Source organism: Tistrella mobilis KA081020-065 (assembly GCF_000264455.2).
Taxonomy (GTDB): Bacteria; Pseudomonadota; Alphaproteobacteria; order Tistrellales; family Tistrellaceae; genus Tistrella; species Tistrella mobilis.
The window spans coordinates 336,631-391,890 of record NC_017956.1 but is presented as its reverse complement, the minus strand read 5'-3'; the positions used below and the strand labels follow the sequence as shown (position 1 = coordinate 391,890).

General features: G+C 67.9%; 57 protein-coding genes (2 of these 57 cut by a window edge). 21 read left to right on the top strand and 36 right to left on the bottom strand.

Annotation, left to right across the window (positions count from 1 at the left end):
- On the top strand, positions 1-284 hold the end of the coding sequence (ubiG, locus tag TMO_RS01900; protein ID WP_041604786.1) for a bifunctional 2-polyprenyl-6-hydroxyphenol methylase/3-demethylubiquinol 3-O-methyltransferase UbiG. 469 nt of this gene lie to the left of the window's left edge; the window shows 284 of its 753 coding nt (coding positions 470-753); its start codon lies beyond the left edge, outside the window; the stop codon is at positions 282-284.
- A 20-nt stretch (positions 285-304) separates the two neighbouring features.
- On the opposite strand, the gene TMO_RS01895 is transcribed toward ubiG, so the two are convergent.
- The 3 genes from TMO_RS01895 to TMO_RS01885 are packed head-to-tail and all read right to left on the bottom strand — an operon-like array spanning position 305 to position 3,475.
- Positions 305-1,405 carry an ABC transporter substrate-binding protein gene (locus tag TMO_RS01895; RefSeq protein ID WP_014743892.1) on the bottom strand — a complete coding sequence of 367 codons (1,101 nt, stop codon included), beginning with the start codon at positions 1,403-1,405 and terminating at the stop codon, positions 305-307.
- Complete coding sequence (locus TMO_RS01890) at positions 1,402-2,790, bottom strand: sensor histidine kinase (protein WP_014743891.1); 1,389 nt, start codon at positions 2,788-2,790, stop codon at positions 1,402-1,404. The genes TMO_RS01895 and TMO_RS01890 overlap by 4 nt, the downstream gene beginning before the upstream one ends.
- Positions 2,791-2,800: 10 nt before the next feature.
- The gene (locus tag TMO_RS01885) at positions 2,801-3,475 is read right to left on the bottom strand and encodes a response regulator transcription factor (RefSeq protein WP_014743890.1); all 675 of its coding nucleotides are present in this window, start codon (positions 3,473-3,475) and stop codon (positions 2,801-2,803) included.
- Between the two features lie 306 nt (positions 3,476-3,781).
- Here TMO_RS01885 and TMO_RS01880 point away from each other — a divergent pair, with 306 nt between their 5' ends.
- The 3 genes from TMO_RS01880 to TMO_RS01870 are packed head-to-tail and all read left to right on the top strand — an operon-like array spanning position 3,782 to position 6,811.
- Positions 3,782-4,789 carry a Bug family tripartite tricarboxylate transporter substrate binding protein gene (locus TMO_RS01880; RefSeq protein WP_014743888.1) on the top strand — a complete coding sequence of 336 codons (1,008 nt, stop codon included), beginning with the start codon at positions 3,782-3,784 and terminating at the stop codon, positions 4,787-4,789.
- Positions 4,790-4,793: 4 nt separating this feature from the next.
- Positions 4,794-5,261 (top strand): tripartite tricarboxylate transporter TctB family protein, encoded by a 468-nt coding sequence (locus TMO_RS01875; RefSeq protein ID WP_014743887.1) that lies wholly within the window; start codon positions 4,794-4,796, stop codon positions 5,259-5,261.
- A 17-nt stretch (positions 5,262-5,278) separates the two neighbouring features.
- Positions 5,279-6,811 carry a tripartite tricarboxylate transporter permease gene (locus TMO_RS01870; RefSeq protein WP_014743886.1) on the top strand — a complete coding sequence of 511 codons (1,533 nt, stop codon included), beginning with the start codon at positions 5,279-5,281 and terminating at the stop codon, positions 6,809-6,811.
- A gap of 5 nt (positions 6,812-6,816) precedes the next feature.
- On the opposite strand, the gene TMO_RS01865 is transcribed toward TMO_RS01870, so the two are convergent.
- From TMO_RS01865 to TMO_RS01850, 4 genes are all read right to left on the bottom strand, one after another.
- On the bottom strand, positions 6,817-7,989 hold the full coding sequence (locus TMO_RS01865) for a nucleotidyltransferase family protein (protein ID WP_187297803.1): 1,173 nt from the start codon (positions 7,987-7,989) through the stop codon (positions 6,817-6,819).
- Positions 7,982-8,476, bottom strand: coding sequence for a DUF1178 family protein (locus TMO_RS01860; RefSeq protein WP_014743884.1), 495 nt, complete (start codon positions 8,474-8,476; stop codon positions 7,982-7,984). Before TMO_RS01860 ends, TMO_RS01865 begins: the two co-directional genes overlap by 8 nt.
- A gap of 56 nt (positions 8,477-8,532) precedes the next feature.
- Positions 8,533-9,726, bottom strand: a complete 1,194-nt coding sequence (locus TMO_RS01855) for an MFS transporter (protein ID WP_014743883.1) — start codon at positions 9,724-9,726, stop codon at positions 8,533-8,535.
- A 126-nt stretch (positions 9,727-9,852) separates the two neighbouring features.
- Positions 9,853-10,737 (bottom strand): LysR family transcriptional regulator, encoded by an 885-nt coding sequence (locus TMO_RS01850; protein WP_041605314.1) that lies wholly within the window; start codon positions 10,735-10,737, stop codon positions 9,853-9,855.
- A 101-nt stretch (positions 10,738-10,838) separates the two neighbouring features.
- Between TMO_RS01850 and TMO_RS01845 the strand changes: the two genes are divergently transcribed.
- Positions 10,839-11,246, top strand: coding sequence for a CidA/LrgA family protein (locus TMO_RS01845; protein WP_014743881.1), 408 nt, complete (start codon positions 10,839-10,841; stop codon positions 11,244-11,246).
- Positions 11,233-11,934, top strand: coding sequence for an LrgB family protein (locus TMO_RS01840; protein ID WP_014743880.1), 702 nt, complete (start codon positions 11,233-11,235; stop codon positions 11,932-11,934). Before TMO_RS01845 ends, TMO_RS01840 begins: the two co-directional genes overlap by 14 nt.
- A gap of 24 nt (positions 11,935-11,958) precedes the next feature.
- Here the strand turns inward: TMO_RS01840 and TMO_RS01835 are convergent, their stop codons facing one another.
- From TMO_RS01835 to TMO_RS01825, 3 genes are all read right to left on the bottom strand, one after another.
- Positions 11,959-12,789: a carbon-nitrogen hydrolase family protein gene (locus TMO_RS01835; RefSeq protein WP_014743879.1), complete on the bottom strand. Its 831-nt coding sequence runs from the start codon at positions 12,787-12,789 to the stop codon at positions 11,959-11,961.
- Positions 12,786-13,046 (bottom strand): glutaredoxin 3, encoded by a 261-nt coding sequence (gene grxC, locus TMO_RS01830; protein ID WP_014743878.1) that lies wholly within the window; start codon positions 13,044-13,046, stop codon positions 12,786-12,788. Before grxC ends, TMO_RS01835 begins: the two co-directional genes overlap by 4 nt.
- Positions 13,047-13,149: 103 nt before the next feature.
- Positions 13,150-14,010 (bottom strand): ComF family protein, encoded by an 861-nt coding sequence (locus TMO_RS01825; protein WP_014743877.1) that lies wholly within the window; start codon positions 14,008-14,010, stop codon positions 13,150-13,152.
- Positions 14,011-14,130: 120 nt separating this feature from the next.
- Here TMO_RS01825 and TMO_RS01820 point away from each other — a divergent pair, with 120 nt between their 5' ends.
- Positions 14,131-15,042 carry a methyltransferase domain-containing protein gene (locus TMO_RS01820; protein WP_014743876.1) on the top strand — a complete coding sequence of 304 codons (912 nt, stop codon included), beginning with the start codon at positions 14,131-14,133 and terminating at the stop codon, positions 15,040-15,042.
- A gap of 4 nt (positions 15,043-15,046) precedes the next feature.
- On the opposite strand, the gene mutT is transcribed toward TMO_RS01820, so the two are convergent.
- The 3 genes from mutT to TMO_RS01805 form a co-directional block, all read right to left on the bottom strand.
- Positions 15,047-15,526 carry an 8-oxo-dGTP diphosphatase MutT gene (mutT, locus tag TMO_RS01815; protein ID WP_014743875.1) on the bottom strand — a complete coding sequence of 160 codons (480 nt, stop codon included), beginning with the start codon at positions 15,524-15,526 and terminating at the stop codon, positions 15,047-15,049.
- Between the two features lie 5 nt (positions 15,527-15,531).
- Positions 15,532-16,770: a bifunctional glutamate N-acetyltransferase/amino-acid acetyltransferase ArgJ gene (gene argJ, locus TMO_RS01810; protein ID WP_014743874.1), complete on the bottom strand. Its 1,239-nt coding sequence runs from the start codon at positions 16,768-16,770 to the stop codon at positions 15,532-15,534.
- Positions 16,771-16,852: 82 nt separating this feature from the next.
- The gene (locus tag TMO_RS01805) at positions 16,853-17,779 is read right to left on the bottom strand and encodes a peptidylprolyl isomerase (RefSeq protein WP_014743873.1); all 927 of its coding nucleotides are present in this window, start codon (positions 17,777-17,779) and stop codon (positions 16,853-16,855) included.
- 366 nt (positions 17,780-18,145) lie between these two features.
- Between TMO_RS01805 and secA the strand changes: the two genes are divergently transcribed.
- Positions 18,146-20,824, top strand: a complete 2,679-nt coding sequence (gene secA, locus TMO_RS01800; protein ID WP_014743872.1) for a preprotein translocase subunit SecA — start codon at positions 18,146-18,148, stop codon at positions 20,822-20,824.
- Positions 20,825-20,956: 132 nt separating this feature from the next.
- Here the strand turns inward: secA and TMO_RS01795 are convergent, their stop codons facing one another.
- From TMO_RS01795 to TMO_RS01785, 3 genes are all read right to left on the bottom strand, one after another.
- Positions 20,957-21,793: a ChaN family lipoprotein gene (locus tag TMO_RS01795; protein WP_014743871.1), complete on the bottom strand. Its 837-nt coding sequence runs from the start codon at positions 21,791-21,793 to the stop codon at positions 20,957-20,959.
- On the bottom strand, positions 21,790-22,743 hold the full coding sequence (locus TMO_RS01790) for an acetyl-CoA carboxylase carboxyltransferase subunit alpha (protein ID WP_014743870.1): 954 nt from the start codon (positions 22,741-22,743) through the stop codon (positions 21,790-21,792). The genes TMO_RS01795 and TMO_RS01790 overlap by 4 nt, the downstream gene beginning before the upstream one ends.
- A 187-nt stretch (positions 22,744-22,930) precedes the next feature.
- Positions 22,931-23,914, bottom strand: a complete 984-nt coding sequence (locus tag TMO_RS01785; protein ID WP_014743869.1) for an HpcH/HpaI aldolase/citrate lyase family protein — start codon at positions 23,912-23,914, stop codon at positions 22,931-22,933.
- Positions 23,915-24,082: 168 nt separating this feature from the next.
- Here TMO_RS01785 and TMO_RS01780 point away from each other — a divergent pair, with 168 nt between their 5' ends.
- On the top strand, positions 24,083-24,856 hold the full coding sequence (locus TMO_RS01780) for an IclR family transcriptional regulator (RefSeq protein ID WP_014743868.1): 774 nt from the start codon (positions 24,083-24,085) through the stop codon (positions 24,854-24,856).
- Here TMO_RS01780 and TMO_RS01775 read toward each other — a convergent pair.
- From TMO_RS01775 to TMO_RS32520, 3 genes are all read right to left on the bottom strand, one after another.
- Positions 24,853-25,809 (bottom strand): tyrosine recombinase, encoded by a 957-nt coding sequence (locus TMO_RS01775; protein ID WP_272481409.1) that lies wholly within the window; start codon positions 25,807-25,809, stop codon positions 24,853-24,855. The genes TMO_RS01780 and TMO_RS01775 overlap by 4 nt on opposite strands.
- Positions 25,802-27,322 (bottom strand): hypothetical protein, encoded by a 1,521-nt coding sequence (locus TMO_RS01770; protein ID WP_041604784.1) that lies wholly within the window; start codon positions 27,320-27,322, stop codon positions 25,802-25,804. The genes TMO_RS01775 and TMO_RS01770 overlap by 8 nt, the downstream gene beginning before the upstream one ends.
- Positions 27,323-27,731: 409 nt before the next feature.
- Complete coding sequence (locus TMO_RS32520; protein WP_014743865.1) at positions 27,732-27,866, bottom strand: hypothetical protein; 135 nt, start codon at positions 27,864-27,866, stop codon at positions 27,732-27,734.
- A gap of 369 nt (positions 27,867-28,235) precedes the next feature.
- On the opposite strand from TMO_RS32520, the gene TMO_RS01765 reads away from it, so the two are divergent.
- From TMO_RS01765 to TMO_RS01745, 5 genes are all read left to right on the top strand, one after another.
- Positions 28,236-28,790, top strand: coding sequence for a shikimate kinase (locus TMO_RS01765; protein WP_014743864.1), 555 nt, complete (start codon positions 28,236-28,238; stop codon positions 28,788-28,790).
- A gap of 70 nt (positions 28,791-28,860) precedes the next feature.
- A complete protein-coding gene (gene aroB, locus TMO_RS01760; protein WP_014743863.1) occupies positions 28,861-30,090 on the top strand; it encodes a 3-dehydroquinate synthase in 1,230 nt (409 codons plus the stop codon).
- Positions 30,091-30,129: 39 nt separating this feature from the next.
- On the top strand, positions 30,130-31,443 hold the full coding sequence (locus tag TMO_RS01755; RefSeq protein WP_014743862.1) for an HlyC/CorC family transporter: 1,314 nt from the start codon (positions 30,130-30,132) through the stop codon (positions 31,441-31,443).
- Positions 31,440-32,339: an AEC family transporter gene (locus TMO_RS01750; RefSeq protein WP_014743861.1), complete on the top strand. Its 900-nt coding sequence runs from the start codon at positions 31,440-31,442 to the stop codon at positions 32,337-32,339. Before TMO_RS01755 ends, TMO_RS01750 begins: the two co-directional genes overlap by 4 nt.
- A gap of 160 nt (positions 32,340-32,499) precedes the next feature.
- Complete coding sequence (locus TMO_RS01745) at positions 32,500-33,135, top strand: DUF2889 domain-containing protein (protein ID WP_014743860.1); 636 nt, start codon at positions 32,500-32,502, stop codon at positions 33,133-33,135.
- On the opposite strand, the gene TMO_RS28935 is transcribed toward TMO_RS01745, so the two are convergent.
- The gene (locus TMO_RS28935; protein WP_014743859.1) at positions 33,098-33,484 is read right to left on the bottom strand and encodes a ribbon-helix-helix domain-containing protein; all 387 of its coding nucleotides are present in this window, start codon (positions 33,482-33,484) and stop codon (positions 33,098-33,100) included. The two genes, TMO_RS01745 and TMO_RS28935, sit on opposite strands and share 38 nt — an antisense overlap.
- A gap of 167 nt (positions 33,485-33,651) precedes the next feature.
- Positions 33,652-33,930 carry a BolA family protein gene (locus TMO_RS01735; RefSeq protein ID WP_041604783.1) on the bottom strand — a complete coding sequence of 93 codons (279 nt, stop codon included), beginning with the start codon at positions 33,928-33,930 and terminating at the stop codon, positions 33,652-33,654.
- A 567-nt stretch (positions 33,931-34,497) separates the two neighbouring features.
- Between TMO_RS01735 and TMO_RS01730 the strand changes: the two genes are divergently transcribed.
- The 6 genes from TMO_RS01730 to TMO_RS01705 all read left to right on the top strand — a co-directional run bounded on the left by TMO_RS01730 (position 34,498) and on the right by TMO_RS01705 (position 39,590).
- On the top strand, positions 34,498-34,866 hold the full coding sequence (locus TMO_RS01730) for a helix-turn-helix domain-containing protein (RefSeq protein ID WP_014743857.1): 369 nt from the start codon (positions 34,498-34,500) through the stop codon (positions 34,864-34,866).
- Between the two features lie 184 nt (positions 34,867-35,050).
- Complete coding sequence (locus TMO_RS01725; RefSeq protein ID WP_014743856.1) at positions 35,051-35,662, top strand: J domain-containing protein; 612 nt, start codon at positions 35,051-35,053, stop codon at positions 35,660-35,662.
- A gap of 165 nt (positions 35,663-35,827) precedes the next feature.
- Positions 35,828-36,817 carry a cobaltochelatase subunit CobS gene (cobS, locus tag TMO_RS01720; protein WP_041605292.1) on the top strand — a complete coding sequence of 330 codons (990 nt, stop codon included), beginning with the start codon at positions 35,828-35,830 and terminating at the stop codon, positions 36,815-36,817.
- Between the two features lie 5 nt (positions 36,818-36,822).
- Positions 36,823-38,703 (top strand): cobaltochelatase subunit CobT, encoded by a 1,881-nt coding sequence (gene cobT, locus TMO_RS01715; protein WP_014743854.1) that lies wholly within the window; start codon positions 36,823-36,825, stop codon positions 38,701-38,703.
- A gap of 199 nt (positions 38,704-38,902) precedes the next feature.
- Complete coding sequence (locus TMO_RS01710; RefSeq protein WP_014743853.1) at positions 38,903-39,262, top strand: type II toxin-antitoxin system RelE/ParE family toxin; 360 nt, start codon at positions 38,903-38,905, stop codon at positions 39,260-39,262.
- 4 nt (positions 39,263-39,266) lie between these two features.
- Positions 39,267-39,590 carry an XRE family transcriptional regulator gene (locus tag TMO_RS01705; RefSeq protein ID WP_051045286.1) on the top strand — a complete coding sequence of 108 codons (324 nt, stop codon included), beginning with the start codon at positions 39,267-39,269 and terminating at the stop codon, positions 39,588-39,590.
- A gap of 6 nt (positions 39,591-39,596) precedes the next feature.
- On the opposite strand, the gene TMO_RS01700 is transcribed toward TMO_RS01705, so the two are convergent.
- From TMO_RS01700 to TMO_RS01650, 11 genes are all read right to left on the bottom strand, one after another.
- Positions 39,597-40,856, bottom strand: a complete 1,260-nt coding sequence (locus TMO_RS01700) for a metal-dependent hydrolase family protein (protein ID WP_014743850.1) — start codon at positions 40,854-40,856, stop codon at positions 39,597-39,599.
- 13 nt (positions 40,857-40,869) lie between these two features.
- On the bottom strand, positions 40,870-41,574 hold the full coding sequence (locus TMO_RS01695) for an ABC transporter ATP-binding protein (protein WP_014743849.1): 705 nt from the start codon (positions 41,572-41,574) through the stop codon (positions 40,870-40,872).
- Positions 41,571-42,380: an ABC transporter ATP-binding protein gene (locus TMO_RS01690; protein WP_014743848.1), complete on the bottom strand. Its 810-nt coding sequence runs from the start codon at positions 42,378-42,380 to the stop codon at positions 41,571-41,573. The genes TMO_RS01695 and TMO_RS01690 overlap by 4 nt, the downstream gene beginning before the upstream one ends.
- A gap of 4 nt (positions 42,381-42,384) precedes the next feature.
- Positions 42,385-43,290: a branched-chain amino acid ABC transporter permease gene (locus TMO_RS01685; RefSeq protein WP_014743847.1), complete on the bottom strand. Its 906-nt coding sequence runs from the start codon at positions 43,288-43,290 to the stop codon at positions 42,385-42,387.
- Between the two features lie 12 nt (positions 43,291-43,302).
- Positions 43,303-44,175: a branched-chain amino acid ABC transporter permease gene (locus tag TMO_RS01680; protein WP_014743846.1), complete on the bottom strand. Its 873-nt coding sequence runs from the start codon at positions 44,173-44,175 to the stop codon at positions 43,303-43,305.
- 87 nt (positions 44,176-44,262) lie between these two features.
- Positions 44,263-45,501, bottom strand: coding sequence for an ABC transporter substrate-binding protein (locus TMO_RS01675; protein ID WP_014743845.1), 1,239 nt, complete (start codon positions 45,499-45,501; stop codon positions 44,263-44,265).
- A gap of 95 nt (positions 45,502-45,596) precedes the next feature.
- Positions 45,597-46,244: a TetR/AcrR family transcriptional regulator gene (locus tag TMO_RS01670; protein WP_014743844.1), complete on the bottom strand. Its 648-nt coding sequence runs from the start codon at positions 46,242-46,244 to the stop codon at positions 45,597-45,599.
- A 159-nt stretch (positions 46,245-46,403) separates the two neighbouring features.
- Positions 46,404-46,877, bottom strand: a complete 474-nt coding sequence (gene cynS / locus TMO_RS01665) for a cyanase (protein ID WP_014743843.1) — start codon at positions 46,875-46,877, stop codon at positions 46,404-46,406.
- A 59-nt stretch (positions 46,878-46,936) separates the two neighbouring features.
- Positions 46,937-47,842: an ABC transporter ATP-binding protein gene (locus TMO_RS01660; RefSeq protein WP_014743842.1), complete on the bottom strand. Its 906-nt coding sequence runs from the start codon at positions 47,840-47,842 to the stop codon at positions 46,937-46,939.
- 18 nt (positions 47,843-47,860) lie between these two features.
- Positions 47,861-48,688, bottom strand: a complete 828-nt coding sequence (ntrB, locus tag TMO_RS01655; RefSeq protein WP_041605277.1) for a nitrate ABC transporter permease — start codon at positions 48,686-48,688, stop codon at positions 47,861-47,863.
- 27 nt (positions 48,689-48,715) lie between these two features.
- Entirely contained in the window at positions 48,716-50,119 is a 1,404-nt protein-coding gene (locus TMO_RS01650) for a CmpA/NrtA family ABC transporter substrate-binding protein (RefSeq protein WP_014743840.1), read from the bottom strand.
- A gap of 266 nt (positions 50,120-50,385) precedes the next feature.
- Between TMO_RS01650 and TMO_RS01645 the strand changes: the two genes are divergently transcribed.
- A complete protein-coding gene (locus tag TMO_RS01645) occupies positions 50,386-52,329 on the top strand; it encodes a sigma 54-interacting transcriptional regulator (RefSeq protein ID WP_014743839.1) in 1,944 nt (647 codons plus the stop codon).
- On the opposite strand, the gene TMO_RS01640 is transcribed toward TMO_RS01645, so the two are convergent.
- From TMO_RS01640 to TMO_RS01625, 4 genes are all read right to left on the bottom strand, one after another.
- Positions 52,330-52,878 (bottom strand): VUT family protein, encoded by a 549-nt coding sequence (locus TMO_RS01640; protein ID WP_014743838.1) that lies wholly within the window; start codon positions 52,876-52,878, stop codon positions 52,330-52,332.
- Between the two features lie 198 nt (positions 52,879-53,076).
- Positions 53,077-53,388 carry a 50S ribosomal protein L28 gene (rpmB, locus tag TMO_RS01635; protein ID WP_014743837.1) on the bottom strand — a complete coding sequence of 104 codons (312 nt, stop codon included), beginning with the start codon at positions 53,386-53,388 and terminating at the stop codon, positions 53,077-53,079.
- A gap of 279 nt (positions 53,389-53,667) precedes the next feature.
- A complete protein-coding gene (locus TMO_RS31025; RefSeq protein WP_014743836.1) occupies positions 53,668-54,477 on the bottom strand; it encodes an ArsR/SmtB family transcription factor in 810 nt (269 codons plus the stop codon).
- A 150-nt stretch (positions 54,478-54,627) separates the two neighbouring features.
- On the bottom strand, positions 54,628-55,260 hold the 3' portion of the coding sequence (locus TMO_RS01625) for a DMT family transporter (protein ID WP_014743835.1). It continues 285 nt past the right edge of the window; the window shows 633 of its 918 coding nt (coding positions 286-918); the start codon falls outside the window, past its right edge; the stop codon is at positions 54,628-54,630.

The window sequence follows — 55,260 nt, the reverse complement described above, 5'->3', positions numbered from 1 at the left end:
GGCTGCTCAAGCCCGGCGGCGTGCTGATCGCCTCGACGCTCAACCGCACGCCCAAGAGCTTCCTGGGCGCGATCGTGGCGGCGGAATACGTGCTGCGCTGGGTGCCGCGCGGCACCCATGACTGGCGCAAATTCCTGCGTCCCTCGGAACTCGCCCGCGGCCTGCGCAATGCCGGGCTCAGGCCGTTCGAGGCGGTAGGACTGAACCGGGATCCGGCTGCCGGCTGGCAGGTCGGCGGTTCGCTCGGCATCAACTATTTCATCGCCGCCCGCAAGCCGGGCTGAAAACACGGTCGCAGCCGGGATCATGGCGCGGGCGGCACCCCCATCTCGACCATCGACCGGCTCCAGTCGCGGATGAAGCGGCGGCGCTGGGCCGCGTCCTGAACCGCAAGCAGGGCCGGGCCGATCCGGATCGGCCGGGCGATGCCCCCCTCATCCAGCGCCCGCGGACCGGCGACGCCCGTGGGCATCGGACCGGTTTCCGAGAAGAAGAAGGCCTCGTTCCGCACCACCTCCTGGCCGCGCGCCGAAAGCAGGTAGTCGAGGAAGCGCCGGGCGAGATCCGGCCGCACCCCATGGGCGGGGATGAGCGCGCCGCGCGCCAGCACCAGCGCGTAATCCGTCGGCACCACCACCCGGATCGCCGGGTCGCTCCGGGCCGCGGCATAGGCGTAGGAGCCGAGCATGTTGTAGCCGATCAGCAGCCGGCCCGCCGCCACCTCGGCCACCACTTCCGACGTGCAGCAGCGCACCACCGCCGAGGCGCGGCCCAGGCTTTCCAGGAGCCGGCCGAAAATCGTCGTGGTCTGGCGGGCGTCGTTGAAGGCGAAGAGATAGCCGATGCCCGAGACCCGGATATCGTAGGTACCGACGCGGCCGGCATAGCGATCGATCCGCCGGCGTAGAAGATCTGCCAGTTCGACATGGGTGTGCGGCACCTCGGCCTCCGGCACCAGCCGGGCGTTGTAGACGAAGACCGCAGGCTCGATCGAGAAGCCGAAGACCTCGTTGCGCCAGTTGGCCCAGTCGGGCACCCGCTCGGTCTCGGGCGAGAGATGGGGCAGCGCGCAGCCGTCATTGGCAAGCTTCAGCAACTGGTCGACCGAGGGCGAGATCAGCAGATCGCCGAGCGGTTCGCCGGCCGTACAGGCCGCGATCGCCGCCGCCTGAAGGTCGTTGCTGACATATTCGATATAATCGACCGTCACACCGGGATTGCGGGCCTGAAAGTCCCGGATCAGCGGCCCCATCGCCGCCACATCCGTCGCCGCGTGGATGACCAGCCGGTCGGTCTCGACCGTCGGGGCGGCGAAGACCACCGTCTCGCCTTCAAGGGCCGCCACCGGCGCGGCCGCCAGCAGAGCCCATGCCAGCGCGGCGATCGCGGACATCCGGCGGATCATGCCTGCCCTCCCCTGGCCGCCAGCTGCGGCAGGGCCGCGACCACCACGAATCCACCCGCCTCAAGCCGGCGGAAACCAAGCTCTCCGCCATGGGCCGCCATCACCTCGGCGGCGATGGCGAAGCCGAGGCCGGTACCGCCATCGCCGGCGCGGGTGGTGGCGAAGCGCTGCAGCATATGCGGCCAGTCCTCCGCCGGGATGCCCGGGCCGTCATCCTCCACCTCGATCAGCGCCCGGCCGTCGCGGGCCACCACCCGCACCTCCAGCCGCGAGACGACACCATGGGTCAGAGCGTTGTCGATGCAATTGGCGATCGCTTCGCGCAGGCTGACCGGATCGCCCAGCACCATCACCGGGCCCTGGGGCGCGTCGAAGGAGACGAGCGTGTCGTGATCGATGGTGATCGGGATCGCCGAGCGGAAGGCCCGCCTGGCGACATCGACCAGATCGACCGCCTTCAGCTGCACCACATCGGCCCGATGAATGACCATGGCATGGCTCAGCAGCTGATTGGTCAGCCGCGACAGCTCGCGCAGCCGGTCCTGCACCCGGGCGAGATGCCGGCGCCCGTCCTCTCCCGCGACCGCAGGCTCCAGCAGGTCCAGCTGGGCCGAGAGCGCCGTTAAGGGGGTGCGGATCTGATGGGCGGCATCGGCGATGAATCGCTGCAACCCGCCCACCCGCTGATCCAGCCGTCCCATGAAATGGTTAATCGAGCCGACGAAGGGCGCGAGTTCGCGCGGCACCTCGGGCGAGAGTGGCGTCAGGTCATGGGGGTCGCGCCGGCCCAGCGCCTCGCCCATGCCCCGCACGGGGCGGAGCGCATAGCGGATGGCAAGCATGGTGCCGGCCACCGCCACCGCCGCCATCACCACCACCAGCCCGACCACCCGGAGCGTGAGTTCACGGGCGAGGTCCCGGCGGGCCCGTTCGGTCTGTGCCACGACCACCCGCGCCGTGCCGCTGATGGCGGGGTCGGTCAGGCGACGCGCTGCCACCGCCATCCGCACCGCTTCCCCGCCATGGTGGCCGCCGGTGACCAGCGGCTGATCGCCTATCACCCCGACAGCCCCCGGCGGAACCGCCAGATCGTCATAGCCGGTCAGCGTGCGGCCGGCGGTGTCGATCACCCGATAGAAGATCCGGTCCTGGCCCGCCAGCCCCAGCAATTCGAAGGCCGAAACCGGCAGGGAGACGGTAAGCTCGCCCTCTTCCACCGCCAGGCTCTCGGTCATCTGCAGCACGGCGCCGACCAGCAGCCGGTCATAGGCATCGTCGGCCGCCGCCCGGGCATAATACCAGGCGGCCGTGACCAGAATGACTGCACCGGCCGCAACCAGAACACCGATGCGCAGCATCAGTCTGGATGCGAGAGAGGGACGCATCTCCCCCGTCTCAGACCTGGTCATCGGTCACCAGCTGATAGCCGGCCCCCCGCACAGTGACGATGCGCACCTTCGCCCCCTCCAGCTTCTTGCGCAGCCGGCCGACATACAGCTCGATCGCGTTCGGGTTCGCCCCTTCGCCGAAGCCGAACAGCTGGTCGAGCAGTTCGTCCTTGCCGAAGACCCGCCCGGGCCGGGCGGCAAAGAGTTCAAGCAGGGTCATCTCCCGGCGCTTGAGCGGGATTTCGCGGGTGCCAAGCCGCACCTGACGGGCGGCCCGGTCGATGATCACGTCACCGCAGGTGAGCAGATTGGTCGCCTCGCCCGCCGTGCGGCGCATCAGCACCCGGGCCCGGGCTTCGAGTTCCCGAAAGTCGAAGGGCTTCACCAGATAGTCGTCGGCGCCGAGGTCGAGCCCGCCCACCCGGTCCTCCACCTCGGATCGCGCGGTCAGCAGCAGCACCGGTGTGGTGTTCCCGGCCCGCCGCAGCCGCCGCAGGATCTCGAAGCCGTCGAGCCCGGGCAGCATCACATCCAGGATCACCAGCGCGTAGTCGGTGAAGTCCAGGATCTCGGCCGCCGCCGTACCGTCCGTCTCCCAGTCGACACTGTGACCGATCGCCTCGAACCGCCGGCAGATCGCCTCGCCGACATCGTGAGTATCCTCCACCAGCAGGATGCGCATGGGCATTCCCTTCCCGCGAGAACTGCCGACCCGTTTCAGGATCTCCGGTGTCAGACAGGATCCTGACAGTTTCGCCCGCCATCATGCAGGACAATCCGCAGAGACGGATCCGTCAGAAGATGAAGGGGAGGATATCATGTTGCCCGACGCGGCAAAGACCTAGTTTTCCCAAAAATCATCAATCAAAGCATCTGCAGCCCCGCAATTATCGGAGCTGCATTTGCCCCTGCATGTCTTGATCTCTTCACGATCGTGGAGAGTAACGGGCCCTCCTTGCCAGAAATCCGGACAATCGGAGACCAGAAGATGCCCCGCAACACCCCGCGCCGCCAGATCACCACCCTGCTGCCCTTTCTTGGGCTCGGGTTCGGCCTCGCCATCACCGCCACGACCCTGGCCCCGCCGGCCATGGCCGCACCGGACCGGCCGGAATGTCTGGCCGGCGCCAAGCCGGGTGGCGGGTTCGATCTCACCTGCCGGCTGATCGCCAATGCGATGCTGCAGACGAAGCTGATCTCGCAGCCGATGATCGTGACCTATATGGAAGGCGGCGTCGGTGCCGTGGCCTACAACCATGTGATCGGCAAGCGCGCCACCGACGCCAATCTCGTCTCGGCTGCATCCTCCGGCTCGGCCCTGCTGCTGGCCCAGGGCAAGTTCGGCCGCTATGACGAGACCGCCGTGCGGTGGGTGGGCGCGCTCGGCGCCGATTACGGCGTGCTGGTGGTGGCCGCCGACTCGCCCTATCAGACCCTGGCCGAACTGATCGCCGCCTATGCCAAGGATCCAACGAAGTTCCCGGTCGCCGGTGGCGGCGCGGTTGGCTCTCAGGACTGGATGAAGGGCGTGATGCTGGCCAAGGCGGCCGGCCATCCGGCCCGGGACATGCGCTATGTGGCGCTGGAGGGCGGCGGCGCGGTGCTCACGGCGCTTGAAGGCGGCCATGTGGCCATCGGTGCCGGCGATGCGGCCGAGATGGCCCGCCATCATGCGGCGGGCAAGGTGCGCATCCTGGCGGTGATGGCACCGGAACGCCTGCCGGGGGAACTGGCCGGGGTACCGACGGCGCGCGAACAGGGCATCGACATCGAATGGCCGGTCTGGCGCGGCTACTATATCGGCCACGACGTGTCGGACGACGACTATCGCTGGTGGGTGGACCAGTTCGCGGCCCTGTCGAAGACCCCCGAATTCGAAGCGGAACGCACCGCCCGCGGGCTCTACCCCTTTACCCTGCTGGGCGCGGATTTCGAGAAGAAGGTTCAGGCCGACGTCGCCCGCTTCAAGCAGATCGCCGCTGAAGCCGGGATGTGAGGCCATGAGCGGCTCAACCGGTTCCGGCCGCGGCCACCTGCCCACCGGCAGGGTCGCTGCGGCCTGCCTTTTTCTCCTCGCCATCGCCTATGGCCTGATCGGCGCGCGGATCGACTATGCCTTCGCCTCCGATCCGCTGGGGCCGCGGGTCTTCCCCGTCGCCCTCGCCATCGCGCTCGCCGTCCTTGCCCTGCTGTTCGCGCGCCGGCCCGAAGGTGCCGAGGAGCTGCCGAAAGGGGCCCTGCTCGGCCGCACCCTGGCCATCCCGACGCTGGCGGTTGCATCCGTCCTGCTGATGGAGCCGCTGGGCTTTCCGGTCGCGATCTTCGTCCTGACCGCCGGCGTCGCCCGCGTTTTCGGCGCCGGATGGGTCAGGGCGGCCTTCGGCGGCGTGCTGCATGCCGCCCTCTGGTGGGCTGTATTCGTGGCCGCACTCGAGGTCTATCTGCCGACCGGCACCATCTTCGGCTGAGGGGGAGTTCATCACCCATGTCCTTCGATTATCTCTGGGACGGGTTCTCGGTCGCGCTCAGCCTCCAGAACCTGCTGATCGGCCTGATCGGCTGCTTTCTCGGCACCATGATCGGCGCCCTGCCGGCGATCGGTCCGATCAACGGCATCGCGCTGCTGCTGCCCATCGCCTACACCATGGGTCTGCCGCCCGAGAGCACCATGATCCTGCTCGCCGCGATCTATTGCGGGGCCGAGTATGGCGGACGGATCTCCTCGATCCTGCTCAACGTGCCGGGGGATGCCGGCGCGGTGATGACGGCGCTCGACGGCTATCCGATGGCCCGCCAGGGCCGTGCCGGCGAGGCGCTGATGTTGAGCGGCCTCGCCTCCTTCACCGGCGGCATCATCGGGGCGACCGGCCTCGCCCTGTTCGCGCCGGTCCTGGCCGGTCTCGCCACCGGCTTCGGTCCGGCGGAGTATTTCGTGCTGATGGTCTTCGCCTTCTCGACCCTGGGCTCGATGATGGGCGCCCGGCCGGTGAAGACCCTGGTCGGCTGCGTGCTCGGCCTGATGCTGGCGACCATCGGGCTGGATGCCACCTCGGGCGCCTATCGTTTCACCTTCGGCGAGCCGGAACTCGGCGACGGCATCGAATTCGTCGTGCTGGTGATCGGCCTGTTCTCGATCTCGGAAGCGCTGATCCTGCTGGAGAAGCAGGCGGCGGGTACCGAAATCATCCGCGGCCTGGGGCGGATGACCGCGCGGCTTTCCGACATCCGTCGCGGCATCGGCACGGCGCTGCGCTCCAGCGGCATCGGTTTCGTGGTCGGCGTGCTGCCGGGCACCGGCGCCTCGGTTTCCAGCGCCATCGCCTATATGACCGAAAAGCGGATCTCGGACCGCGACGGCAGTTTCGGCAAGGGTGACCCGCGCGGGCTGGTGGCACCGGAAGCCGCCAACAACGCCACCTCCTGTGGCGCCTTCGTGCCCATGCTGACCCTGGGCGTGCCCGGATCCGGCACGACGGCGGTGATGCTGGGGGCGCTGATGCTCTACAACATCCAGCCCGGCCCGACGCTGATGACCGACCGGCCGGAAATCGTCGGCGGGCTGATCGCCTCGCTCTTCATCGGCAACATCCTGCTGCTGGCGCTGAATCTGCCGCTGGTCCGGATCTTCACCCGGGTGCTGACGGTGCCGAACTGGGTGCTGGTTCCAGGCATTCTGGTGCTGTCGATCGTGGGCGTCTACTCCACCCACGCCTCCGCCTTCTCGGTACTGCTGATGCTGGGCATCGGCATGGCCGGCTGGCTGCTACGCAAGACCGGCTTCGACATGGCGCCGATTATCCTGGGCTTCGTGCTCGGCCGGGTGATGGAGGTCAACCTGCGCAATGCGCTCGCCATCAGCGGCGGCGATATCGGCATCCTGTTCGAGAGCACCATCTCGATCGTGCTCTGGATCGCGGCCGCCCTGGTCGCGGTGCTGCCGCTGGTGCTGGGCCGGCGGCTGAAGCGGGCGACCGCACCGGAAGCCAGCATCCCTGACGCCGAAGAACGGCCGGCCTGAGCCAATCAGGCCGGGGCGCGGCGCCGGCGCAGGACATAAAGCGCCGGCCGCGCCGCCCAGAGCAGCCCGCGCGGCAGGGGCCAGTCGCGGGCATCCTGAATGGTGGGGGCGAAGACGAAATCCCGTATGGCCGCCGCCTTGGCGCCCAGGCCAGAGGCAAGCACGACCTCCAGCCGGGCCATCTGTATGGGCGTCGGGCCACCCTTGCCCGGATCAGACAGACCGGCCGCCAGTCCCTGCGCCAGCCCGGGCGGCAGGGTATCGATGAACTCTGCCAGGACGGCGGGCGGCGTCACCCCATGCAGGTCGCGGGCAAGAGCCAGCGCCAGGCCCACATGCCGTTGGGATGCACTTCGCCGGGTGCGCGCAGCGATCGCATCCCAGTCCAACACGTCTGGCGCCGCCGCGATCAGATGCGAGATGTCGGCCAGCCATTTCAGCAGCGTCCAGGCATGCGAGGCGCCATGGCGGCAGAGATGCACGAAGATCTCGGCCGGCGGATCGACCGGCACGTCCCGCCCCGTCACCGGCAACATGCTGCCGGCATCACCGTCGAAGCCGTCGGCCTGCCCGCTGCCCCGGCCATGAGCGGACCGGGCGGCATGGAGCTCGACGATGCAGCCCGCCTCGTCGACATAGGGCAGTTCGTGCGCAAAGCGCGGCAGTTCGGCCACGGTCAGCCGGCCTATATCCAGCAGGGTCCGGAACCCCTGCCCCAGGATGATCCGGTGCGCCGGCTCGAACCACGGTTCGGGGACCAGCAGGTCAATGTCGCGCAGATGGCGAAGGCCGGCGCCGCCCGCATAAGCCAGGGCCGCGACTGGTGGCCCCTTCAGCACCCGGGCCGGAATACCCGCCGCGGCGAAGGCATCGAGCAGGGCGAACATTCGCGCCGTCAGCCGGGTGACCATCATCGCGTCGCGGAGTGCCGCCGTCCGCAGATCGGCAGCGGCGGACGGCGTCAGGCGGACATCCAGCTCCGCCAGTCCCGCCATCGCCAGCCCCGGCAGCCGGTGCCGAAAGGCAAGCGCAAGGAAATCACGGGAACAGGGCTCATCCAGCTGTTCTCCGCCGGCCACCGGCAGGTGCAGGGCGCCCGGGTTCGGCGCGGTCGCGGCAAGAAGCAGGGACCAGGCGGACCGTTCGCCCGGCATCGCGGGCGATGTCTGCTCAGCCATCTTCGCGCGGCAGCCACGGGATCGCGGCAAAGGGCACGCCATCCTCGCGCAGGCTTTCCGCCTCGGCCTCGGTGGTCTGACCATAGATGGGGCGGGCCGGGGTCTCTCCCAGATGCATGCTGCGGGCTTCGTCGGCGAAGCGGTCGCCGACGAAATCGCAATTCGCCTCCACCTCACGGCGGATTTCGCGCAGCCGCTTCATCACCTCGCCCTGAACGGCCATCAGCCGCTCGGCGGCCGGATCGGCCGGGGCGGGCGGCTGTGCCGGCGGCACCTCTGCCGCAGCCGTCGGCGCCGGCGCGGCCTCGTCGCGGGCGTGGGAGCGCAGATTGAGCCGGGGGGCCATCAATGCCTTCTCGACCTTCTGATCACCGCAGACCGGGCAGCCGACTTCGCCCGCCGCGGCCTGGGCCGTGAAGGTGTCGCTGTCCCTGAACCAGGCCTCGAAACGATGGCCCGCGCTGCATCTCAGGTCGAAGACGATCATGCCGCCGATCCGCTCTCCCGCTCTCTCCGCCCCGCAGATTGCAGGGTATTTGCGATTTAGATGGCACGAGCGGGGTCTTCAGGCAAGAGCGGCATACGGTCCAGGCGGTGCGACACCGCCGCGAGCCCCATGCCGGCCGCAGCCAGACCCACCCCGATCCAGGGGATCTGGGCATAGGGCAGGCCATGGGTGATGGCGACGCCACCGGCCCAGGCGCCGATGGCATTGCCCAGATTGAAGGCGCCCTGGTTGAGGGTGGAGGCCAGGTTGGGGGCGCCGCGCGCCTCGTTCACCACCCGCATCTGCAGCGGCGAAACCAGCGCAAAGGCCACCGCCCCCCACAGAATGACGCAGATCACGGCCGGCACGACGGCATGGACGCCGATGGTGAAGGTGCCGAGCACCGCCATCACAGCGGCGAAGAGGCCGATCACCGCCGGCATCAGCCGCCAGTCGCCCAGCCTGCCGCCGATCAGATTGCCGATCGTCAGCCCCACGCCCAGCAGCAGCAGGACGATAGTGACCCGGCCCGGCGCGATGCCGGTCACGTCCTGGAGCATGGGGACGATATAAGTGAAGACGCTGAACAGGCTGGCGGAGGCAAGCACGCTGATCGCCATCGCCAGCAGCACCTGGGTGCGCCCCAGACTGCGAAGTTCTCCCAGGAAACCGGCCGAGCCGATGCGCAGCCCCCGCGGCAGCCAGGCCCAGAGGCCGGCGGCCGCGACGACGCCGATCACCACCACCGCCCAGAAGGTCGCCCGCCACCCCAGCGCCTGGCCCAGCGCCGTACCGAAAGGCACGCCCAGGACATTGGCGAGGGTCAGGCCCGAGAACATGATCGCGATCGCCTGGGCCCGCTTCTCGGGTGCCACCACCTGGGCCGCGACCACGGCGCCGAGACCGAAGAAGGCGCCATGGCAGAAGGCCGTCACCACCCGCGCCGCCATCAGCAGCGCATAATCGGGCGCGATGGCGCAGAGCAGATTGCCCAGGATGAAGATACCGATCAGCAGCAGCAGCGCCGTGCGTCGCTCCAGCCGCGCGGTCGAGATCGCCAGCACCGGCGCCCCGAAGGTCACGCCCAGGGCATAGCCGGTCACCAGCAGCCCGGCAGCCGGAATGTCGACCCCAAGATCACGGGCGACATCGGGCAGCAGGCCCATAATGACGAATTCGGTGGTGCCGATGCCGAAGGACGCGATCGCCAGCGCGATCAGGGGCAGCGGCAGGGACAGGCGGCGGGCCATAGGCTTTGGTCTTCCTGTGGGTCTGGGGCGGCTTGTCGCCTGCACCCGGGCCGTTCACAGTGCGCCGCAGCAAGTTCGGTTTAAAATGAATTGTTCGAATACGACCCATGCCCGGTCGGCATGTGGTCAGCCGTGACCGTGAACCTCGCGGGTCAGTGCCAGCCAGGCCCGCGCCGCATGGGAGAGATAGCCGCCACGGCGCCAGATCAGGGCCATGTGCCACTGCGCTTCCGGATCGTCGAGCGGCACCAGACGCACCGCCGCATGACGGCGCTGCTCGGCGATCATCCGCGGCAGGAAGGCGATGCCGAGGCCGGCCGCCGCCAGTTCGACGATGAAATCGATCTGGCCGCTGCGCGCGGCGATATTGGGGCGGAAGCCGTGGCGACGGCAGCCATCCAGGATGATCTTGTTCAGCGCGAAGCCGCTTTCGAAGAGGATCAGCGGGTGCTCGGCCAGCATCGGCAGATCAATCTTCGGCGCATCCGCCAGCGGATGGTCGAGGGCCAGCAACGCCGTCAGGGGTTCGGCGCGGATGGCCTGCCAGTCGAATTCTTCCGAGACCGGCAGCAGGGACGCCGCCATGTCGACCTCACCCGCCAGCAGCACCTCTTCCAGCCGCTTGCTGCCATGCTCCACAAGCCCGATATCGATGCCCGGATAACGGCTGCGGAAGATTGCGAAGAGCGGCGCGAACAGCGTGGCGGAGCCGAGCGGCGGCAGGCCCAGACGGAGCGTGCCGCGCTTCAGCCCGCGGAGTTCATCCAGTTCGGCGATCATGTCGTCGCGTTCGGCCAGCATCGACAGCGCCCGGCGATAGACGATCCGCCCGGCCTCGGTCAGCTCGCTGCGATGGCCGACCCGGTCGAGCAGCGGCGTGCCCAGATCGTCCTCCAGCTGCCTGACCGCCTTGCTGATGGTCGGCTGGGTGGTGTTCACGACCTTGGCCGCCTGGGAGAACCCTCCCTGGCGGACCACCTCGACGAATGCTCTGAGTGTGCGCAGTTCCATGGGCATTCCTTATACGCATCCTTAAGATGCAATCAATTCATTTTCGCCATGCCGCAATGCAACATAGACTGTCCCTCGTAAACCCATGGAGGGTCCGTCCCATGCGCCGCCAGCGTCTCGCCGCCGCCATCCGTCACACGCTCCACCGCAACCGCCTGGTGCAGATCACGCTGCTGGCCGGTTTCTGGGCCGTGGGCGAGACTGCGGTGCGCCAACTGGCGCTGCCGGTGCCGGGCGGCATCCTGGGCATGGCCGCGGTGCTGGTCCTGCTCGCCACCCATTGCATCCGGCCCGACAGCCTGGGCCGGGGCGCGAAATGGCTGCTGGCCGAGATGCTGCTGTTCTTCGTGCCCGCGGTGATGGCCGTGCTCGACCATCACGAGTTCCTGGGCACGCTGGGCCTGAAGCTGCTGGCCGTGATCATGACCGGCACGCTGATGGTGATGGTGTCGACGGCGCTGACCGTCGAACTCTTCTTCCGCCTGAGGACGCGCCATGACCCTGCCTGAGGATCCGGCGACCCTGCTCTTCTGGCCGGCCGCCACCATCGCCTTCTATATCGGCGCCCGCGCCCTGAACCGCATCCGGCCGCGCTGGTGGAGTTCGCCACTGCTGGTCACCCCCGCCCTGCTGATCCTGCTCGCCACCATCATGCAGGCGGGATATGGCGACTACAACCGCGGCAGCCACTGGCTGACGATCATGGTCGGCCCTGCCACCGTGGCCTTCGCCCTGCCGATCTGGGAACGGCGGGCGATGATCCGCCGCTACTGGCCGATCCTGACGCTGGGCGTGGTCATCGGCAGTGGGATCGCCATGGCCAGCGCCTGGGGCATGGCCCATCTGCTGGGCCTGTCGGACCAGCTGGCGCGCAGCCTGATGCCGCGCTCGGTGACCATGCCCTTCGCCATGGCGGTGTCCGACGATATCGGCGGCCTGCCCGATCTGACGGCAGTCTTCGTGATCCTGACCGGCGTCTGTGGTGCCGCCATCGGCGAGATCATGCTCACCTGGCTGCCGCTCCGCTCCAGCCTCGCCCGCGGCGCGCTGTTCGGCATGGGCGCCCATGGCGCAGGTGTCGCCAAGGCGCATCAGATCGGCACCGAGGAAGGCTCGATCGCGGGTCTGGTGATGGTGCTGGCAGGGTTGTTCAACGTGCTGATGGCGCCAGTGCTGGCGGCGATGCTCGCCGCCTGACCACCCGCTGACGCCGGCCCCGGGTCAGGGGCCGGTGAAGCTGCGCCGGTTGGCAAGCGAGGGCACTTTGCTCCGCGCCGCCGTCACCGCATCGGTGTCCAGATCGGCCAGGATCACGCCTTCGCTCTCCCCATCGGCCTCTGCCACCACCTCGCCCCAGGGCGAGACGATCAGGCTGTGGCCATAGGTGCGACGGCCGGGATAATGCTCGCCGGCCTGGGCAGGGGCCATCACCCAGCAGCCGGTCTCGATCGCCCGTGCCCGCATCAGCGCATGCCAATGGGCCCGGCCGGTCGGCACGGTGAAGGCGGCAGGAATGGCGAGCACGCTTGCCCCGGCATCGGCCAGCGCCTGATAGAGATGGGGAAAGCGCAGGTCGTAGCAGATGCTGAGCCCCATCCGGCCGGCGGGGGTGTCGATCACCCTGGCCTGATCGCCCGGACGGTAGCGGTCGCTTTCGCGATAGCTCTGGCCGTCGGCCAGATCGCCGACATCGAAGAGGTGGATCTTGTCATAACGGGCAACGATCACCCCGTTCTGGTCGAAGACCAGCGTCCGGTTGGCGAGCCGCTCATCGCCTGCGGCCGGTGCGCCGACCGCGATCGATCCGCAATGCAGCCAGATCCCCGCCTCCCGCGCCATGCGCGCAAAGGCCGCCACCGCCGGATGCTCCGCTTCCGCCAGGGCAGCCGTGCGTTGCTCGGGGCCGGGGGCCAGCATTGCCGACATCTCGGGCAGCATCACCAGCCGGGCGCCCTGCCCCGCCGCATCAGCGACGAAACCGGCGATCCGGTCGAGCCCCGCCGCCATATCGGGCGTTGCGGTGGTCTGGATGCAGGCGACGCGGGTGATCACGCCGCCCCCAGCATCGGATCCAGTTTGCCGGCACGCTCCAGCGCATAAAGATCGTCACAGCCGCCGACATGGGCGCCGTCGATGAAGATCTGCGGCACGCTGGTACGCCCGCCGGCCTTCTCGGTCATTTCCGCACGGAGCGACCGGTCGCCATAGACGTCGATATCGGTGTAGCTCACGCCCTTCCGCTCCAGCAGCGCCTTGGCGCGTGCGCAATAGGGGCAGATCGGCGTCGAATAGATGATGACCTCGGCCACGATGAACCTCGGATCCCTTCGGCTGGTGGACGGGAGGCCCCGGGCGCAACGGCACCCGCGACCATTGGAAACGTTCCAATGATATAGGGAGGATCGCGCCGTCTCAAAGCCTCTCGGATGCCTCTCCCTCGGCCGGCAGCGTTGCAGGATCCACCATGTGTCGGATCCCGTCGCCGGGGGCCGGCACCCGGGCCGCCGCGATGACCACCACGGCGGCAGCCCCGGCACGGATCAGGGCACGGCTGCAGGCTTCCGCCGTGGCGCCGGTGGTCAGCACGTCATCGACCAGCAGTACCCGGGCCCCCGCCAGCCGCGACCGCAAGGCTGTCCCGGCCGGTACCCGCATGGCACCGGCGACATTGCGAGCCCGTGCCTCGCGCCCCTTGTTGCCCTGGGATGCCGTGAACCGGGCCCGGCGCAGCAGCCTGGGCTCGTGCGCAACCCCCAGCTCCCCGGCCAGCGCCCGCGCCAGCACAGCGGACTGATTGTCGCGACGCTTCAGCCGTCGACGCCAGTGCAGCGGCACCGGCACCACCAGATCGACGGGGCCCAGCCCCCGCGCCACCGGCGCCATCAGCCGGCCCAGCATCGGCGCCAGATGCCCGGCATCGCCGTGCTTCAGCGCCAGCACCAGACGTTTCGAGGTTCCCTCGTAGATCAGCGGCGCCCGGGCCATGGCAAAGGCCGGGGGCTTCGCCGCACAGCCGCCGCAGACGGCCGGGCCGCCCGGATCCGATGGCAGCGGCACGCCGCAGCGGTCACAGACCGGGCCGGTGACGAAGACCAGCCCCGACCAGCAGGCACCGCACAACCCCGGGCGGTCCACCGGTGCACGGCACAACCCGCAGAGCGGCGGCAGGGCCGCATCCAGCAACACCCGCCCGACACCGGCCAGCAGACCGGCCATCCGACGGCCCAGAGCCGCAGCCGGCCGCATGCCGCCATCGACCGTATCCTCGACCACGGCGTCACCTCCCCCTGGCAACTTGTCGCCACGCGATCATAATGGCCATGAACATGCGCGCGCAAGTCTCATCCGGTACGGGCTGTTGCCGCAGGCGGCCGGCCGTGCCATATAGCGGCCATGACCGATCCCATCCGCCTGTTCGACCGTGCGCTCCTGCGCCGCCGGCGCGATCGCGCCGCCCGCGCCGGCGGCGATCACGGCTTCCTGATCCGTGAAGTCGCCGAGCGTCTGGCCGAACGGCTGGACGATGTGCTGCGGGATTTCCCGCGGGCGCTGATGATCGGCTCCCGCGATGGTGCCAGCCGCGACATCTTTCAGGGCCGGCGGGGCATCGAAACCCTGATCGGGCTGGACCTCTCTCCGGCCATGGCCGCCGCCGATGCGGGCCCCGTGGTGGTGGCGGATGAAGAACTGCTGCCGATTGCCGACGGCTCGATGGATCTGGTTCTGGGCCTGTTCTCGCTGCACTGGACCAATGATCTGCCGGGCGCGCTCATCCAGATCGAACGGGCGCTGAAGCCCGACGGGCTGTTTCTGGGCGCGATCGCCGGCGGCTCCAGCCTCAAGGAGCTGCGCGAAGCGCTGACCGCGGCCGAGATCGAGATCGACGGCGGGCTGTCGCCCCGGGTCTCGCCCTTTGCAGAATTGCGCGATGCGGCCGGGCTGATGCAGCGGGCGGGCTTTCAGCTGCCGGTGGTCGATGTCGACACCATCACGCTGACCTATGCTCATCCGCTGAAGCTTCTGACCGAGCTGCGGATGATCGGTGCCACCAATGTGCTCCATGACCGCCGTCGCGCGCCGCTGAAGCGGGCGACCCTGATGCGGGCGATGGAAATCTATGTGGAGCGCTTCGCCCGCCCCGACGGGCGGGTGCCGGCGACGTTGGATCTGATCCACCTCGCCGGCTGGAAGAAGGCGACCGGCCAGCCGCAGCCGCGCCGCCGCGGCACTGCCGATACGGCAATGAGCGACATGCTGGCACGGCTGAGAGCCGAGGTGCCTGGAGCCGAAGGCGACGCGGGCTGAGGCGTCAGCCGCCGATCATGTCGCGGAGCATCGCGATCAGCGGCAGATCGGCCGGCGGCATCGGATAGTCGCGCAGCTTCGAGATCCTGACCCAGGCGAGTTCCTGGCCTTCGCGCGGGGTGGGCGTGCCGCGCCATTGCCGGCAGACATAGACCGGCATCAGCAGGTGGAAATCCGGATAGGCGTGGCTCGCGAAAGTGGCCGGCGCCAGACACGAGGTGCTGGTATCGATGCCCAGTTCCTCGTGCAGCTCGCGCACCAGCGCCGCCTCGGGCCGCTCGCCCGGGGCCACCTTGCCGCCGGGAAACTCCCAAAGCCCGGCCATCGCCTTGCCCTCGGGGCGTTTGGCGATCAGCACCCGGTTGTCGACGTCGAGAAGTGCGACCGCCACAACCAGGAGCAGCTTCGCCGGACCGGCCGGCAAGGCCGGTGCCGCGGCACAGCCATAAAGATCCTCGTCACCGGCCGTGTCGGTCGCCGCCATACCGCTCAGCTCCGATAGTCGGCGTTGATGTCGATATAGCCGTGGGTCAGATCGCAGGTCCAGACCGTGGCCACGCCCTCGCCCACACCGACATCGACCGCGATGTCGATCTCCTGCCCCTTCATATAGCCGGCGACATAGGCCTTCTCGTCATAATCGGGATGAACCGCGCCGTTCTCGGCGACCAGCACGCCGCCGATATGAATGCGCAGCCGGTCCTCGGCCACCCGTTCACCCGACCGGCCGAGCGCCGCCACGATGCGGCCCCAATTGGCGTCGGAACCGGCAATGGCGGTCTTGACCAGGGGCGAGTTGGCGACGGTCAGGCCGATGCGGCGGGCGGCGCCGTCATCCTCGGCGCCGGTGATCCTGAGCGTGACGAACTTGGTCGCCCCCTCGCCGTCGCGCACCACCTGACGGGCCAGATCCGACAGCACGGCTTCCAGCGCCTCGGCGAAGGCCGCACCATCGGCATCCTCTTCGGCCAGCGCGGGGTTGCCCGCAGCACCGGTCGCGAACAGCATCACGCAGTCATTGGTCGAGGTGTCGCCATCGACCGTGATGGCGTTGAACGACCGATCGACGCCGCGGGCGAGCAGGCGCTGCGCCAGCGTCGCGCCGATCGCCGCATCGGTGAAGACGAAGCCCAGCATGGTCGCCATGTTGGGAGCGATCATGCCCGAGCCCTTGGCGAAGCCGACCACGCTCACACTGCGGCCGCCGATGGTGACGGTGGCAGAGGCCCCCTTCGGGAAGGTGTCGGTGGTCATGATCGACTTCGCGGCCGGCGCCCAGGCATCGGCCGCATCGCTGGCCCGGCCCGACAGATCGGCCATCATGTCGACGATCGGCTTCGGATCGAGCGGCACGCCGATCACACCGGTCGAGGCCACGAAGACCTCCTCGCGGGCACAACCCAGGACGGCTGCGGCACCATCGACCTCGGCTGCAACCGCGCGGGCGCCGGTCGGGCCGGTGAAGGCATTGGCATTGCCGGCATTCACCACCAGCGCCCGCGCACGGCCGCCGGCCAGCGCCGTCTCGCACCAGCGCACCGGTGCTGCACGGGTCGCCGACGTGGTGAAGCACCCGGCCACGACCGTGCCGGGGGCGAACTCCGCCCAGAGCAGATCGTCGCGACCCTTGTAGCGCAGACCGGTCATGCCGGTGGCGAGACGGACCCCCGCAACCTGGGGCAGATCGGGGAAGGCGGCAGGGGCCAGCGGCGACGTCTTGGCGCTCATGGGCAATCTCTCCGGACGGTATGACGGCGGAGGATGATGTCATCCCCCGCCGTGTGGATCGGCAGACTGAAGATGGCGCGCGTCAGCCCTGGGGCTTCGCGGCCGGGGTCTGGGCGGCGGGCGCTTCGGATGCAGGTGCTCCGGCGGCCGGGGCGGCAGCCGCGGGGGCCGCTTCCTCGACGCGCTCGATCTTCGCATCCTTGCGCAGCGCCTCGAGCGTCTGATCGACGGTCTTGCGCTGCAGCTCCATCTCCAGCTCCTGCTTCTTCTCGTCGAAGGCGGGAACCGGCTGCTTGCGGCGCTCTTCCAGCTTGATCACGTGCCAGCCGAACTGGGTCTGGACCGGATCCGAAATCTGGCCGGGCTTCATCGCGAAGGCCGCATCGGCGAAGGGCTTCACCATCCGGTCGGCGGTGAAGAAACCCAGATCGCCACCATTGGCGGCACCAGGATCCGTCGACTTCTCGGACGCCAGCTTGGCGAAATCCGCACCCTTGTCGAGCTCGGCCTTGATCGCCTTGGCCTCGTCTTCGGTCGCCACCAGGATATGGCGGGCGTGGACCTCGTCCTCGGGCTGGAAGTCCTTCTTGAAAGCCTCATACTCGGCCTTCAGCGCATCCTCGGTGACCGCGTCATCGATCAGCTTCGTCAGATAGGATTCGGTCAGCACCCGATCGGCGGCACGCTGGATACGGGTCTTGATCTCCGCATCCTCTTCCAGCCCCTGCTTGCGGGCGGCTTCCACCATCAGCCGGCTGCTGATCACATTGTCGAGCAGCGTATCGTAAAGCTGCGCGAAGGGCAGCGAACGATAGGGCGGCGGCAGGGTTTCGTACGCCGCGACCACGTCCGAGCGATGGATCTCGGCCCCGTCGACGAGGGCAACCACCGGGTCGTCGGCTGCGGGCTTCGCCTCTTCGGCGCGCAGCGCCGAGACATGGGTGACCGAGGCGAGAAGCAGGGCGGCGAGGGCGGCGGTGATCGGCCGGCGCGCGCTGCGGATGAGCATGCGGACAGTCTCCCTAAGGGTCGGTCGGGGCGCGGGGATCGGGCAGAGGTCGCCGGCCCGTCAGGACGCCTGCCGACGACTTCGCCGCCAGCAGATCAGGACGCTCATGATGCACAGGCCCACGCTGATCACAAGTGCCGAAAACCCATGACCTTGCAAGCGTGCGACGCCATCGGCGGCGAACCACCGGCCACGGCCCCCGCGTGATTGACAGGGCACCCACGACCCCTTATTTGAGGAACGTCCATGGAGGCGGGTTCCGCTCGCATCCATGGTCTGTCGCGCGCATGATGACGTCGCCGTCCGCTCCCCGATGCTCCGGTCCGGACGGTTTCGCGTGTTTCGTGGAGCAGGTCAGGGGATTACATGTTCGGCGCTCTTGCCCGGCGGGTTTTCGGAACCGCCAACGATCGGACGGTGAAGTCGCTCCAGCGGGCGGTGCAGGCCATCAACGCCAAGGAGCCCGAGGTTCAGACCCTCGACGATGAGGCGCTGCGCGCGCGCACCGATCAGTTCCGCGAGCGTCTCGCCAAGGGTGAGACGCTCGACTCCATTCTGGTGGACGCTTTCGCAACCGTGCGCGAGGCCGCGCGGCGGGTTCTGGGCCAGCGGCATTTCGATGTCCAGCTGATCGGCGGCATGGTTCTGCACCAGGGCAAGATCGCCGAGATGAAGACCGGCGAAGGCAAGACTCTGGTCTCGACGCTCGCCGCCTATCTGAATGCGATCGAAGGCAAGGGCGTGCATGTCGTGACGGTGAACGACTATCTGGCCCGGCGCGACTCGCACTGGATGGGTCAGGTCCATCGTTTCCTCGGCCTGACGGTCGGCGTGATCCTGCCCGGCATGGACGATCATTCCCGCCGCCTCGCCTATGCCGCGGACATCACCTACGGCACCAATAACGAGTTCGGCTTCGACTATCTGCGCGACAACATGAAGTACGGTCTGGAGCAGATGGTCCAGCGGCCGTTCAACTTCGCAGTCGTCGACGAGGTCGACAGCATCCTGATCGACGAAGCGCGCACGCCGCTGATCATCTCGGGCCCCACCGAGGACAATTCCGACCTGTACCGCCTGGTCGACACCTTCATCCCCGGCCTGGGCGAAGAAGATTTCGAGAAGGACGAGAAGCAGCGCACGGTGATCCTGACCGAGGCCGGCCAGGAGCGGATCGAAAACGGGCTGCGCGAGGCCGGGCTGATCCAGGGCGGGCTCTATGACGTCGAGAACGTCGCCATCGTCCATCACGTGAACCAGGCGCTGCGCGCCCACAAGCTGTTCACCCGCGACGTGGACTACATCGTCAAGGATGACAAGGTCATCATCATCGACGAGTTCACCGGCCGCATGATGGACGGACGCCGCTATTCCGAAGGGCTGCATCAGGCCCTCGAGGCGAAAGAGCGGGTGACGATCCAGAACGAGAACCAGACGCTCGCCTCGATCACCTTCCAGAACTATTTCCGCCTCTACCCGAAGCTGTCGGGCATGACCGGCACGGCGCTGACCGAAGCGGGCGAGTTCGGCGAGATCTACAAGCTCGAAGTCGTCGCCATCCCGACCAACCGGCCGGTGCAGCGCAAAGACGCCGACGACGAGGTCTACCGGACCGAGCGCGAGAAGATCCAGGCGATCGTCACCGAGGTGAAGCAGGCCTCGGCCAAGGGCCAGCCGGTGCTGATCGGTACGGTGTCGATCGAGAAGTCCGAGCTGATCTCGCGGCTGTTCACCGAGGCGGGCGTGCCCCACCAGGTGCTGAATGCCCGCTATCACGAGCAGGAAGCCCAGATCGTCGCCCAGGCCGGCCGGCCGGGTGCCGTGACCATCGCGACCAACATGGCCGGCCGCGGCACCGACATCCAGCTCGGCGGCAATCTCGAAATGCGGGTGGAGGTCGAACTGGCCGACGTCACCGACGAGGCCGAGCGTGCCCGCCGCACCGCCGAGATCACAGCCCAGCTCGAAGAGGCCAAGGCGAAGGTGATGGCGGCCGGCGGCCTCTATGTCATCGGCTCGGAGCGCCATGAAAGCCGGCGCATCGACAACCAGCTCCGCGGCCGCTCGGGCCGTCAGGGCGATCCAGGTGCCTCGAAGTTCTTCGTCTCGCTCGAAGACGACCTGATGCGCATCTTCGGCTCGGAGCGCATCGACGGCATGCTGAAGCGCCTGGGTCTGGAAGAGGGTGAGGCGATCACCCATCCATGGATCAACAAGGCGCTCGAAAAGGCCCAGCAGAAGGTCGAAGCCCGCAATTTCGACATCCGCAAGAACCTGCTGCGCTATGACGACGTGATGAACGACCAGCGCAAGGTCGTCTACGAGCAGCGCCGCGAGATGATGAATGCCGAGCGCGTCGACGACACCGTGCTGTCGATGCGGCACGAGGTCATCGGCGAGATCGTCTCGGAATACGCGCCCGAGAAATCCTATCCCGAGCAGTGGAAGGCGGACGAGCTGGCCGAACGCTGCCGCAAGGTGCTGGCGGTCGACCTGCCGATCAAGGACTGGGCAGCCGAGGAAGGCATCGATCCCGACATCCTGCGCGAGCGGATCACCGAGGCATCGGATGCGGTGATGGCGCAGAAGATCGAAGCCTATGGCGCCGAGACCATGCACCGGGTCGAGAAGAGCCTGCTGCTCCAGATCATCGACCACCATTGGAAGGAGCATCTGCTCCAGCTGGACTATCTCCGCCAGGGCATCGTGCTGCGCGCCTATGCGCAGAAGGATCCGCTGAACGAGTACAAGCGCGAGGCCTTCTCGCTGTTCGAGGCGATGCTCGATCGCATGCGCGAGACCGTGACCCAGGTGCTGTCGCATCTGGAGATCCGCATGGCCGGCACCCCCCAGCCGCAGGAAGCCGAGCGGCCGATGCAGCCGACCGCCGAGAGTCTGCCGGGCCCCGCCGCCGTGACCGATGCCCCGGGCGAGGACGCCCCGCCGGAGGCCCTGCCCGCCGGCTGGGAGCGCACGCCCCGCAACAGCAACTGCCCCTGCGGCTCCGGCAAGAAGTTCAAGCACTGCCACGGCCGGCTGGTCTGAGAACAGCCCGCCTGCGACGACCCGCCGGACGCCCGCAGCATCAGCGATGCCGCGGGCGTTTGCGTTAGAAGAGCCGCCCGTCCACCATGGCGAGGCCGAGAACACCGCCCATGGACTGACGGCGGAGACGGATCAGGCGTCGAAGCGCCAGACCGCGTCCGCCGCGCCCAGCGCCAGGGCAAACGGGTCTTCTGCAGATCCGGTCATCAGAACCGCAGTGTCATGGATGCCGAGATCGGCCAGCTGATGGGGTGTTCCGTTGCCGAAAGCCATATGGCCACGCCCGATGATGCCGAGCACCACCGCCGGCGGTTCCGCCTCCGCCAGCGCCCGGGCGATATTGCAGGCGAAGGCCCGGTCCCAGACCTGCTGGGCCATGACGAAGCGATCGAAGCGTCGGGCGGCTTCGGGATCCTCGGCAGGATCGGCCATGGCACGACCGGTCATGGCAGCGAGCTGGCGCCGATAGGCGTCGGAGGCCGGTGCCGGACGGGAAATGCCTTCAGCCGCGGCGCGCTCTGCAGCAGCGTCCCATCCCTCGCGCCCCACCTGCCGCACCAGATCACGCGGACAGTTGAGCGCCAGCATCCTGACACCCGGCCGGCGGCAGAAGCGGATCAGCGGCAGATAGAGTTCCGGATCGAACCCCCAGACCGCTTTCCAGTCCACCGCCTCGAGAAAGCCCTCGAGGCTGGGAATAGCTCCCCGCGTCCAGGCATCGAGCACGGGCTGGACGCGGGTCGGGAACATCTCGAACCCGACCGCCATCCGGCCGGCACGATCACAGCCATGGCGATCGTGGAGCAGGCGGGCGACATAGGCCTGCCAGTGATGGATGGCGGCATCGTCATGACGCTCCCCGGCAAGCACCACCCTCTCCCGCCCGATCCGGTCGAGCAGGGTGGCTTCGCCCAGCGGCGCGCCGGTCGCGGGATCGACCCAGTCGCCGGGGACCAGACGCGTACTCAATCGAGATCGCGGCCCATGGCGATGAACTTGTCGCGGCGCAGATTGCGCAGCTCGTCGCCGCTCTTCGTCTCCAGATCGGCAAGCGCCGCCTCGATCGCACGGCCGACGGTGGCCATGGCCGCGGCCGGGTCGCGATGAGCGCCGCCCATCGGCTCGTCGATGATCTGGTCGATCAGCTTCAGGCGGAACAGGTCCTGTGCGGTGAGCTTCAGCGCCTCGGCGGCATCCTTGGCATTCTCGCCCGAGCGCCAGAGGATCGAGGCGCAGCCCTCGGGGCTGATCACCGAATAGATCGAATGCTCCAGCATCATGACCTTGTTGGCGGCCGCAAGCGCGATCGCCCCGCCACTGCCGCCCTCGCCGATCACCACCGCAATCGCCGGCACCCGCAGGTCCAGGCCGACCTCGATCGAGCGGGCAATTGCCTCTGCCTGGCCGCGCTCTTCGGCACCGACACCCGGATAGGCACCGGCGGTATCGACGAAGGTCACCACCGGCAGACCGAAGCGGTCCGCCATGCGCATCAGGCGCTGGGCCTTGCGATAGCCCTCGGGGCGGGCCATGCCGAAATTGTGGCGCACGCGGCTTTCGACGTCATGGCCCTTTTCCTGGCCGATGACCATCACCGCCCGCTCGCCGATCCGGCCGAGGCCGCCGATCACCGCCTGGTCCTCGCCGAAAACCCGGTCACCCGCCAGCGGGGTGAAATCGGTCACCAGCGCCTTGAGGTAGTGGCTGAAATGCGGCCGCTCCGGATGGCGGGCGACCTGGGTCTTCTGCCAGGGCGAGAGCTTGGCATAGATCTGGCGCAGCAGCCGGTCGACCTTGGTCTCGAGCTTGCCGACCTCCTCGACGATATTGACCCCGGTCTCGCCCGACAGGTGGCGAAGTTCCTTGATCTTCCCCTCGAGTTCCGCGATCGGCTTCTCGAAATCCAGGAAATGGTTCATGGAGGGCTCTCGGCTGATGGCTGGGACGTCGCGGCCATACATGCCCCCTCGAAACCGGGGCGGCAAGGGTTGAGACGGCCGGAAACGACGGTTTTTCCCGATGTCGGGCCGCACCTTAGCCCAAAAAAAAAGGCGGTGCCAGATCCGGCACCGCCACAGAAGCCCGGCCGCAGGGCCGGCAGACGGTTCAGCGCCCCGCGATCTGGTCGGCCTTGGCGACGATGCCCTGGGCCTGACGGATCGAGGCGATGTCGATCAGCTTGCCGTCGAGGGTCACCGCGCCGCGGCCTTCCTTCTGGGCCTGCTCCATCGCTTCCAGGATACGGCGGGCCTTGGTGACGTCCTTCTCCGACGGCGACATCACCTCGTTGGCGATGTCGACCTGCGACGGATGGATCGCCCACTTGCCCTCGCAACCGAGCGCCGCCGAACGCAGCGCCTGGGCGCGATAGCCGTCCGGGTCCGAGATGTCGCCGAAGGGGCCGTCGATCGGGCGCAGACCGTTGGCACGGGCCGCAACGACCATGCGCGACAGGGCGTAATGCCACTGATCGCCCCAGTGATAATCGCGCTTGCCCGAAGCGTCGGCCTCGGTCAGCACGCCGTATTCGGCGTTGGCGCCGCCGATATTGGTGGTGCGGGCACGGGTCGAGGCGGAGTAGTCGGCCACGCCGAAATGCAGCGACTCAAGGCGCGGGCTGGCCTTGGCGATCTCGTTGATGTTCGCCATACCGAGCGCCGTTTCGATGATCAGCTCAAAGCCGATGCGATGCTTGATGCCCTTGGCCTGCTCGATCTGGGTAACCAGCATGTCCAGCGCATAGACGTCGCCGGCAGTGCCGATCTTCGGGATCATGATCAGGTCGAGGTTGTGGCCCGCCTGCTCCACCACATCGACGACGTCACGATACATGTAATGCGTATCGAGGCCGTTGATGCGCACGCTCATCGTCTTGCCGTTGCCGCGCCAGTCGATGTCGTTCAGGGCCTGGATGACGTTCTTGCGGGCCTGCTCCTTGTCGTCCGGCGCCACGGCATCTTCCAGATCGAGGAAGATCACGTCCGAGGGGCCCTTGGCCGCCTTCTCGAAGAATTTCGGGCTCGAACCCGGCACGGCGAGTTCGCTGCGGTTGAGGCGCGGGGTCGCCTCCTTGACGATCGTGAAGCTCATGGGTCTCGCTCTCCGGATGTTCGTGTCCGGGCGCCCGGCTTTTGAGAGGGGAGAAACGCCGCGCCCGTTGTCGCGGTGCACCATAACAAAGCCCCCGGCCGCTCGCAAGAAAATGGAAGACCTTTCCATTCTATGGAAAACGCCGCGGAAGCATGTTATGGCTAGCCCATGACCACGCCCCCTTCTTCCACCTCGGCCGCAGGCACCCCTTCGGCACCGGGCCCTGACGGCGCCGGTACAGCCGGCGGCGTGCAGGCCGTGCTGCGCGCGCTGGACCTGATGGCGGTGCTCACCACGATGCCCGACGGCATCGGGCTGTCGGATGCCGCACGCCGTGCGGGTCTCGCCGCCTCCACCGCCCACCGGCTGCTGAACACACTGGCCAATCGTGGCTGGGCACGGTTCGACGGCGGCACCGGCCTGTGGCAGATCGGTCCCGAAGCCTTCGTCACCGGCCAGGCCTTCGATCCCGCCCGCCATCTGGTCCAGACCGCCCGACCGGTGATGCAGCGGCTGATGGAGCGGTCGGGCGAGACCGTGAACCTCGCGATCCGTTCGGACGACCGGATGCTCTATCTGGCCCAGGTCGAATGTGCCGAGATGATGCGCGCCTTCGCCCGGCCGGGCGCGCGGGTGCCGATGGTCTCGACCGGCGTCGGCAAGGCCCTGCTCGCGGCCGGTTCCCTCCCCGCCCCCGCCGGGACGGAGACGATCGTGCCGGAGCTGGACCGGATCCGCAGCCAGGGCTGGGCGCTCGACGACGAGGAACAGTCGGTGGGCCTGCGCTGCGTGGCGGCGGCCATCCCGGCCGGCCGTGCCAGCGGAAGCCCCCGGGCCGCCATCTCGATCAGCGGGCCGACGGCGCGTATCTCGGACGACCGGCTGGCCCTGCTGGGGCGCATGGTCGGCGACGCAGCGGCAGAAATCGGGCGGGCGCTCTAGCCGGCCAGGTCAGCGGTCGACAGCGGATGCGCCCGTTCGATCGCCCGGCGCAGATCGGCATCCAGCACATGGGTATAGATCTGGGTGGTGGTGATGTCGGCATGGCCGAGCAGCTGCTGCACCACCCGGAGGTCGGCCCCGCCCGACAGCAGATGGCTTGCGAAGGCATGGCGAAGCACATGGGGGGAGACCCGGGCCGGATCCAGCCCGGCGCCGAGCGCCAGAAGTTTCAGCAGCTGCCCCACCCGCTGACGGGTGAGATGGCCTTCTGCGGCACGTGACGGGAACAGAAAACCCTGGGCCGTGCGGTCCGGCGGCAGGAAGCTGCCCCGCACCTCGAGATAGGCCCGTGCCGCCGCCCTGGCCGGCGCGCCGAGCGGCACCAGCCGGTCACGGCCGCCCTTGCCGCGCACCATCAGCACCTGCGGATCGCGGGCAAGCGCCGCGGCCGGCAGGGTGACCAGCTCCGTGACCCGCAGGCCCGAGGCATAGAGCAGTTCCACGATCGCCGCCAGCCGGCGACCGTCCGGACCGGGCATGGCATGGGCCGCCGCGATCAGCCGGTCGACCTCGTCTTCCGACAGCAGTTTGGGCAGTGGCCGGCGCCGGCGCGGCGCGTCCAGCCGGTCGGTCGGCTGATCGGGACGGCGGCCCTCGCTCGCCAGGAACCGGAAAAAGCGGCGCAGGGCCGACAGCCGCCGCGCCTGGGTCTCGGCCGTCAGCCCGCGCGCCTCCAGCACCGCCAGATAGCGGGCGAGCGCATCGGCCGCGGCGGCGACCAGCCCGCCATCCGCACTCAAGACCCGGGCGGCGTCGTCCAGATCCGTGGCATAGGCGACGAGGGTGTTGTCGGCAAGCCCACCCTCTGCCCCCAGCATTTCAAGGAATGCCTCGATCGCGCGCCGGTCGGCAGGCAGCGGCTCGGATGGCAGCACCTCCGATGTCTCAGACACCCGGCGCCAGCCCCGAAACCACGCCGGCCGCGATCATCATCTCGACCGCAAGCCGGCGGGACTCGTCGTCGAAACCTGCAAGGCGGAAACCTTCCAGTGCCGTGGCAAGGCCGATCGCGCCGATCTCGGGCCGGGCTTCAAGCAGAACCAGCGACAACGCCGCCGTCTCCCCCAGCCGGCCGGCATCGGCCGCCGCCCGTAGGGCGAACCAGACGGCCGGCACCGGTGCCACGGCCTCCTCTACGGCTGGCGCCGCCGGATCGGGGGATGGCAGGGCCTCGGGCGAGAACAGGCCGATCGCGGCGGTCGCCACCTCTCGCGCCGGCCCGGCAAGCCCGGCGAGCCAGGTGCCGATCTCCACCGTGCGCGGCTCGCGACCGAGCACCGCCGGCGGCTCCTGAAAGGCGACGAGAGACAGCGCCGTCAGCTCCGGATCGGCCGCAATCGCCGTGCTCAGCGCGTCCGGGCGGTTTTCCGGAATCCCCAGCATCGCCGCAGCGGCGTCGACCGCCCCGCCGGCGATCGCGATCCGCGCGGCCATGATACGACTGTCCGGGTCGAGCCCGCGAATGGCCGCAGGGTCCAGCAGCGGCGCCACGGCCGCGGCCGCGGTCGCCGTCAGCAGCGGGTCGGCCTCTGCCGCCGCCTTGACCAGGGTGGCGACGCCATAGAGCCGCGCGCCCGGATTGCGTTCGGCGGCCGCCGTTGCGAACAGCCGTGCCCGGCGCCGCTCGGGCCGGGATTCGCCCGCCCGGCCATTGCCCGACAGGGCGGCACTGCGCTCGGCCGCCGCTGCCGCCAGCCAGGCACCGGCCAGACGTTCACCGGCGAGCAGGCCGCGCGTGGCGGCCGCTTCAGCCAGCACCAGGCGATGGAACGGCGTGATCGCGCCGCTCATCACCAGCCGCGACAAACCGGCGTCATTCAGGCCGGCGGCAAACTCCGTCACAGCGTCGACCGTCGCCTCTGGCTCGATGCCCCGCCGGGCAAGCACCGCCAGATCGGCCGCCGTCAGGCCCGCCGGATCCAGGCCCTCGATCGCTACCGGCCCAGGGGTGGCGGCCGCACGGGCGATCACACCTGCAACCGGCCGTCCGGTCGACACCAGTTCGGCCGTCCCCGTGCCGTCGGCAGCTGCAAACAGACGGCAGGCCAGAACATCCGCCGCGGCGGGTGCAGCCTCCGCCCCCGTGGCCATGCCCGAGGGCCCGGGAAGGGCCGCGGCACAGGCACGCTGTTCTTCGCCCGACAGGAACAGGGCATCGGAGGATGGCGGACGGCCGGCCTCGTCGGCCACGTCGACCGCGGCCGCAGGATCGCCCAGCATGAGCAGTGCCGTCGCCCGGCGATCCGCAAAGGCGCCGGCATCCTCTCCGGCCGGCGCCGGACCGTCGGTGGCGAGCAGATCGCGCAGCATCTCGCGCGCCGTCGGCCAGGGTGCAGTGCCGCCAAGCGCCGCAAGGGCGGCATCAATCCGTGCCGCCGTACTGCCCTGCCAGAGATCTGCCGGCACATCCTCTGCATCCGATGCCGCTGCCTCGTCCTCCGTCACCTGAGGCGGGGGCGGGGGCGGGGGCGGAGGAGGTGGGGCAGGCGGAGGGGGCGGAGGGGGCGGCGGCGGAGGAGGAGGCGGTGCCGGCCGCAGCTGATCGGGCGTCACCTGGATCCGCGGTGCCGTCGGTGGTGGTGGCGGCGGCGTCAGGCGCGGCGCCGGCTGGACGGGCGGACGGACCTGAACCCCCGGCGCCGGAACGACGGAACGTGGCCGCGGCTCTTCCGCCTGCGGCTCGTCGGGCACAAGCCGGAGAGGCTGGGCTATGGCCGAGGCGGAGGCCGCCGCCAGCACCAGCGCCAGCACGACACCGAGCGGCCGCCCGGCCGATGCGCTCACCGGCGGGCGTCGTCGTGTCGGATTGCTCCGGTCAGCGGAGCAGTTTGTCATTGGGCACGACCTTCTCGACCGTGCGCACCGGCGCCGGCATGTCGAAGGTCATGAGGAAGGCCCCGCCGCCCAGAACGGCAACGAGGAGAATGATCAGGATAAAGCGGATCAGCACGCCTGCGCCTCGCATCGGGGGTTCGCAACTGCCGGAAACATCGGTGGTCCTCCGGCCTGCACGATTGCCGCGACTGCCGGACCTGTGCTTTATTTCTGGCCGGGTCGGGCGCCGTCGCCCGAAGCCTATCGGTTCGGTCGGATGGTTTCAACGGTTGCGCACCGCACCATTCGCCGCACGCCGGTCTGTCGCTCCCGTTCCAGGGGCTGCGGCACCGGGCCCGCATCCGGGGGACGGCCCCGCCACAGCAGAGTCCGGTTCACCGCTTTGACCGACGACGACCAGCCATCCGCCATCGACAGCCCGATACCGGCAGACGACGCCGCCGGCGATGATGCGACAGGAACCGCCCCGACGTTTGATCGCCGGATGATCGACCGCCCCATCGTCCTGGTCGGGTTGATGGGCGTGGGCAAGAGCAGTGTCGGCCGCAGGCTCGCCCAGCGTCTCGGCATCGATTTCGTCGACGCCGACACCGAGATCGAAAAGGCCGCCGGCCTGCCGGTCCCCGAGATTTTCCGCCTGTATGGCGAGGCCGAATTCCGGCGCGGAGAACGCAGGGTGCTCGCCCGCCTTCTGGAAGAACGCCCGCGGGTCATCGCAACCGGCGGCGGCGCCTTCATGGACCCTGAAACCCGTGCCGCCATCGCCCGAGACGGCATCTCGGTCTGGCTGAAGGCCGAGTTGCCGGTGATTGCCCGCCGCGTGCTCAAGCGCCGCCACACCCGGCCGCTGATCGCCGAAGGCGATGCCATGGCGACACTGGAACGGCTGATCAGAGAACGCCACCCGGTCTATGCCGAGGCCGATCTGACCGTGGAGAGCACCGAGGCCCCGCATGAAGTGGCGGTGGATGCGATCATCTCGGCCCTTGCCGCCGAATGGCCCGCTCTTGCCGCAACCCGCCCGCGGCGCCCCGCATGACGCCCCGTCGCCCCGGTTCTCCTCGCCTGCCCTGCCCCGTTTCCGTGTCTGTTCCGGAGCCCGCCAGCCGATGACCGCCCAGACCGCCACGCCCCTCCCCGACACCAGAAACCGGCTGTCCGATGACGGGGAGCTGGTGACCCTTCCCGGCGTCGCGGCTCCCGCGCGGCGGGTCCGGGTGCCGCTGGATGATCGCGCCTACGACATTCTGGTCGGCGACGGCCTGCTGCCGGTGACCGGCCGGTTGATCCGCGAGACCATGGGCGTGCGCCGGGCGGCGGTGGTGACCGATGAGACCGTGGCCGGCCACCATCTGGCCGTGCTTTCACGTGCGCTCGATGATGCCGGGATCGCCCATGGCACCATCATCCTGCCGCCAGGCGAGGGCACCAAGCGCTTCGGGTCGCTGGAGACCCTGCTCGACGGCCTGCTCGCCTCGGGCATCGAACGCGGCCAGCCGGTAATCGCCCTCGGCGGCGGTGTCGTCGGGGATCTTGCCGGTTTTGCGGCCGCGGTGCTGCGGCGCGGCACCCGCTTCGTTCAGGTGCCGACCACCCTGCTCGCCCAGGTCGACAGCTCGGTCGGCGGCAAGACCGGCATCAACACCAGCCACGGCAAGAACCTGGTCGGCGCCTTCCACCAGCCCGGGCTTGTGGTCGCCGATACCGGTCTTCTGTCCACCCTGCCACGGCGGGAACTGCTGGCCGGCTATGCCGAGGTGGTGAAATACGGTGCCATCGACGACGCCCCGTTCTTCGACTGGCTGGAACGGCGCGGGGCCGAGGTGATTGCAGGTGCCGGATCGGCGCGCGATCAGGCCGTGGCGCGCTCCTGCGCCGCCAAGGCGCGCATCGTCGCCGCCGACGAGACCGAGACCGGCCAGCGCGCGCTCCTGAACCTGGGTCATACCTTCGGCCATGCCTTCGAGGCGATGGCCGGCTATGACGGCCGCCTGCTTCATGGCGAAGGGGTGGCCATCGGCATGGTCGCCGCCTTCCGCCTGTCGGTGCGCCGCGGCCTGTGCCCGATGGCCGATCTGGAACGGCTGACCGCCCATCTGGCGGCGGTCGGCCTGCCGACCCGCCCGCAGGATGTCACCGGCGTCGACTGGACCGTGGACGGGCTGATGGCCCCGATTGCTCAGGACAAGAAGGCCCGCGAGGGCCGGGTGCGCTACATCCTGGCCCGTGGCATCGGCCGCTCGTTCATTGCCGATGATGTCGCCCCCGCCGAAGTGGCCGCTCTGCTCGACGATATCCTGGCCGATCGCCCAGAGGGCCCGGCCGTTCCCGCCGGCTGATACCGGCCCAATCCGATCGGGAGAGAGACCCGCCCGCCGATGCCTGCCGAACTCTGGCTGTCCCTGCTCGCCATCCTTGTCCTGATCGCCGCGTCTGCCTTCTTCTCCGGCAGCGAGACGGCCCTGACCGCCGCCTCCCGCACCCGCATGCATCAGCGTGCATCCGACGGCGACGTCCGGGCATTGAGGGTCGAAAAGCTCACGGCCGATCGCGAACGGCTGATCGGCTCGATCCTGCTCGGCAACAATGCGGTCAACATCCTCTCCTCCTCGATCGCGACCAGCGTGCTGATCGGGCTGTTCGGCGATGCCGGTGTTGCAATGGCAACGCTGGGCATGACCCTGCTGCTGCTGATCTTCGCCGAGATCCTGCCCAAGACGGTTGCCTTGCATCAGCCGGACCGGCTCGCGCTCGCGCTGTCGGGCCCGCTGACCCTGGTCGTCCGGATCCTGGGGCCGTTTTCGAAGGTGATCGGCCTGATCGTGCGCGGTGTGGCGCGGGTGATCGGCATCAAGCTCGAAGGCGACCGGCTGATGGTCTCGGCCGACGACCTGCGCGGCGCCATCCGCCTCTATGACGACCCGGAAGCCACGGCGGCCGAGACCCGCAACGAGAAGGAGATGCTGGCGAGCATCCTGGATCTCGGCGATCTGACGGTGGGCGAGATCATGATCCACCGCCGGCAGATGACCACGATCGATGCCGACCAGCCGCCCGCCGCGATCCTGGCCCAGGTCACCACCAGCCCGCACACCCGGCTGCCGATGTGGCAGGGCGATCCCGACAACGTCATCGGCGTGCTTCATGCCAAGGATATGCTGCGGGCACTGACCGAGGCGGGCGGCGATGTGGAGAAGATCGACGTGCCAGCGCTTGCCCGCACGCCCTGGTTCATCCCCGACAGCACCACGCTGCACGACCAGCTCCATGCTTTCCGCCAGCGTCATGCCCATTTTGCCCTGGTGATCGACGAATACGGCACGATCCAGGGGCTGGTGACGCTGGAGGATATCCTCGAGGAAATCGTCGGCGAGATCGTCGACGAGCACGACATTGCCGTCGAAGGGCTGGAGCATCAGGCCGATGGCGGGGTTCTGGCCGACGGCACCGTCACGATCCGCGATCTCAACCGCGAAACCGGCTGGCGCCTGCCGGATGACGAGGCGACCACCATCGCCGGTCTGGTCATCCACGAGGCCAAGGCGATCCCTGAGGTCGGCCAGCGCTTCCGCATCGCCGGGATCGAGGCCGAAGTGCTCCGCCGTCACCGCAACCGGGTGACCAAGCTGCGCCTCTCGCCCATCGGAGATCGCGCCCAGACGGGTGCCCTCCACGACGCCGGCCGGCCATGATCGGCGAACTGATCACCATCATCGCCCCGATCCTGGTTTGCGCCGCCATCGGCTTTTCCTGGATCCGGGTGTTCCGGCAGCCCTATGACACCGGCATGATCACCAATCTGGTGACCAATATCGGTGTCCCCTGCCTGATCTTCTCCAACCTGACCAACGGCCAGGTCGCACCCGGTGCCTTCGGCGAATTCGCGCTCGCCGCCGCCTCGACCATGGTCATGATGGGGTTCATCGCCTGGCCGATCCTGCGGGCGGCCGGCCTGCCCTGGCGGACCTGGCTGACGCCGATCATCTATGGCAATGCCGGCAATATGGGCCTGCCGCTCTGCCTCTTCGCCTTCGGGCCCGAGGGGCTGGGTTATGCCATCGGCTATTTCGCGGTCTCGGCCGTCAGCCAGTTCACGATCGGCGCCTGGGTGCTGTCGGGCGAGCCGGCCGGGCGCTTCATCCTGCGCCAGCCCGCCCCCTGGTCGGTGGTCGCGGCGCTGATCTTCGTGCTTGGCGGGATCCCGGTTCCGAAATTCCTGAGCAACACCACCCATCTCATCGGCGGCTTCACCATTCCGCTGATGCTGATCACGCTGGGCGTCAGCCTGGCCCGGATGAAGGCGGTGCGGCCGCTGGGCACGCTGGGGCTGGCCCTGCTGCGCAGCCTGGGCGGCTTCGTGGTGGCGCTCTTCCTCGGCCTGGTGGTCTTCCGCTTCGAGGGCGTGGAGCTGGGCGTCCTGCTGGTCGAAGCCTCGATGCCGGTGGCCGTGTTCAACTATCTCTTCGCCCAGCGCTACGACCGCTCTCCGGCCGAGGTGGCCTCGCTGGTGGTGACGTCCACCCTGCTGATCTTCCTGCTGCTGCCCGGGCTGCTGTGGGTGGCGCTGCATCTGGCCGGCATGAATTGACGGCTGACGGCCGGGCCTGATCGTCCATGCTGCACCGCAGATGACGACCGCGCGCTCGCCGCGTATAGTACCCTCATCGAAATTGGATCGAACGTTCGTCTCAGATGCGAGGCACGGCCCCGACCCTGCGCCGCGGCCGTACCGAGGAGAAGCCCGCCCCATGCCCCTGTCCCAGCCGGTGAACCGCCGCCACATCCACACCCGCCAGATCGACCTCCGCGGCTATGAGCGCGAAGACGGGCTATGGGACATCGAGGCACATCTGACCGACGTGAAGACCTACCCGATCGAAAACCAGTGGCGCGGCCAGATCGACCCCGGCACGCCGATCCACGACATGTGGATCCGGCTGACCATCGATATCGGCTTCGAGATCAAGGCGATCGAGGCGGTGATGGACCACACGCCCTATTCGATCTGCGGCGACGTCGCCATCAATTTCCAGCGCCTGGTCGGGCTGAAGATTGCCCCGGGCTGGACCAAGGCCATCCGCCAGCGGGTCGGCGGCGTGCATGGCTGCACGCATCTGGTCGAGATGATGCGCCCGCTGGGAACCGTTGCCTTCCAGACGCTCTATCCGGCGCTGGAACGCCGACGGCGTGAGGCCAATGATCGCGTCGCCGCGATGACCGGGACCGAAGCCATGGCCCGCACCGGAACAAACGATACGGCGCCGGTCGCTCTGCCGCCGCGACCGGCGCCGAAACCGCCTGCGCACCTGAATACCTGTCACGCCCTGGCAGCGGACGGAGAGGTCGTCAGGCAGCATTATCCTGAGTGGTATACGGGCGGCTGAGCGTCGCCATCGGCCGCCCCTCCCCGCCACGCGCAGCCGCGAGACGCTCCAGACGCCGCTGCACCGCCGTCCGATCCGCCCGACCCGGCCGCATCGCCTTGCCGTGACCGGCTCGGGCATGCCCCTGTTCGGTCGACGCCGCCCGGTAGTAGTTCATGATGAACACCCGGATCGCGGCGGTCAGCGTCGACTCGCGCCGGGTCGAGTTGACCATGGTGGCCAGCTCGTGGATCCGACAGCCCTCACGCTGGCAGATCTCGGTCAGCGCATCCCACATATCCGCTTCAAGACGGATGCTGGTACGGCGCCCCTCGACGACGACGTTGCGGTTGATAAGTGAACTGGACATCGTGCCTATCGCCCCCCTTAGGTCTCCGGCCCCTCCGGCCGGATATCTCCCCGACGACACCTTTACGCGAAAATTGGTCGATCTTTTTATTTAAGGTTGTATTAACACAACCGCGGCGCGTTTCAAAGGGCAATCGCATGCCGGTTGCATCCGGCAGCGGCTGCCCGTCAGTTCTGTTCCACCTCAGCCGGCGTGCGGGTGCTGAGCGCCAGGGCGTGAACCCGCTCCGCCAGTTCCTCGGAGAGAACGTCATAAACCCGGCGCTGACGCATCACGCGGGTCAGACCATCAAAGGTGGCCGCCACGATCTCGACGCGGAAATGGGTTTCACCGCCGGGCTGATGGCCCGCATGGCCGGCATGCCGGTCGCTTTCGTCGGTGATCACCAGCCGTTCGGGCGCAAAGGCCGCCGTCAGCTTGGTCTCGATCCGATCCCTGATGGTCATGTCGGCACAGGCCTCCGCATTCTCAAGGTCATATCCCAATGATACCGCAATTCCCATGGTCGCGCGCGGTCCAGTCGAGGTATCAAGCCTGATGCGCGCACCAGAGGGGCATCGCCTCACGCATAAGTATCATACCGGGACAACCTGTATCATTTTGGCACAAGCGTTTCACGATCAAACAGGGACAGGAACACAGCCGCACAGCGAATGGTCCGGCGAAGCATAGGATGGGAAACCCTTTTCTCCCAGAGTGGACGCTCGGGGAACCCGATCCACCGGCAAACGTTAAGCGCACATTAACTGCATCCCTGATGATCCTGGCGCGCGCGCCGGAAAACCGGCCCGGAACGCGCGTTTCCAGTTGCACATCATACCACCGGAACGCAAGCGGGTCTTGCGCAGGGGTTCTTGGCACACCGTTTGCTTGTAATCGGGCGGAGCAGGGGCGACCAGCCGGGAACACGGAACCGCACCCAGGCCGACACCACGGACGAACTGCGGACGAGGCGGAACGCTCCCCCCGTCAGCCTCTTAACCAACACCCTGATCAAAGAGGGATCCCTCCCCATGAAGACCACCAAGAGCCGGGCCCAGGAAGTCGATCGTTACGTCGGTGCGCGGATCCGCGAGCGCCGCATCATGCTGGGCCTGACCCAGCAGCAGCTGGCGGACATGATCGGCGTGACCTACCAGCAGGCCCACAAGTACGAGCGCGGCATCAACCGCATCGCCGCCGGTCGTCTCTACGACATCGCGCAGGCCCTGGGCGTCACCATCTCCTACTTCTTCGAGGGTCTGGAGCAGGGTGGTCAGGTTGAGATGACCCCGCGTCAGCGCATGTGCCTGGAGCTGGCCCGCAACTTCTCGATGATCCAGAACGGCAAGCACCAGGAAGCGCTGAGCACCCTTGCCCGCAGCCTGGCCGACGCCTCCTGATCCCACCCGAGACCGACACGGGCGCCACGACGCCCGGTGCGGATCCGGAACGCCCGCGTGACCGCCCCAACGGCCGGTCGCGCGGGCGTTCGGCGTCAAGAAGGGCCGCTTGCGTATTTTTCAACCCGGCCGGCATGGTCCGACCACTTGCCGCACCGCACCCCGTGACGCATATTTTGCCGTCATGGCGATCGACCTCTTCAGCATCCGGCGCACCGCCGCCTACGCTCCCGACGGAACCCGGCTCTGCGACTGCGAGGGCTGCGGAGAGGAAGGTGCGTTCCGCGCGCCCAAATCGCGCGACCGTCTGCGGGACTACTATTTTTTCTGCCTGGAGCATGTCCGCGCCTATAACAAGGGCTGGGACTACTTCAAGGGGCTGAGTTCGGCCGAGATCGACCGTCACCTGCATGACGACATGACCTGGCACCGCCCCTCCTGGCCCTTCGCCAGCGCCGATCGCGACCAGGCCGACGAGGTTGCCCGTGCCGCGGCTCAGATGTTCCGCGAAGGCCGGACCAGTGACCCCTTCGGCATGTTCGGCGCCGCAGGCCGCGCGGCCGAGCGGGTACGCGCCGCCGCCGAGGCCCGCTTCACCCCCGACGAGCGCCAGGCCTTCAAGACCCTGGGCATCGACCCGACCCGCGATCTGCCGCAGATCAAGGACCACTACAAGAAACTCGCCAAACGGCTGCACCCCGACGTCACCGGCGGCGACGCCGCGTCGGAGGAACGCATGAAATCGGTGAACCAGGCCTATTCCTTTTTGATGCACCGCGCGTCAGACTGGACCTGAACCGGTGCCGTTCCCCGACCGGATGGGGATACGCGTGCCGAGATCAGGAGTTGCCCGCCGACGGCCCTGTCGGCCGCGGCCTTCACCCGCACCTCCCCGTGCGGGGGCCGGCCGCGATGTCCATCCGTTTCGTCCCCGCCTTCCCCAGTGGAGATCTTCTTCATCATGGCTTCCGAGACCCTGGCCGCCCCGACCCCGAACACGCCGGATATCAAGGTGTCTGTGCGACAGGTCTTCGGCATCGACAGCGACATGGAGGTGCCGGCATTCAGCGACCGCAGCGAGCATGTGCCCGATCTGGACCAGACCTACCGCTTTCAGCCGGACGTCACCCTCGCGATTCTCGCCGGTTTCGCCTTTAACCGCCGCGTGATGATCCAGGGCTATCACGGCACCGGCAAGTCGACCCATATCGAGCAGGTGGCTGCCCGGCTGAACTGGCCCTGCGTGCGCGTCAACCTGGACAGCCACATCAGCCGTATCGACCTGATCGGCAAGGATGCCATCGTGCTGCGCGACGGTAAGCAGGTGACCGAATACAAGGAAGGCATCCTGCCCTTCTGCCTGCAGCGCCCGACCGCCCTGGTCTTCGACGAATATGATGCAGGCCGCGCCGACGTGATGTTCGTGATCCAGCGCATTCTGGAGAACGAGGGCAAGCTGACCCTGGTCGAACAGAACAAGGTCATCCGCCCGCATCCCTATTTCCGGATCTTCGCCACCGCCAACACGGTGGGCCTCGGCGACACGACCGGCCTCTATCACGGCACCCAGCAGATCAACCAGGGTCAGATGGACCGCTGGAACGTGGTGGTCACGCTGAACTATCTGGCGCCGGACGAAGAGAGCGCGATCGTTCTGTCGAAGCTGCCGGAATTCGACAATGCCGACGGCCACAAGACCGTGCGGTCAATGGTCGCCCTGGCCGACCTCACCCGCAGCGCCTTCATCAACGGCGACATCTCGACCGTCATGTCGCCGCGCACGGTGCTGACCTGGGCTGAGAACTACCGGATCTTCAAGGATCTGCAGCTCGCCTTCCGCTTCACCTTCCTCAACAAGTGCGACGAGGTGGAGCGCCCGCTGATCGCCGAATACTATCAGCGCTGCTTCGGCACCGAGCTGCACGTCCCCGGCATCCGCCACATGGGTTGAGGGACATGCGCAAGCGCAACGACCCGCAATCCGTCGAGCAGTTCAAACGTGCCCTGACCAGCACCGTGAAGGCGATGGCGGGCACGCCTCAGCTCGAAGTCGCTTTCACCTTCGAACCGCCGCGGCTGCGCGGCGACCGGGTGAACCTGCGCGCGCCGATGCGCAACCTGCCGGAACAGCAGGTGGCCCGCATCCGCGGCGAGGCGGACCAGATCTCGCTGCGCGTGCGCCATCATGACGCCCGCATCCACATGGCCCGCCAGCCCCAGGGCGAGCTGTCCCGCCGGCTCTATGAGAGCTGCGAGCAGCTGCGCATCGAAGCCCTGGGCGGGCGGAACATGACCGGCGTACGCGGCAATCTGGCCCGGCTCCAGGAAGACCAGCTTCGCGAGCAGCCGCAGCGTCTGGCGGTCGACGGCAGCCCCGAATCGCTTTGCGAAGCGGCCTTGCTGCTGCTGCGCGAGCGCCTGACCGGTGTGCCGACGCCCGAGATCGCCCGAGACCTGGTCGAGCACTGGCGCCCGATGATCGAGAGCAAGGCCGGCGAAGATCTCGCCCGCCTGCCCGAGATCATGGCCGACCAGAAGCGCTTTTCCGAAGGCGTGCGCGACCTGTTGTCCGACCTCGACATCGAGGCCGAAACCGAAGGCGAACTCGACGAGGATCGCGAGCCCGACGAAGCCGATGATCAGGCCGAGGCGGAGGCCCAGGAACAGCCCGACGGCGAAGGCGGCGAGCAGTCGCAGGACGGCGACGACAGCGGCCAGTCGAGCGAAGGGGCGCCCGAGACCGGCGACGGCGAGGCCGATGCCGACATGGCGGCCAGCGATCCCGATTCCGAAAGCGGCGCCGGCGGCGAGGACAGCTCGTCCCGGGTCCGCCCCTGGATGCCGCCCGGCTCCAACGAAAACGAACCGGCCACCGACGTCTACCACCCCTACACCACCGAATTCGACGAGGTGGTGGAGGCAAGCGAGCTTGCGACCGAAGACGAGCTGAACCGCCTGCGCGGCCTGCTCGACCAACAGATGACCCATCTGCACGGCGTGATCACCAAGCTTGCCAACCGCCTGCAGCGCCGCCTGCTGGCCAAGCAGTCGCGCGGCTGGGAGTTCGACCTCGACGAAGGCCTGCTCGACAGCTCCAAACTGGCCCGCGTCGTGGTCCAGCCGCTCTACAGCCAGACCTATAAGCGCGAGCGCGACACCGACTTCCGCGACACCGTGGTCACGCTGCTGATCGACAATTCCGGCTCCATGCGTGGCCGGCCGATCTCGGTGGCGGCGATGAGCGCCGACATCCTTGCCCGCACGCTGGAGCGCTGCGGCGTGAAGGTCGAAATCCTGGGCTTCACCACCCGGGACTGGAAGGGCGGCCAGTCGCGCAAGAAGTGGCTCGACGGCGGCAAGCCGCAGACGCCGGGCCGGCTCAACGATCTGCGCCACATCGTCTACAAATCGGCCGACTGGCCGTGGCGGCGGGCGCGGAAGAATCTGGGCCTGATGCTGCGCGAAGGCCTGCTCAAGGAGAATATCGACGGCGAGGCGATCCTCTGGGCCCATAACCGCCTGCTGGCGCGGCCCGAGAACCGCCGGATCCTGATGGTGATCTCCGACGGCGCACCGGTGGACGACAGCACGCTGTCGGTCAACAGCTCGAACTATCTGGACCGCCATCTGCGCCAGGTGATCGAGTGGATCGAGAGCCGGTCGCCGGTCGATCTGGTCGCGATCGGTATCGGCCATGACGTCACCCGCTACTACAAGCGCGCCGTCACCATCGTCGATGCCGAACAGCTGGGCGGCACGGTGATGAACCAGCTGGCCGAACTCTTCGACGAAGACCAGGGCGGCCGCGGCGGCCGCCCCACCCGCCTCAGACACTGACCGGCCGTCACCGGCACGAAGACGGAAGGGCGGGCCTCCACGGAGGCCCGCCCTTTGTCTTTCAACCTGTCCGAGCGCCCTCAATTCACAAGAGAAATTCGGACGGAGCTTCTACTTAAGCATCTTCATGCATGACATGCCGGAAGGCATGATGCCAAGCCTGTGCATCTTGAAAACATAGCCTGGAGGCTATAATTTCATGCCGTGGCAGGTGATCTTCGATGACGACTTCGTGGAAGAATACGAGATGCTGCCGCACGACCTGCGGCTGGCAATACTGTCGGGAGCACGACTGCTGTCGGAATACGGACCGGGCCTGGGACGCCCCTATGTCGATACGCTCCGGGGATCGGCCTTCCCCAATATGAAGGAGTTACGCCTGAGATCGACTGATGGCGCATGGCGTATCGCCTTTGCCTTCGATCCCCGACGACAGGCTGTCTTGCTGATTGCCGGCAACAAGGCCGGAAAGAGCCAGAAACGTTTTTACACCCGCCTCATCACCATCGCCGATGCACGTTTCACCGATCACCTTGCACGAACATCACTTCAGGAATGATGCCATGGCACGCACCCTTGAAGACATGATGGCCGCACTCCCTCCAGAGGATCAGGCAAAGGTTGATGCCGGTTTTCAGGAGATGAAGGGCGAGGTCGAGAGCCTCCGCGCCCTCCGTCAGATCGCGGGCAAAGCCCAGGCGGATGTCGCGGCGGCCCTTCACATCCGCCAGCCATCGGTCTCGCGGATCGAGAGGCAGGCAGACATGTACCTCTCGACCCTTCGCAACTATATCGAAGCAATCGGGGGCGAACTGGAGCTGACCGTCCGCCTGCCCGATCAGCCGCCTTTGCGCCTGCAGGGACTGGGAGATATCAGCCCCGGCTGACCCTGCTCACCGCGCCACCAGCACCCGGCCTTCCTTCATCACCAGCCGGATGGTCTCATCCGGTCGCGACCAGGGTGCGACGTCGTGAAGGACATCGCCATCGACGACGATCAGGTCGGCGAGCAGGCCCGGTTCGACCCGTCCGATGCGATCGCCCATGCGGAACAGATCGGCCGCGACGGTGGTGGCCGAGCGGATCACGTCGATCGGCGCCTGGACCTGGGCCCGCAGGGCGAATTCGGTCAGCTGGCGGCGATGCATGATGCCGAGCAGGTCGGTGCCGAAAGCGATCTTCACACCACCTGCATGGGCCAGGCGCAGCGCCTCGCGGCCGGCATCCAGCACGTCATAGACCTTGCGGTGCAGATCGGCCGGCATGCCCGCCGCCAGCCCCTCTTCGGCCAGGGCCGAATAGGTCGCAAGCGTCGGCACCAGCCAGCGGCCCTTTTCGACGAACAGCCGCACCGAGCTTTCGTCGAGCAGATTGCCGTGCTCGATCGAGGTGATGCCCGCCTCCAGCGCCCGGTTGATCGCGCGGGCGGTATAGGCATGGCCCATGACCGGAATGTTGGCGGCCTCGGCCTCTTCCACCGCCGCGTAGAGTTCTTCCATCGCGAACTGGGTGCTGTCGATCCGGTCGGTCGGCGAGGCGACACCGCCCGAGACCATCAGCTTGATATGGGTGGCGCCGGTGCGGATCAGATCACGGCAGGCCCGGCGCATCTCGGGCACGCCGTCGCAGACCCGGCCGAGCCCAGCACAGCAGAAACACTCGCCCAGTTCCTGCTGGCCGGGCCCGCGCATGTCGGCATGACCGCCGGTCTGCGAGAGCGCCTTGCCGCAATAGAGCAGCCGCGGACCGGGCAGCGCGCCTTCCGCGACCGCCTTGGCCAGCCCCCAATCGGCGCCACCGGCATCGCGCACGGTGGTAAAGCCGCGCTCCAGCATGCCCTTCAGCACGTCGGCGGTGTGGACCGTGACGTAGAAGGGCGACATCCGACCGAGTTCGGCGAAGTTGGGCGTGATCGCCGTGACATGGACATGGGCGTCGCACAGGCCCGGCATCAGCACCTTGCCGCCGAGATCGATCACCTCGGCATCGGCACCGGCCATGCGGTCGGCGTCGGGGGCTATGGCGCGTATCACCCCGCCCTCGACCCAGACCGACTGGCCGTCGAGATAGCGGCCGGCGACGACATCCAGCACCCGGGCATTGCGGAAGACGGTGCCGGCCCCCTGGGGCGCGGCCTTGGAAGCGGAGGTCATGAATGGATCATCCTCAATGGGTGCCGAGATAGAGATCGGCCATGCGTTCATCGGCAAGCAGGCGTTCGGCGGTGTCGTGGATCACCACCCGCCCGGTATCCAGAATGTAGCCGCGATCGCTGATCGCCAGCGCCTGACGGGCGCGCTGTTCGACCAGCAGGGCCGAGACCCCCAGCGCCGGCAGGCCGCGGATCAGTTCCAGCACCTCGTGGACCAGGGCAGGCGACAGTGCCGCCGTCGGCTCATCCAGGATCATCAGCTTCGGTGCCGGCATCAGGGCCCGGGCGAAGGCCAGCTGCTGACGCTCGCCGCCCGACAGCGCGCCGGCGCGGGTGCGACGACGTTCAGCCAGGGCGGGGAAACGGTCGAACATTGCCTCGATCCGGTGGCGGCGATCGGTGACGCCCTCCACCACCTGGAGATTCTCGGTGACAGTCAGGGTCGGGAAGACATTCTCGACCTGGGGCACGTAGACCACGCCCATGCCGATACGCTTTTCGGCCGGCACGCCCAGCAGCGGGGTATCGCCCAGGCGCATCTCGCCGCGCACCCGGGTGAGCAACCCCATCAGCGCCTTGACCAGGGTCGATTTGCCCGAGCCGTTGGTGCCGGCGATGGTCACGATCTCCAGCGCATCGACATGGAGCGAGATGCCCGAGACGATGTCGACCTCGCCATAGCCCGCGGCAAGATCCGAGACGGTCAGCAGCCGGGTCATACCGCGCCCCCCATATAGGCCTCGCGCACCCGGGCATCGGCAAGCACCGCCTGGGGCGTGCCCTGTGCCAGCAGCCGGCCGCGATCGATCACGATCATCCGCTCGACCAGGGCCGAGAGCGAGGGCAGGTTGTGTTCGACGATCAGGAAGCCGATGCCGCCGCTGCCGTCGACCCCGGTCTCGCGGATCGCACGGATCCGGTCGGCGATCTCTTCGATCAGCACGGGGTTCACCCCGGCGAAAGGCTCGTCAAGCAGGATCATCTTCGGCCGGACCATCAGGGCGCGGCCCAATTCCAGCAGCTTGCGCTGACCGCCCGACAGGCCGCCCGCCGGCTTGTCGGCCACGCGGGCGAGGTTCAGAAATTCCAGAATGCCGTCGGCACGCGCCGCGATTTCCGCTTCCTGGCGGCGAATGCGGGCACCGCGGAAGAACACGCCGGCCAGGGTCTCCCCCGCCTGCCCCGGGGCAGCGGCCGCCAGGTTCTGGCGCACGCTCAGACTGCCGAAGACCCGCGGCACCTGGAAGGTGCGCCCCAGCCCGGCGCGCACCCGCTCCACTGGCCCCATCCGGCTGAGATCGCGGCCGGCGAAGCTGACCCGGCCGGCATCGCCCGGCTGAAAACCGCTGACGACCGAGAACAGCGTGCTCTTGCCGGCACCGTTGGGGCCGATCAGCCCCGAAAGCCCCGAGACTGGCACCGAGAAGCCGATATCGGTCAGCACCTGCACGCCGCCGAAGCTTTTGGAAACGCCCTCGACCGCCAGCTGACGATCGGCGGCGGCGATGGTGTCAGGATGGCTCATCGGTTCAGCCCCCCTTCTTCGTGCCGGCCGACGGCGCACCCAGAATGCCGTCCGGGCGGAAGCGCATCAGCAGCATCAGCGCAACGCCGACCACCCCCAGCCTGAGGCTCGCCATCTCGACTTCGGAGACACCCGGCAGGGCATCGCGCAGGAAGCGCGAGCCTTCAAGGAAGCCGATCAGCACGACGGTGCCGATCGCGGCCCCGCCCACCCGGCCCGCACCGCCGAAGATCATCGCCACCCAGACATAAAAGGTGAGCAGAGGGACGAACTGTTCCGGGGTCACGAAGGTGACGTAATGGGCGTAGAAGGCGCCGGCGAGGCCGGTGAACGCGCTGCCGACCATGAACACGGTGACCTTGAACCGGCCCGGATGCTTGCCCAGCGACCGCACCGCCTCTTCATCGTCGCGGATCGCCTGGATCATCCGGCCGAAGGGGCTGTGGACCAGCCGCCAGTTGACCGCCAGCACCAGGATCACCGCCACCACCAGCAGGATCAGGGTCAGCAGATTGCCGTCGACCCCCTCCACGCCCAGCGCCTGGGCGGCCGATGGAATGCCCGGGATCCCCTGAACGCCGCCGGTCAGCGCACGCTCGTTGGTGATCACCAGGCGCACGGTCTCGGAAAAACCGAGCATGACGATGGCGAAATACTCGATCCTGAGCCGCAGCGACAAAAGCGCCACCGGCCAGGCGGCAAGAGCCGCCAGCAGGGCCGCCGCAGCGAAGCCCAGCAGCAGGGGCCAGCCCGCCATCACCAGCAGGGCGCTCGTATAGGCGCCGATGGCGAAGAAGCCGACCAGGCCGAAATTGATCAGGCCGGTGAAGCCGTATTGCAGGTTCAGGCCGAAAGTCATCAGCATGTAGATCGCCGTGACCACCGCGACCGCGACCAGATAGCTTTCCATGGGCGGCCTCCCTCAGCGAACCAGCGCGTTGCGGGCGAACAGCCCCTGCGGCCGGATCATCAGCATCAGCAGCAGCACCGCGAACCCCATGCCGATCTTGTAGGTGAAGCCGACGAAGGGGGTGGACAGCTCCTGCACCAGGCCGATCAGCAGCCCGCCCAGAACGGCGCCGATCGGGTTGCCGATCGTGCCGAGGATGGTGGCGGCAAAGGCCGGCAGCAGCAGATCCCAGCCCATTTCGGGGGTCACCACGGTCTTGGCGCCCAGCAGAACGCCGCCGAGCCCGGCCAGCCCGCCCGCCATCAGCCACATCACCGCCATCACCCGCCCGGCATTGATGCCCGAGGCCCGGGCGAGATCGGGATTGTCGGCGACCGCCCGCATCCTGCGGCCGATCGGGGTCAGGTGCAGCACGGCGAAAGTCACCGCCAGTGCGGCAGCTGCCGCCCCCATCACCTGCAGATCTGTCGGCTGCACCCGGATCGGCCCGAACAGGACCGCACGGGTCAGCGGCAGGTCGTAGACCCGCTGATCATGGCCGAAGATGAAGGAAAGCGCCGAGCGCAGGAAGAAGGCGAGACCGATCGACGCGATCATCGAGGCCACCGCCGAGCGCCGGGCCAGATTGCGGAACAGCAGGAAATGGAAGGCGAGCGCCACCGCAGCCGAGACGCCGACCCCGGCGATCGCCGCCCCCAGAAGCCCGCCGCCGGCCAGCGTGCCGGCAAGGCCGCCGAAGGCGCCGACCGTCATCAGGTCGCCGGTGGAGGCGTTGGGAAAGCGGGCGATGCCGAAAACCAGCGTGATCGCAAGCGCGCCGAGGGCATAGATCGAGCCCTCGACCAGGCCGTTGAAGGCCAGGTTGAGATAATAGGCGGTATCCATGGGGACCCCGGAACGGGAGGCCGGAACGAGGCGGCCGACCCGCCCGGCGCGCCGAAGCGTCGCCTGAGCGGGCACGGCCGGTCCGGATCAGAACGAGACCACGCCCTTGCGGACGAAGGCGCCGCCATCGATCTCCGACAGGCTGAAATCGGGCGTGACGTCGCCATACTGGTCGAAGGAGAGGCGGCTGGAGGCGCCTTCATAGTTCACCTTGCGGCCGGCCTCGATCGCGGCCTTGCCCTCGGCGAAGGTGTAGACCGGCGCGCCATCGGCGGCATCGATCGCGCGGATGCTGCCGTTCACCGCCGCAATGGTCGTGTCGGGACAGGCCTGCTGCATGGCCAGGCCCCAGGCGATCACCATGTCATAGGTCATCGCCGCATAGACATTGGCCGGGGCGTCTGCCCCCATCGTCTTCTTGTAGGCCGCTTCGAAATGGGCGTAAGACGGCGCGCTCTCATTGCTGATGCTGTCGACCGCGATCACATTGGCGAGCACGTCGGGGCCCAGCGCATCGATCAGCTGCTGATTGGCGGCCCAGCCGGGGATGATCCACTTCACATCCGGGCTCTGGCCGCTCTGATACCATTCGCGCAGGATGACGGTGGTGTCCTGAAGATAAGACCCCATGACGATCACGTCGGGGTTCGCCGCCAGGATCTGCTGCAGTTCGGAGCGGTAGCTCGGCCGCTTGGGCTCGTAGACCACGCTGGAGACGACCTCGCCGCCTGCGGCCGTCCAGGCCTTGGTGAAGCCCTCGGTATTGCCGATGCCGGAGGCGTTGTTATAGGCCATGGTCGCCGGACGCTTGAAACCGCGCTCGGTTGCGATCTTGGCGAAGGCCTGACCGAAACGGTCATTGGTCGCCTGGAAACGCCAGACCAGATCGGCCTTGTCTTCCGTGGAGATCGCCGGCGCGCCCGAGGTGTTCAGCAGCGGCAGCCCGGCCTGGGTGGTGATCGGCATGACCGCGAGCGTGATGCCCGACGACCAGGTGCCCATCACCGCATCGACCTTGTTTACCTCGATGAGCTTCTTCACCGCCAGCACGGCAGCTTCGGGCGAGGTCTGGGTATCTTCGGCTGAGACTTCCAGCTTGCGGCCGCAGGCGCCACCTGCGGCGTTCACCTCGTCCGCCGCGAGGATGATTGCCTTCTGCATGCCCGGGCCATAGGGGCTGCCGGCGCCGGTGACCGGGTTCAGCGCCCCGATCCTGAAGGGTGCGGTCTCCGCCTGTGCCGCGCCACCGAGCGCGAGGGACATCACCGCGAGTGAAACGCCTGCCGTCACGGCCCGGCGCATGCGGGCCTCAATCCGTCCTGCCATCCCTGTCTTCTCCTTGCCATCCCGAGAACCCGCCGCCCCGCCGGGGAGCTGCCGCCGGCCCTTCTTGAGAGGCCGATCGATTGTGCGGGTGGATTTCACACGCCGACGCTCCCCGCCAGCGTGCCGCCTGAGCCCCGCCCCTCCACGAGGGATGCGAGGATCGTCTTCCAGGCCCTGAGCAGGTCCTGGTAATAGTCCGGATCCGGTTTCAGCACCGTCTGGGCGCCCATGCCGCGCAGCAGGCAGAGCGTCAGATTGAGGACGGTGGTCGTGGCCCGGTCGGCCGTGCCGCGGGCCTCGAAAAACTCGGTCCACATGTCGTCGAGCGCGACATGGAAACGCTTCACCACCGGCAGCAGCGCGTCGCGCAGATCGTCATCGGTCCGGGCAGCGGTGATGTGTTCGAGCGTGATGTAGAACAGCCGGCCCGAGAAGCGCCGCCACAGATCGTCCACGAAAGCATCCAGGCCGATCGCGCCCGAACGCACCGAGGCGGCCATGCCGCGCATCTCGATGATCTCGTCGTCGAGCAGCCGCTCGATCGCCGCGACCAGCAGCTCGCTGCGGGTAGGGTAGTGATGGAGCATCGCGCCGCGCGACACGCCAGCGCGTTCACAGACCGCCTGAGTGGCCAGCCGGGCATGGCCGGCCTCCATCAGCACGTCGAGCGTCGCATAGAGCAGCTTGTCGCGGGTTTCGGCGCTCCGCTCCTCCTGCGTGCGCCGCACCTTCGCACCGGTCATCTCCCTCTCCCCGGCCGGTCGCGTCATGTTTCAAGACTGCGACTCTATAAAAAAACAGTCAAGACTGTTTGTTTTTATCCACAAGGTTGACGGGTGCCACGTTTCCTCGCGACACCCGCCTGAAGCATCATGCTATGCAATGCGGTTCAGGGCCCTGGATCACCAGGCCTTGTAGGGCAGGAATTTGCCGTTCATGGTGATTTTGACCCGGTCGCCCTTGGGGTCCTCGACCTTGTCGACATGCATGGTGAAGTCGATCGCGCTCATGATGCCGTCGCCGAACTTCTCCTGGATGATCTCTTTCAGCGTCTCGCCATAGACACCCACGATCTCGTAGAGGCGATAGATCGCCGGGTCCGTCGGCACCGCCTGGTCCCAGACCTTGGTCGGGAATGCGACCAGTGCCGGCACGACAGCGGCCGGCAGGTCGAGCAGGGCCACCAGCGCCTGCGCCTTCTCGAGCGGCATGCTGTTCATGCCCAGTGCCGCCGAGGTGGTCCAGACCGGCGACATGCCGATGCCCTCGGCGATAGCCTCCCAGGTCAGGCCATGCGCCGCCTTGGCGGCGAGGATCAGCGCCGTGGCATCGGCCTTGGACAGCGGCGCATCGGTGGAGGTCTTGGTCATGTTCATGAGGGGTCCTCGCTGCGGGTCGTGATGAACGGGTGCGACGAAACGGATCGGAGAGCCGCTCAACGGGCGGCACGCTGGAAGGGCACGACATCCACGCCCTGGGCACTGCCGTCGCGGCCGAAACGCACGGTGCGCGGGGCACCGGTGCCCGCGCCGGCGGCCCCGGCGGCCAGCTCCCGCGAGCGCCGGGTCAGGAATTCGACCAGATGGTTGCGGATGGCATAGAAGGCCGGATCGTGCAGGATGGTGTCCCGGGCCCGCGGCCGCGGGATATCGATGACCACGCTCTCCGCGATCCGGGCCCGCGGGCCGTTGGTCATCAGCAGGATCCGGTCGGCGAGCAGGATCGCCTCATCGACGTCATGGGTGATCATGAACACGCTCTGGTCGGTATCGGACCAGATGCGGATCAGCTCGTCCTGGATGGTGCCGCGGGTGAGCGCATCCAGTGCGCCGAAGGGCTCGTCGAGCAGCAGCAGCCGGGGCTCGATCGCAAAAGCCCGGGCGATGCTGACCCGCTGCCGCATGCCGCCCGAGAGTTCGGCCGGCTTGCGGTGCTCCGCCCCGCCGGACAGTCCGACCTTGGCCAGATGGCTGAGCGCATGCGCGCGGATCTGCTGCCGCGACCAGTCACGATGTCGGGCGCGGATGGCAAAGACCACGTTTTCAAGCGCCGTCGCCCAGGGCAGCAGGCTGTAATTCTGGAACACCACGCCGCGGTCGAGGCCGGGGCCCGAGATTTCCCGACCATCCATGACCACCGCCCCCGAGGAGGCGCTGTCGAGTCCGGCCAGGATGTTGAGGATGGTGGATTTGCCGCAGCCGGAATGGCCGATCACGCAGACGAATTCGCCACGATCCATGGTGAAGTCGACCTGCTCGAAAACCGTGGTCTCGCCACCGCCCCGGGTGGGGAAGCGTTTTGCCAGGCCTGAGACGTCGAGAAAGGGGCGTGCGCTCGTCATGGGATACCTCTCTCCGCCTCAATCGGCATAGGCCACGGCGCGGGCGAGCGCGCCGAGCAGCGCATCCAGCGCCATACCGACCAGACCGATCATCAGGATGGAGAACACCACGCTGGTGAGATCGAGATTGTTCCACTCGTTCCAGACGTAGTAGCCGATGCCGGTGCCGCCCACGAGCATCTCTGCCGCCACGATGACCAGCCAGGCGATGCCGATCGAGATCCGCATCCCCGTCACGATGGTGGGCGCAGCGGCCGGCAGGATGACCCTGAGGGCGGTCGAGACCGGCCCGAGTTCGTGGGTGCGGGCGACATTCACCCAATCCCGCCGGACATTGGCGACACCGAAGGCGGTATTGAGCAACATCGGCCAGATCGAGCAGATGAAGATCACGAAGATCGCCGACATCTGGCTGTCCTTGATCACGAACAGCGCGAGCGGCATCCAGGCGAGTGGCGAGATCGGCCGCAGCACCTGGATGAACGGGTCGAGCGCCCGGTAGGCCAGCGGCGACATGCCGATCAGGAAGCCGAGCGGCAGGGCGATGGCGGCCGCGGCCAGATAGCCCGCCGCCACCCGGTAGAGCGAATAGCCGATCTGGATACCGATCCCCTTGTCGTTGGGGCCGGCGTCGTAGAAGGGATCCGATATCTCTTCCCAGGCGCGCGTCAGAATGTCGGAGGGGGCCGGCAGACGGGCCTGGGTGTCGGCACCGCCCATCAGACGGGCATATTCATCCTGCGCGGCCGAAGCGGCCGGGGCTGCACTGGAGAGTTCCCAGACCCCCAGCAGCAGAGCCAGCACCGCCACCGACAGGATCGCGGCACGGATGCGGAGCGACGGCATCATTCCGGGTCTCCCAGAGTGGCAGGCTCAGCTGCGCCGGATGGCGAAGGAGGCGAGATAGCCTTCGGGATCCGCCGGATCGAAGGTCTTGCCCATGATGGTGTGGGGCTCGTAAGTCACCTCGGGCGGGGTCAGGCCCAGCTCCTTCATCCAGGCACCGGTTTCGGCGGCGAGATAGACCTGTTCGGCGATGCCGCGATAGTCGATCTCGCCCGAAATGTAGCCCCAGCGCTTCATCTGGGTCAGGATCCATACCCCCATCGAATGCCAGGGGAAGGGATCGAAATCGATCCGGTCGGGCACGTCCTGCACCTGGCCCAGCCCGTCGGCGAAGCGGCCGGTGAGCACTTGCTCGATCACCGGCACAGGCTGGTTCAGATAATTGGCGGGCGCGATCGCGGCCGAGATCTCCTTGCGATTGGCCGGATCGGCGGCATAGGAGGTCGCCTCCAGCAGGGCCATGACCAGGGCGCCATAGGTGTTCGGCATCTCTTCGGCGAAGGCCTTGGAACAGGCGAAGGCGCAGCAGGGATGCCCCTCCCAGATGTCCTTGGTCAGCAGATGGATGAAGCCGACCTTTTCCCAGACGGCACGCTGGTTGAACGGATCCGGCGACAGGTAGCCGTCCAGATTTCCGGCGCGCAGATTGGCGACCATCTCCGGCGGCGGCACGACCCGGATCTGGATGTCCTTGTCGGGGTCGAGCCCGTGCTCGGCGACGTAATAGCGCAGCAGGAAATTGTGCATCGAGTATTCGAAGGGAACGCCGAAGCGGAAACCCTTCCAGTCCCTGGGGTCGCGCTTGTCCTTGTGATCGACATGCAGCACGATCGCCTGGCCGTTGATGTTCTCCACCGCCGGCATCAGGAAGGGCTGAGCGGTCGAGCCCGCCCCCATGGTGATCGCCAGCGGCATCGGCGTCAGCATGTGCGAGGCGTCGTATTCCTTGTTGAGCGACTTGTCGCGCGCCACCGCCCAGCCGGCGGTCTTGATCACCTGCACATCCAGGCCGCGGCGTTCATAGAAGCCCATGGGATGGGCCATGATGATCGGGGTGGCGCAGGTGATCGGGACGAAGCCGATGTTGAGCTTCGTCTTCTCGAGCGGACCACCGCCGGTCATGCCGTCCTTGACCGCCGCCTTCACCCGGTCGAGCGGCAGAACCGAGGCCAGCGCTGCCGCAAAGGCCCCCGCCCCCACGGTCTTCAGAAACGACCGCCGGGCAATCTCGTTGCCGCCGAACATGGAGCGGACGACCGCATTCTCGACCACCCGATCGACCAGCGCCTCTTCGCCCACGGGCAGCGCCGGGCCAGATTGAGCGGAGGTCGGCCGGGCAGAGGTCGTGGCGCAGGCGGCGCAGCCGCACTGCCGGCCATGGCCGAGGTCGACATCCGGATCGAAGGCGTCGCCGAGGCTCTTGATCGTCATGTGTCACTCCCTGACGGATGAACGGTCTGAACAGCCGGGCGGCAGGCGGGGGATGCCGCGTCCCGGGCTTCTGTTCTGCAACCGCCGGGCCAGACGGACGAAATCCATTTATCTATCTGATATAATTCGATAAATTTTCGAAACCCAATCGACGTGAGCGACCACGATATGTCGTGATCCACGGAATATCGTGGTTGGTTTCACGAAGTTTCGTGCTAGGCTTCCACATACCCCCGCGCCCTTTCCGGTCCTGTCCGGAGGACGCCATGCCCGATACCGCAGCACCATCCGACCACGCCCGCCGGGCCGATGCCCTGGCGGAGGCGATCATCGTCGCCAGCCCGCGGCCGATGCTGGTCTTCGATCCCGTGGCCGATCTGATCCTGCATGCCAATCCGGCGGCAGGCCGGCTGTTCGGCCTGCCGCCGGAGGTGCTCGCCACGCGCCGGATGAGCGCGCTGCATCAGGGCCAGATGCCGGCGCTGGTGGTCTTCACCGAGGCGGTTCTGGACCAGGGCCAGGCGGTGACCCGCGGCCTGGCCCCCAGCCGTGCCGATGGCAGCGAGGTGGCGGTCGAGTACGAAGGCGCACGGCTCGACGGGCCAGGCGCGGGGCTGGTCCTGCTGACCATCACGGATCTTGAGGAACGCCACCGCCGCGAGGTCGATGCCGAGGCCGACGCCTATCTGAAGGGCGGTATCGCCGAATGGCGGCGGGTGGAACGCTTCTTCCGCGATGTCGAGCGACAGAACCAGCTGATCCTGCGGGCCGCGGGCGAGGGGATCTACGGCATCAATGCCGAGGGCCACACCACCTTCGTCAACCCGGCCGCCGAACGTCTGCTGGGCTGGCGGGCGGAAGAACTGGTGGGCCGCGACATGCATGGCATGGTCCACCACACCCATGCCGATGGCAGCCATTATCCCGAGCATGAATGCCCGATCTACGCCGCCTTCCGCGAGGGGGAGGTCCGGCAGATCGACGACGAAGTGTTCTGGCGAAAGGATGGCCGACCGATCCGCGTGGAATATACCAGCACGCCGATCCGCGACCGCGGCGTGGTGGTCGGCGCCGTGATCGTGTTCCGCGACGTCACCAGCCGCCGGGAGGCGGAGGAACGGCTGCATGCCGCCCTGGCCGAGGTCGACGCGCTGCGCGAGCGGCTGGAGCGCGAGAATGCCTATCTGCTGGAAGAGATCCGCACCGAGGTCAACCACCACCACATCATCGGCCGCAGCGCCGCCATCCAGACGATCGCCCGCCAGATCGACCTGGTTGCACCAACCGATGCCAATGTGCTGATCACCGGCGAAAGCGGCACCGGCAAGGAGCTGATCGCGCGGGCGATCCACGAAGCCGGCCGCCGGTCGCACCGGCCGCTGATCCGGGTGAACTGCGCAGCCATCCCGCGGGAGCTGTTCGAAAGCGAGTTCTTCGGCCATGTCCGCGGCGCCTTCACCGGCGCGGTGCGCGACCGGGTCGGCCGGTTCGACCTGGCCGATGGCGGCACGCTGTTCCTGGACGAGGTGGGCGAGATCCCGCTGGAACTGCAGAGCAAGCTGCTGCGGGTGCTGCAGGAGGGCCATTTCGAGCGGGTCGGCGAAGAGCGGACCCGGGCGGTGGATGTGCGGATCGTGGCCGCCACCAATCGAGACCTGAAGGATCAGGTACGCCGCGGCCGGTTCCGCGAAGATCTCTATTTCCGCCTCAACGTCTTCCCGATCGAGAGCGTGCCTTTGCGCGAGCGGCTGGATGACGTGCCGCTGCTGGCGGCCCATTTTCTGGCCAAGACCTGCCGGCGGCTGAACATCCCCGATCTCAGGCTGACCCGCGGCGATGTCGAGCGGCTGACCGGCTATGACTGGCCGGGCAATGTCCGCGAGCTGGAGAATGTGATCGAACGGGCGGCGATCCTGGCCCGGGGCGGGCGGCTGCGCTTCGATCTGGAGCCATCTGCCGCCCTGCATGCCGGCCCGGCAGCGGCGCCCGCAGCGCCTGCCCTGGCCGGGGACGAGGACGAGCTGCTGACCGAAGCCGGCCGCCGCGACCGTGACCGACGGATGATCGAAACCGCCCTCAGCCGGTGTGGCGGCCGGGTCTACGGCCCGAACGGGGCCGCCGCCCTGCTCGGCCTGCCGGCAACCACCCTCGCCTCGCGGATCCGCGCGCTGGGGCTGGAACCGCGGCGCTACCGGGCGGGCCAGGCCTGATCAGCCATGCTCGTGCACGGGATCCGTCGGCAGCGGCAGCAGGATCTGCATCAGGGCGCGATAGGGCACCAGCATGGCCAGAGCCATTGCCATCTTCACCCCCCAATCGCCCGCCGCCCAGCTGATCCAGGGCAGGCCGGTGCCGGCGAAGGCGATGGTGAAGAACAGCACCGTATCGAAAGCCGAGGCCAGCGAGGACGAAATCAGCGGCGCCTGCCACCAGGGCCGGCGGCGCAGCCGGTCGAACACCGTCACGTCCATCAGCTGCGCAACCAGGAAGGCCGCGCCCGAGGCGAGCGCGATCCGCGGATCGGCGAACCACAGCGACATGACGACCGCGATCGCGAAACCGGCATAGACCACCCGGCGGGCGGATGCGGTGCCGTAGCGGCGATTGGTCAGATCGGTGACCAGAAAGGCCGCCGGATAGGTGAAGGCGCCCCAGGTCAGCCAGTCGTTGATCGGATACTGGACCAGAATGTTGGAGGCGACGACCGCAAGGGTCATCGCCAGGATCGGCAGCCAGAGGCGGTGCAGCGCATGAGCCATGGGAGATGGTCTCTCTTTCCCAAAGGGACGGCAGGCGGTTCATCTGCCGTCCGGACGGCGATACAGGCCGTCGGGTGATGGGGCGGCACGTGACTGCGCCGTCCCGGATAGTCTGTTCGAACGCAGAAGGACCCGCAACCGTCTCCGGCGCGGGTCCTTCTGGATCTGGAGCGGCGGAACCCGCATGGGGCTCCGGCGTCACTCGGCGGCGGCGAACTCCGCAGCGCGAGCGGCACGCTTCTCGACGATCAGCTTCTTCAGCCGGCGGGCGTCGGGCGAGAGCTCGACCTCACGGGCACCGGCGAGGAAGGCATCGAGGCCACCACGACGCTCGATCGAACGCAGGGTCGACACGGCAACCTTCAGGCGGACCAGACGGCCCAGCACGTCGGAATAGATGCCGGTGTCCTGGACGTTCGGATTGAAGCGGCGACGGGACTTGTTGTGGGCATGGCTGACATTGTTGCCTGCCATGTAACGCTTACCGGTAAGCTCGCAACGACGGGCCATGTTTGGAAACCTTCAGCGGGCGGACGCTTGTTGAAACCTTCGGACGATGCGCCGCGCCGGCGTCGTCGATGGCGGCACCCGGGCCGGGCACCTTTCGGAGACCGTGTCTTTAGGCGAGCCGGCCCCGATCGTCAAGGAAAAATCAGCGATTTAGGGCCGGCGGGGAGAATCCCGCGACCGGGCCGGCGGCCTTCCGTGCAGACACACGAACCCCCGACGGTGCCGGATGATGGTCCGGCCCGCCGGGGGTTAGAGCCAAGTGCGGACGACGCTCAAGCGTCAGCGGATGGCGCCGGCCACCCAGGCGCTCTGCGGCTCGCCATGGGCGTCGTCGTCCTCGAGATCGAGGTCCGCTTCCGCCGGGCCTGCCTGTGTATCGGCATAGCTCGCATAGGCGTCGGTCAGCAGACGGCGCCAGAACGCGCGATAGCGCTCTCGCCCCGCCTGATCCAGCGTCACCAGGGCATCGGTGCGCAGATGGACCACGGTCCGCCCCTTGCCCGCCTTTTCGAAGACGAGGCGGGTCCGGGCGCTTTCGACGCCCTTCTGGCCGCAGGCACCGATCAGTTCGATCGCCGCCGGCGCCCGGGCATCGCCGATCACGGCCCAGATCATCTGGGGCCGGCCGGGACCGCGGTCGAGATAGAGCCAGCCGCCGGTTGCGGCTTCCAGGCGGACCCGCCCCTCGCCCTCACGCGGCCACCAGTTTTCCGCCTGTTCGACGAAAAGCTGATAGGCGCGCCGACGGGGCAGGTCGATCTCGACGGCCGCCTCGATCGCCATGGCCTCGACCGCACCGGGCAGATTGCCCTGTTCGGCTTCGGCCCCCACCGCGAACTGGGCAAGCCAGCCGGCGACGGTCGGCGTGAGGCGCTCGAGCGCCAGCCGGTTCCAGCGTTCGCGGCCGCGCCGTTCCACCGTGACCAGACCTGCCTCGACCAGAAGGTCGAGGTGCTTCATGACCGCGAAACGGGTCACGTCGAAGCAGGCGGCCAGATCGCCGGTGCGGCGGGGCTGCGCGTGAAGAAGTTCGATGATGCGCCTGCGGCTTGGGTCCGAGAGCGCTTTCCAGATGAGATCGTCGTCCATGTGCTCGATCGTGGGTCCGAGACCCGGCGGGAACAAGTGTCAATAAGGAGGCAGAGCTGCGCAGGTATCCGGGATCCGGACCGTCGCGCATGACAGGCGCAGGCTGGGTGGAAATCCCTCGGGCAGAAATCCGGTGACCGGATCCTTCCCTCAGGCGCCACCGTCCTGCGCGCGCCGTGTTCGGTCGAGGCGGGTCTGGGCCAATACGATGCCGGCCAGAACCAGAACTCCACCGCCGAGCGTCGCGGGTGGCAGGCTCTCGTGAAAGAGAAGCCATCCCCACAGGCTGGCGAACACCGCCTCCCCCATGAGAGAGATCGACACCGCCGTCGCCGGCAGGGCCTTCAGCGACCAGTTATAGGTGCTGTGACCAATTAGTTGGGGGATAAGCGCCATTCCCACAAGGGCCAGATATGTGGCCGTCCCGTGTCCCAGAAGAGGCAGGCCGGCTGCGAGCGTGACCGAAAGGAGGATCACGGCCGCCACACCATAGGCCAGCATCACATAAGGCACGAGATCGAGCCTGGCCCTGAGGGCACGTCCGCACAGCAGATAGGCCGCCATCGCCGCCCCGCCGACCAGCGCCAGGACGTTGCCGAGAAGCCCGTCGCCGGTCAGATCGGCAGACGGCGCCGAGACGATGACGGTTCCGATGACGGCAAGCCCCACCGCCAGCCAGCCCCGCCGGTCCAGACGGTCGATGCCGAGGACGAGACCACCGAGGGCGGTCCAGATCGGCACCGTGTTGACCAGCAACACCGAGTTGGCGATGGAGGTATAGGA

What these genes read in the sequence shown, in the direction of transcription:
- mutT (WP_014743875.1), bottom strand. Translation starts at nt 15,526, where the DNA reads ATGGCGGCGACCGACACGGCCGGTGACGAGGATCTTTATGGCTGTGCC.
- TMO_RS01710 (WP_014743853.1), top strand. Translation starts at nt 38,903, where the DNA reads ATGCCGTGGCAGGTGATCTTCGATGACGACTTCGTGGAAGAATACGAG.
- TMO_RS01755 (WP_014743862.1), top strand. Translation starts at nt 30,130, where the DNA reads ATGCCTGCCGAACTCTGGCTGTCCCTGCTCGCCATCCTTGTCCTGATC.
- rpmB (WP_014743837.1), bottom strand. Translation starts at nt 53,388, where the DNA reads ATGGCCCGTCGTTGCGAGCTTACCGGTAAGCGTTACATGGCAGGCAAC.
- TMO_RS01785 (WP_014743869.1), bottom strand. Translation starts at nt 23,914, where the DNA reads ATGAGCTTCACGATCGTCAAGGAGGCGACCCCGCGCCTCAACCGCAGC.
- TMO_RS01700 (WP_014743850.1), bottom strand. Translation starts at nt 40,856, where the DNA reads ATGACCTCCGCTTCCAAGGCCGCGCCCCAGGGGGCCGGCACCGTCTTC.
- TMO_RS01650 (WP_014743840.1), bottom strand. Translation starts at nt 50,119, where the DNA reads ATGACGATCAAGAGCCTCGGCGACGCCTTCGATCCGGATGTCGACCTC.
- TMO_RS01680 (WP_014743846.1), bottom strand. Translation starts at nt 44,175, where the DNA reads ATGGATACCGCCTATTATCTCAACCTGGCCTTCAACGGCCTGGTCGAG.
- TMO_RS01750 (WP_014743861.1), top strand. Translation starts at nt 31,440, where the DNA reads ATGATCGGCGAACTGATCACCATCATCGCCCCGATCCTGGTTTGCGCC.
- TMO_RS01745 (WP_014743860.1), top strand. Translation starts at nt 32,500, where the DNA reads ATGCCCCTGTCCCAGCCGGTGAACCGCCGCCACATCCACACCCGCCAG.
- TMO_RS01675 (WP_014743845.1), bottom strand. Translation starts at nt 45,501, where the DNA reads ATGGCAGGACGGATTGAGGCCCGCATGCGCCGGGCCGTGACGGCAGGC.
- TMO_RS01735 (WP_041604783.1), bottom strand. Translation starts at nt 33,930, where the DNA reads ATGACCATCAGGGATCGGATCGAGACCAAGCTGACGGCGGCCTTTGCG.
- TMO_RS01705 (WP_051045286.1), top strand. Translation starts at nt 39,267, where the DNA reads ATGGCACGCACCCTTGAAGACATGATGGCCGCACTCCCTCCAGAGGAT.
- TMO_RS01670 (WP_014743844.1), bottom strand. Translation starts at nt 46,244, where the DNA reads ATGACCGGTGCGAAGGTGCGGCGCACGCAGGAGGAGCGGAGCGCCGAA.
- TMO_RS01640 (WP_014743838.1), bottom strand. Translation starts at nt 52,878, where the DNA reads ATGGCTCATGCGCTGCACCGCCTCTGGCTGCCGATCCTGGCGATGACC.
- TMO_RS01865 (WP_187297803.1), bottom strand. Translation starts at nt 7,989, where the DNA reads ATGGCTGAGCAGACATCGCCCGCGATGCCGGGCGAACGGTCCGCCTGG.
- TMO_RS01780 (WP_014743868.1), top strand. Translation starts at nt 24,083, where the DNA reads ATGACCACGCCCCCTTCTTCCACCTCGGCCGCAGGCACCCCTTCGGCA.
- TMO_RS01790 (WP_014743870.1), bottom strand. Translation starts at nt 22,743, where the DNA reads ATGAACCATTTCCTGGATTTCGAGAAGCCGATCGCGGAACTCGAGGGG.
- TMO_RS01870 (WP_014743886.1), top strand. Translation starts at nt 5,279, where the DNA reads ATGTCCTTCGATTATCTCTGGGACGGGTTCTCGGTCGCGCTCAGCCTC.
- TMO_RS01885 (WP_014743890.1), bottom strand. Translation starts at nt 3,475, where the DNA reads ATGCGCATCCTGCTGGTGGAGGATACTCACGATGTCGGCGAGGCGATC.
- TMO_RS01765 (WP_014743864.1), top strand. Translation starts at nt 28,236, where the DNA reads ATGATCGACCGCCCCATCGTCCTGGTCGGGTTGATGGGCGTGGGCAAG.
- TMO_RS01685 (WP_014743847.1), bottom strand. Translation starts at nt 43,290, where the DNA reads ATGGAAAGCTATCTGGTCGCGGTCGCGGTGGTCACGGCGATCTACATG.
- TMO_RS01805 (WP_014743873.1), bottom strand. Translation starts at nt 17,779, where the DNA reads ATGCTCATCCGCAGCGCGCGCCGGCCGATCACCGCCGCCCTCGCCGCC.
- TMO_RS01690 (WP_014743848.1), bottom strand. Translation starts at nt 42,380, where the DNA reads ATGAGCCATCCTGACACCATCGCCGCCGCCGATCGTCAGCTGGCGGTC.
- TMO_RS31025 (WP_014743836.1), bottom strand. Translation starts at nt 54,477, where the DNA reads ATGGACGACGATCTCATCTGGAAAGCGCTCTCGGACCCAAGCCGCAGG.
- TMO_RS01645 (WP_014743839.1), top strand. Translation starts at nt 50,386, where the DNA reads ATGCCCGATACCGCAGCACCATCCGACCACGCCCGCCGGGCCGATGCC.
- TMO_RS28935 (WP_014743859.1), bottom strand. Translation starts at nt 33,484, where the DNA reads ATGTCCAGTTCACTTATCAACCGCAACGTCGTCGTCGAGGGGCGCCGT.
- TMO_RS01660 (WP_014743842.1), bottom strand. Translation starts at nt 47,842, where the DNA reads ATGACGAGCGCACGCCCCTTTCTCGACGTCTCAGGCCTGGCAAAACGC.
- TMO_RS01895 (WP_014743892.1), bottom strand. Translation starts at nt 1,405, where the DNA reads ATGATCCGCCGGATGTCCGCGATCGCCGCGCTGGCATGGGCTCTGCTG.
- TMO_RS01840 (WP_014743880.1), top strand. Translation starts at nt 11,233, where the DNA reads ATGACCCTGCCTGAGGATCCGGCGACCCTGCTCTTCTGGCCGGCCGCC.
- TMO_RS01880 (WP_014743888.1), top strand. Translation starts at nt 3,782, where the DNA reads ATGCCCCGCAACACCCCGCGCCGCCAGATCACCACCCTGCTGCCCTTT.
- TMO_RS01850 (WP_041605314.1), bottom strand. Translation starts at nt 10,737, where the DNA reads ATGGAACTGCGCACACTCAGAGCATTCGTCGAGGTGGTCCGCCAGGGA.
- TMO_RS01845 (WP_014743881.1), top strand. Translation starts at nt 10,839, where the DNA reads ATGCGCCGCCAGCGTCTCGCCGCCGCCATCCGTCACACGCTCCACCGC.
- TMO_RS01855 (WP_014743883.1), bottom strand. Translation starts at nt 9,726, where the DNA reads ATGGCCCGCCGCCTGTCCCTGCCGCTGCCCCTGATCGCGCTGGCGATC.
- cynS (WP_014743843.1), bottom strand. Translation starts at nt 46,877, where the DNA reads ATGAACATGACCAAGACCTCCACCGATGCGCCGCTGTCCAAGGCCGAT.
- TMO_RS01725 (WP_014743856.1), top strand. Translation starts at nt 35,051, where the DNA reads ATGGCGATCGACCTCTTCAGCATCCGGCGCACCGCCGCCTACGCTCCC.
- TMO_RS01875 (WP_014743887.1), top strand. Translation starts at nt 4,794, where the DNA reads ATGAGCGGCTCAACCGGTTCCGGCCGCGGCCACCTGCCCACCGGCAGG.
- ntrB (WP_041605277.1), bottom strand. Translation starts at nt 48,688, where the DNA reads ATGCCGTCGCTCCGCATCCGTGCCGCGATCCTGTCGGTGGCGGTGCTG.
- secA (WP_014743872.1), top strand. Translation starts at nt 18,146, where the DNA reads ATGTTCGGCGCTCTTGCCCGGCGGGTTTTCGGAACCGCCAACGATCGG.
- TMO_RS01730 (WP_014743857.1), top strand. Translation starts at nt 34,498, where the DNA reads ATGAAGACCACCAAGAGCCGGGCCCAGGAAGTCGATCGTTACGTCGGT.
- TMO_RS01695 (WP_014743849.1), bottom strand. Translation starts at nt 41,574, where the DNA reads ATGACCCGGCTGCTGACCGTCTCGGATCTTGCCGCGGGCTATGGCGAG.
- argJ (WP_014743874.1), bottom strand. Translation starts at nt 16,770, where the DNA reads ATGAGCGCCAAGACGTCGCCGCTGGCCCCTGCCGCCTTCCCCGATCTG.
- aroB (WP_014743863.1), top strand. Translation starts at nt 28,861, where the DNA reads ATGACCGCCCAGACCGCCACGCCCCTCCCCGACACCAGAAACCGGCTG.
- cobT (WP_014743854.1), top strand. Translation starts at nt 36,823, where the DNA reads ATGCGCAAGCGCAACGACCCGCAATCCGTCGAGCAGTTCAAACGTGCC.
- TMO_RS01860 (WP_014743884.1), bottom strand. Translation starts at nt 8,476, where the DNA reads ATGATCGTCTTCGACCTGAGATGCAGCGCGGGCCATCGTTTCGAGGCC.
- TMO_RS01820 (WP_014743876.1), top strand. Translation starts at nt 14,131, where the DNA reads ATGACCGATCCCATCCGCCTGTTCGACCGTGCGCTCCTGCGCCGCCGG.
- TMO_RS01890 (WP_014743891.1), bottom strand. Translation starts at nt 2,790, where the DNA reads ATGCGTCCCTCTCTCGCATCCAGACTGATGCTGCGCATCGGTGTTCTG.
- cobS (WP_041605292.1), top strand. Translation starts at nt 35,828, where the DNA reads ATGGCTTCCGAGACCCTGGCCGCCCCGACCCCGAACACGCCGGATATC.